The sequence below is a fragment of the Achromobacter sp. MFA1 R4 genome (genome assembly GCF_900156745.1).
Lineage (GTDB): Bacteria > Pseudomonadota > Gammaproteobacteria > Burkholderiales > Burkholderiaceae_B > Achromobacter.
The window spans coordinates 6,184,420-6,227,225 of the sequence record NZ_LT707065.1 but is presented as its reverse complement, the minus strand read 5'-3'; the positions used below and the strand labels follow the sequence as shown (position 1 = coordinate 6,227,225).

39 protein-coding genes and 2 pseudogenes (1 of these 41 running past the window's edge) are annotated in these 42,806 nt (G+C 64.5%); 26 read left to right on the top strand and 15 right to left on the bottom strand.

Annotation, left to right across the window (positions count from 1 at the left end; all coding sequences use genetic code 11):
* The 8 genes from BXA00_RS29340 to BXA00_RS28465 form a co-directional block, all read left to right on the top strand.
* The coding region (locus BXA00_RS29340) for a hypothetical protein (RefSeq protein WP_231952169.1) at window positions 1–512 on the top strand (512 nt) is incomplete at its 5' end.
* Window positions 513–1,156: 644 nt separating this feature from the next.
* Complete coding sequence (locus BXA00_RS28495) at window positions 1,157–1,513, top strand: glycosyl hydrolase family 28-related protein (protein WP_076521708.1); 357 nt, start codon at window positions 1,157–1,159, stop codon at window positions 1,511–1,513.
* Complete coding sequence (locus BXA00_RS28490; protein ID WP_172805895.1) at window positions 1,449–2,099, top strand: right-handed parallel beta-helix repeat-containing protein; 651 nt, start codon at window positions 1,449–1,451, stop codon at window positions 2,097–2,099. The genes BXA00_RS28495 and BXA00_RS28490 overlap by 65 nt, the downstream gene beginning before the upstream one ends.
* 40 nt (window positions 2,100–2,139) lie before the next feature.
* Window positions 2,140–2,889 carry a hypothetical protein gene (locus BXA00_RS28485; RefSeq protein WP_076521706.1) on the top strand — a complete coding sequence of 250 codons (750 nt, stop codon included), beginning with the start codon at window positions 2,140–2,142 and terminating at the stop codon, window positions 2,887–2,889.
* A 56-nt stretch (window positions 2,890–2,945) separates the two neighbouring features.
* On the top strand, window positions 2,946–3,431 hold the full coding sequence (locus BXA00_RS28480) for a glycoside hydrolase family 104 protein (protein WP_076519956.1): 486 nt from the start codon (window positions 2,946–2,948) through the stop codon (window positions 3,429–3,431).
* A gap of 2 nt (window positions 3,432–3,433) precedes the next feature.
* Window positions 3,434–3,787: a hypothetical protein gene (locus BXA00_RS28475; protein WP_076519957.1), complete on the top strand. Its 354-nt coding sequence runs from the start codon at window positions 3,434–3,436 to the stop codon at window positions 3,785–3,787.
* Complete coding sequence (locus BXA00_RS28470) at window positions 3,771–4,205, top strand: hypothetical protein (RefSeq protein ID WP_076519958.1); 435 nt, start codon at window positions 3,771–3,773, stop codon at window positions 4,203–4,205. The genes BXA00_RS28475 and BXA00_RS28470 overlap by 17 nt, the downstream gene beginning before the upstream one ends.
* Window positions 4,202–4,615, top strand: a complete 414-nt coding sequence (locus BXA00_RS28465; RefSeq protein ID WP_076519959.1) for a hypothetical protein — start codon at window positions 4,202–4,204, stop codon at window positions 4,613–4,615. Before BXA00_RS28470 ends, BXA00_RS28465 begins: the two co-directional genes overlap by 4 nt.
* A gap of 283 nt (window positions 4,616–4,898) precedes the next feature.
* On the opposite strand, the pseudogene BXA00_RS29535 reads toward BXA00_RS28465, so the two are convergent.
* From BXA00_RS29535 to BXA00_RS28435, 6 genes and pseudogenes are all read right to left on the bottom strand, one after another.
* Window positions 4,899–5,042 (bottom strand): annotated as a pseudogene (locus tag BXA00_RS29535) (DapH/DapD/GlmU-related protein); the annotation flags it as partial.
* Between the two features lie 323 nt (window positions 5,043–5,365).
* Complete coding sequence (locus BXA00_RS28455; protein WP_076519961.1) at window positions 5,366–6,724, bottom strand: hypothetical protein; 1,359 nt, start codon at window positions 6,722–6,724, stop codon at window positions 5,366–5,368.
* Between the two features lie 83 nt (window positions 6,725–6,807).
* Complete coding sequence (locus BXA00_RS28450; RefSeq protein WP_076519962.1) at window positions 6,808–7,029, bottom strand: hypothetical protein; 222 nt, start codon at window positions 7,027–7,029, stop codon at window positions 6,808–6,810.
* A gap of 142 nt (window positions 7,030–7,171) precedes the next feature.
* On the bottom strand, window positions 7,172–7,834 hold the full coding sequence (locus BXA00_RS28445) for an SOS response-associated peptidase (protein ID WP_076519963.1): 663 nt from the start codon (window positions 7,832–7,834) through the stop codon (window positions 7,172–7,174).
* A 35-nt stretch (window positions 7,835–7,869) separates the two neighbouring features.
* Window positions 7,870–8,367, bottom strand: coding sequence for a hypothetical protein (locus BXA00_RS28440; RefSeq protein ID WP_156902833.1), 498 nt, complete (start codon window positions 8,365–8,367; stop codon window positions 7,870–7,872).
* Between the two features lie 370 nt (window positions 8,368–8,737).
* Entirely contained in the window at window positions 8,738–9,526 is a 789-nt protein-coding gene (locus tag BXA00_RS28435) for an N-acetyltransferase (protein WP_197685554.1), read from the bottom strand.
* Between the two features lie 126 nt (window positions 9,527–9,652).
* Here BXA00_RS28435 and BXA00_RS28430 point away from each other — a divergent pair, with 126 nt between their 5' ends.
* From BXA00_RS28430 to BXA00_RS29530, 11 genes and pseudogenes are all read left to right on the top strand, one after another.
* The gene (locus tag BXA00_RS28430; protein WP_076521704.1) at window positions 9,653–11,146 is read left to right on the top strand and encodes a DUF563 domain-containing protein; all 1,494 of its coding nucleotides are present in this window, start codon (window positions 9,653–9,655) and stop codon (window positions 11,144–11,146) included.
* A gap of 330 nt (window positions 11,147–11,476) precedes the next feature.
* Window positions 11,477–11,743 carry a hypothetical protein gene (locus BXA00_RS28425; protein ID WP_076521703.1) on the top strand — a complete coding sequence of 89 codons (267 nt, stop codon included), beginning with the start codon at window positions 11,477–11,479 and terminating at the stop codon, window positions 11,741–11,743.
* Window positions 11,740–13,158 (top strand): pilus assembly protein TadG-related protein, encoded by a 1,419-nt coding sequence (locus BXA00_RS28420; protein WP_076521702.1) that lies wholly within the window; start codon window positions 11,740–11,742, stop codon window positions 13,156–13,158. Before BXA00_RS28425 ends, BXA00_RS28420 begins: the two co-directional genes overlap by 4 nt.
* Window positions 13,155–13,772: a TadE/TadG family type IV pilus assembly protein gene (locus BXA00_RS28415; RefSeq protein ID WP_076521701.1), complete on the top strand. Its 618-nt coding sequence runs from the start codon at window positions 13,155–13,157 to the stop codon at window positions 13,770–13,772. The genes BXA00_RS28420 and BXA00_RS28415 overlap by 4 nt, the downstream gene beginning before the upstream one ends.
* Before the next feature lie 80 nt (window positions 13,773–13,852).
* Window positions 13,853–14,506 carry a hypothetical protein gene (locus BXA00_RS28410; protein WP_231952168.1) on the top strand — a complete coding sequence of 218 codons (654 nt, stop codon included), beginning with the start codon at window positions 13,853–13,855 and terminating at the stop codon, window positions 14,504–14,506.
* 44 nt (window positions 14,507–14,550) lie between these two features.
* On the top strand, window positions 14,551–15,306 hold the full coding sequence (gene cpaB / locus BXA00_RS28405; RefSeq protein WP_231952167.1) for a Flp pilus assembly protein CpaB: 756 nt from the start codon (window positions 14,551–14,553) through the stop codon (window positions 15,304–15,306).
* Entirely contained in the window at window positions 15,303–16,664 is a 1,362-nt protein-coding gene (locus tag BXA00_RS28400) for a type II and III secretion system protein family protein (protein ID WP_076521700.1), read from the top strand. Before cpaB ends, BXA00_RS28400 begins: the two co-directional genes overlap by 4 nt.
* Window positions 16,665–16,668: 4 nt before the next feature.
* The gene (locus tag BXA00_RS28395) at window positions 16,669–18,360 is read left to right on the top strand and encodes an ATPase, T2SS/T4P/T4SS family (RefSeq protein WP_076521699.1); all 1,692 of its coding nucleotides are present in this window, start codon (window positions 16,669–16,671) and stop codon (window positions 18,358–18,360) included.
* Entirely contained in the window at window positions 18,357–19,202 is an 846-nt protein-coding gene (locus BXA00_RS28390; RefSeq protein WP_076521698.1) for a type II secretion system F family protein, read from the top strand. The genes BXA00_RS28395 and BXA00_RS28390 overlap by 4 nt, the downstream gene beginning before the upstream one ends.
* 12 nt (window positions 19,203–19,214) lie before the next feature.
* The gene (locus BXA00_RS28385) at window positions 19,215–20,087 is read left to right on the top strand and encodes a type II secretion system F family protein (protein WP_076521697.1); all 873 of its coding nucleotides are present in this window, start codon (window positions 19,215–19,217) and stop codon (window positions 20,085–20,087) included.
* A pseudogene (locus BXA00_RS29530) lies at window positions 20,084–20,317 on the top strand (DUF192 domain-containing protein); the annotation flags it as partial. The gene BXA00_RS28385 and the pseudogene BXA00_RS29530, both read left to right, overlap by 4 nt.
* A gap of 6 nt (window positions 20,318–20,323) precedes the next feature.
* Here BXA00_RS29530 and BXA00_RS29335 read toward each other — a convergent pair.
* On the bottom strand, window positions 20,324–21,127 hold the full coding sequence (locus tag BXA00_RS29335; RefSeq protein ID WP_076521695.1) for a BPSS1780 family membrane protein: 804 nt from the start codon (window positions 21,125–21,127) through the stop codon (window positions 20,324–20,326).
* Window positions 21,128–21,188: 61 nt separating this feature from the next.
* Complete coding sequence (locus tag BXA00_RS28370) at window positions 21,189–22,157, bottom strand: homoserine kinase (RefSeq protein WP_076521694.1); 969 nt, start codon at window positions 22,155–22,157, stop codon at window positions 21,189–21,191.
* A gap of 216 nt (window positions 22,158–22,373) precedes the next feature.
* Between BXA00_RS28370 and dusA the strand changes: the two genes are divergently transcribed.
* A complete protein-coding gene (dusA, locus tag BXA00_RS28365; RefSeq protein ID WP_231952308.1) occupies window positions 22,374–23,360 on the top strand; it encodes a tRNA dihydrouridine(20/20a) synthase DusA in 987 nt (328 codons plus the stop codon).
* A 52-nt stretch (window positions 23,361–23,412) separates the two neighbouring features.
* On the opposite strand, the gene BXA00_RS28360 is transcribed toward dusA, so the two are convergent.
* Window positions 23,413–23,871, bottom strand: coding sequence for a CBS domain-containing protein (locus BXA00_RS28360; protein WP_076521692.1), 459 nt, complete (start codon window positions 23,869–23,871; stop codon window positions 23,413–23,415).
* A 37-nt stretch (window positions 23,872–23,908) separates the two neighbouring features.
* Window positions 23,909–25,225: a YihY family inner membrane protein gene (locus BXA00_RS28355; protein ID WP_076521691.1), complete on the bottom strand. Its 1,317-nt coding sequence runs from the start codon at window positions 25,223–25,225 to the stop codon at window positions 23,909–23,911.
* 17 nt (window positions 25,226–25,242) lie between these two features.
* Between BXA00_RS28355 and BXA00_RS28350 the strand changes: the two genes are divergently transcribed.
* From BXA00_RS28350 to BXA00_RS28340, 3 genes are all read left to right on the top strand, one after another.
* Window positions 25,243–25,614 carry a DUF2069 domain-containing protein gene (locus BXA00_RS28350; RefSeq protein ID WP_076521690.1) on the top strand — a complete coding sequence of 124 codons (372 nt, stop codon included), beginning with the start codon at window positions 25,243–25,245 and terminating at the stop codon, window positions 25,612–25,614.
* Window positions 25,611–27,101, top strand: a complete 1,491-nt coding sequence (locus BXA00_RS28345) for a YdiU family protein (RefSeq protein ID WP_076521689.1) — start codon at window positions 25,611–25,613, stop codon at window positions 27,099–27,101. The genes BXA00_RS28350 and BXA00_RS28345 overlap by 4 nt, the downstream gene beginning before the upstream one ends.
* A gap of 209 nt (window positions 27,102–27,310) precedes the next feature.
* Window positions 27,311–28,030, top strand: a complete 720-nt coding sequence (locus tag BXA00_RS28340; RefSeq protein ID WP_043518814.1) for a response regulator transcription factor — start codon at window positions 27,311–27,313, stop codon at window positions 28,028–28,030.
* 46 nt (window positions 28,031–28,076) lie between these two features.
* Here the strand turns inward: BXA00_RS28340 and BXA00_RS28335 are convergent, their stop codons facing one another.
* Entirely contained in the window at window positions 28,077–29,519 is a 1,443-nt protein-coding gene (locus BXA00_RS28335; protein WP_083714362.1) for a sensor histidine kinase KdpD, read from the bottom strand.
* 89 nt (window positions 29,520–29,608) lie between these two features.
* Entirely contained in the window at window positions 29,609–31,576 is a 1,968-nt protein-coding gene (locus BXA00_RS28330) for an EAL domain-containing protein (RefSeq protein ID WP_083714360.1), read from the bottom strand.
* A gap of 533 nt (window positions 31,577–32,109) precedes the next feature.
* On the opposite strand from BXA00_RS28330, the gene BXA00_RS28325 reads away from it, so the two are divergent.
* From BXA00_RS28325 to BXA00_RS28315, 3 genes are read left to right on the top strand one after another with little or no spacing between them, the layout of a single operon-like run.
* On the top strand, window positions 32,110–33,492 hold the full coding sequence (locus tag BXA00_RS28325; RefSeq protein ID WP_076521686.1) for a bifunctional diguanylate cyclase/phosphodiesterase: 1,383 nt from the start codon (window positions 32,110–32,112) through the stop codon (window positions 33,490–33,492).
* A 36-nt stretch (window positions 33,493–33,528) separates the two neighbouring features.
* Window positions 33,529–34,599 (top strand): chorismate synthase, encoded by a 1,071-nt coding sequence (aroC, locus tag BXA00_RS28320; protein ID WP_076521685.1) that lies wholly within the window; start codon window positions 33,529–33,531, stop codon window positions 34,597–34,599.
* Window positions 34,600–34,636: 37 nt separating this feature from the next.
* Window positions 34,637–35,476, top strand: a complete 840-nt coding sequence (locus BXA00_RS28315) for a M48 family metallopeptidase (RefSeq protein WP_076522162.1) — start codon at window positions 34,637–34,639, stop codon at window positions 35,474–35,476.
* A gap of 85 nt (window positions 35,477–35,561) precedes the next feature.
* Here the strand turns inward: BXA00_RS28315 and BXA00_RS28310 are convergent, their stop codons facing one another.
* The 3 genes from BXA00_RS28310 to BXA00_RS28300 form a co-directional block, all read right to left on the bottom strand.
* The gene (locus tag BXA00_RS28310; RefSeq protein WP_076521684.1) at window positions 35,562–37,529 is read right to left on the bottom strand and encodes a LapD/MoxY N-terminal periplasmic domain-containing protein; all 1,968 of its coding nucleotides are present in this window, start codon (window positions 37,527–37,529) and stop codon (window positions 35,562–35,564) included.
* Between the two features lie 17 nt (window positions 37,530–37,546).
* Window positions 37,547–38,230 (bottom strand): transglutaminase-like cysteine peptidase, encoded by a 684-nt coding sequence (locus BXA00_RS28305; RefSeq protein WP_076522161.1) that lies wholly within the window; start codon window positions 38,228–38,230, stop codon window positions 37,547–37,549.
* 106 nt (window positions 38,231–38,336) lie between these two features.
* On the bottom strand, window positions 38,337–42,806 hold the final stretch of the coding sequence (locus tag BXA00_RS28300) for a retention module-containing protein (protein WP_076521683.1). The gene runs 9,213 nt beyond the window's last position; 4,470 of the gene's 13,683 nt are visible here — the last part of the coding sequence; its start codon lies off the right edge, out of view — the gene reads right to left on this strand; it ends in the stop codon at window positions 38,337–38,339.

The following is a 42,806-nucleotide window of genomic DNA, read 5'->3' as shown; positions in this document are numbered from 1 at the left end:
GGGTCGAGTACCAGTGGATCAACCCTGCGAATGACGCAGCCGAAACGATCTATCTGCCGGCCGACCGATCTGCAGTCAATCCAAAGAGAATTGAATCAGTGGGAGTCCGCATTGAAGCGCAGGCGCACATCCATGCATATCGCGAATGGAACAAGCTTAGGTTCCAAGACCTGGTGACGGAGTTTGACGCACTGCCCGAGGCCAACTTACTGACCATTAGCGAACGGATTTTATGCGCGGATAACACCCGGGGTCAGATCCAGGATGGGGACATCATTTCCGTAGATTCTGAGAATCCTCGACTAGTCACACTATCGCAGGCATTTGATTGGTCTGCCGCGGCTTCATTCACGATATTTCTGCAGAACCGTGACGCGGTCGTAGAGGCTATGGGTGTCTCTTCTGGCGGGTCAAGCAGACTCGCTCTGCTGGAGCGCGACCCTCGCACGCCGCTCGTCGTTCGTGTGGTGAGGGCTACAACGCAACAGCCTACGTTATCACCTCGAATGTAAACGCTAGACAGGCGCAGCCGTTCCTGTTGACAGAGAAAGAAGTGCCGAACGATGACGGAACCATTCCGCTCACGGCAATCAACTACGACGACCGCTACTACCAGAACGACCGCGACTTCGCGTAATTAAATTTCATCAAGTTAGACCCTGCTTCGGCAGGGTTTTTTTATGGGTGCTCAAATGGCAACTGATCCGATTTCCCTCCAGCAGCTTCGGAACGCATCTGAGGATGCTATCGATCTCGAGCACTACGTCAATGATGACGCTCCGGCTATGATCCCGACCAGGCTAGGCGGTCCAAACCGAACTATGCGAAAATTCCTGGCAGATCTGAATGCACAGTTTCAAGAATTCCTTTTGAATTCTGGGTATGAGGACCTCGGGGATTACGCCGCAGGTTGCAGGTCATCGCACGAAATCAGGTATTTCGAAAGGACGGTGAGCTGTGGCGTGCCAGCGCATCTCTCGACCTGCCGTACACGACCTCTGGGGACTGGGTTGAGGAAGGGGCCTTGTTCGTTTCGGTGGGAGACGCCGCCTTACGTCAAGAACTTGCCAATGCAACAGATAGCGGAGGGGGGGCTTCACTCGTTAGCTTTCTACAAGCGGGAACCGGAGCTGAAGAGCGCACGGCGCTCGCTAAGATGCGCGACAGCGTCAGCGTCAAGGACTTCGGAGCCGTTGGGGATGGTGTGACCGACGACACCGGCGCGGTGCAGAAGGCTCTGGACGCCGGGCACCCGGTTGTGATCTTTCCGAAGGGCACGTATCGCTGGGCGGGAAACGGCCCGACTGTCCGATCTGGCACGAAGGTGATCGGCCGCGGTGCCGTCATCGTGCAACAGAACTACGATGCGACGGCGACTAGCTCGGTCGGTACCGAATACTGCGGCCTGCCGTGTCGAGCCAGGCTCTACCGGGATCGAGTTCAACGGATTGGAGCTGCGTGGTCCCTTCTACGGGATGACGGTCCTGCCGATCTATCGGTCCATCGCGCTTAGCATCTCGGGCCGCTACGACCAGTATTTCTACAACAACCCCAACTATCCGGCCAACCCACCGACGCCTGTCTCTGGCACGTCCTCGGACATCGTGGTGCGCCACTGCGTGATCGAGGGATGGGGCCAGTCGGGAATCATCGCCGATCAGATCGACCGGTTCTCTGCGAACTTCAACCGCATCCGGCACTGCGGCCGCGACGGCGTTCGGATGTATGGCTGCCGAGACTTTGACGTCACGAACAACAAAGTCGAGTATATGGCTCCGGGATTTCCTACTGAGGGGATCGACCCTAACAACAACGTCTATGGCATTACTGCTACCCGGGTTTATCACAGCACTGCTGGCGATGGTTCGCTGACGGACTATCGAAACTGCGCATTTGGGTTGATTGCGTTGAATTCGGTGAATTACTGCCTAACGTGGAAGGCTCTCGATACGCACGGGGGGACGGACATCACTTTCCGCCAACAACACGTCCCGGGGTGCGCATATCGGTATTGGTATCGACAAAGGCGGCTTCTCTGCCGCCCAAGGATATGCGCCGCCACGGAGAATCAAGATTCGTGGCAACACCCTCATTGCTGACCCGTCGAACACAGCGGGAAACCGTGCAGGAATTTTTGCCGTGGCGCATGATGCGACGGAGCAGAACTTCGGCGAGGATCTTGAGATCTCGGGTAACCACGTCCAGGGTTTCGGCGAGCAGAACCGCGATGGGAACGTCGTGGTCAGCAACTACCGGCGAGTCGTGGTGGACGATTACACGATCGTCGGCGGATTGCGTAGCGGTATCAACTTTCAGAATTCGGTCGAGGACTACACGATTGGCTCTGGAATCATTCAGGACGTTGGCATCACGTCCGCCGGAACTTGCGTCGGCATAAATCTGCAAGCTGCTACGCAGCGCGGTGTCATTGACGGCGCAGTCTTCCGAAAGTCGAACACTGCGGACGTCATGATTGCTATAAGTTCGGCAGGCCTCAGTGCTGGATTCGGTCCTAAAGTCGGGACGAACCTCTCATTCTTCGGCAATGTGACACCGTTCAATTCCACGGGTGCCTTCATTCGGCACGACAGTCCGTTTCTATCTAAGACACTAGCTTGGGCGAATGTGAATAACGGAGGCTCCGCATCTTTGGCCTCGGGCAAAGGCATTGCGTCGGTGACTCGCAACGCGGTAGGGGTTGTACGCGTGGTCATGACCGAGCCGGCGACCTCCACCGGGACCTTCATCCCAAGTGCGGTGGTGAAAGGTACGTCAGCACGTCAAGTCGCGTGCGCCATTATTGACGAAAGGACCGTGGATGTGACATGCCGAGATCAGGCCGGCGCCGCCGTGGACACCGCATTCTTCTTCGATGCGAAGGGGTTTTGACCCTAGCCAATCTGGCAGCCCACTTCGGTGGGCTCTTTTTTACGCCTGGAGTAACTATGGCAAGGATTAGCGAGAAGGAAGCTGGCGGGCGCAACGTGCTGGCGTTCCTGGATATGCTGGCGGCCTCGGAGGGGACCGACGACGGGCGGCAGCCGACGAAGGATGACGGCTATGACGTGCTGGTGGGCGGCAAGCTGTTCACGGGTTACGACGATCACCCGAACGTGCTGGTGAGACTGAACGCCTCGCTATCGTCCACCGCCGCCGGGCGTTACCAGATCCTGTACCGGTACTGGATGCACTACAAGGAGCTGCTGAAACTGCCCGACTTCGGGCCGATGTCCCAGGATCGCTACGCCATTCAGCAACTCAAGGAGCGGCGCGCCATCGCCGACATCCAGGCCGGACGGTTTGATGAGGCGGTCTCCAAGGTGCGCAATATCTGGGCTTCTTTGCCTGGCGCCGGGTACCAACAACACGAACAGAAGATCGAGCGGCTGCGCGACGCTTACGTGCGCGCTGGCGGCACGCTCGCGGGGTAGCGATGGATTTAGAAAAGGGGATTTATGCGGGCTTGGCGGTGCTGATTACCGGCTTCGTGGGAAAGTGGCTCGTGCCGCTGCTTCTTCGGACCCTGGACAACAGCGTCGCCAACGCCACGGCATCAGGCGGTGCGCTGGCAACCATCATCGCCGAGCGCGACCAATGGAAGATGCGCGCGATTGAACTGGACAGGCAGCTCCAGGAAATGCGCGCAGACTGGGCATCGATGAAAGGGGACATGCGCCTGATCAAGTATCAGCTTCACGAGGCACGCGTGCGGATTGCCCAATTGACGGGAGAGCCGCCGCCGGCTAGCGAAGATGAAATCGGAGAGGACTATGGGAAAAGTCATTGAGCGGCTGTGCCGCTGCGACGCTGAGCGGGCGAACTACTTGGTGCGATGCCTCAAGGCATGGGCCGCCTACCTGGGGATCCTGTGTCTGGGGGGCATGATCTTCAGCGCGCCGCTGTATGTCTGGTTCGACCGCTCCCTGACCTCTGCGGATGCCTCCCATCAGCAGGAAATCGCCCGCATGCAGACCGTCAATCAAGAACTGATGGTGGTCATTAAAGACAGGCTGCCACCTATCGTGAAGCAGGCGGATGCAGCCATTCAGGCGGCAAAGGGTGCAGCGTCCAAGGCCGGCACCGCCGCCAACAAGGCCACCGCAGCGGCGAAATCTGCAAACACCGCGGTTAAGAAGGTGGAGGAAGTGCTAGATCCTCCGACGCCAGCGCGTGCGCGCGTCCCTGACTGGCTGAATACGCCATGATCGCCGCCATCAGGATGCTGGCCGGCTGGAAGGGCTATCTAGTGGCTAGTGCTGCGGGCGCCGTGGTGCTGAGCCTCGCTGGCGCGGGCATCGCCTGGTACGGCCATAGCCAGCGGGAAGCCGGGCGGGCCGAGTGTCAGGAAGCCCACCGGGTCGCCGGCCTGGAAGAGTTCAAGTCCGAAGCCGAACGGCTCACCGGCCTGTCCGGTGACCTGCAGGCCCGCATCGATCAGCTCGCCGCGTCGCGGCCCCAGGTCATCGAGAGGTACACCCGTGAAATCGTTCAGCGCCCTTTGCCTGCTGACTGTGTGCGCGACCCTAGCAGGGTGCGCGCAACCAACGACGCCATCGACGCGGCCAACGCTGCCCGTCAACCTCAGCGCGGCGTGCCCGCCGATTCCTCGCATTGACTCTCCGTCCTGGGACGACCTGGCGCAGGCGCATGCGGCCCTCGCATTCCAATACGCCGAGTGCGCCGCTCGGCACTACTCAGTGGTGCGCGCATGGGCCGACTGATCAGGTTGTCTGATAGTTCACCGCTCTATGGGTGCGCGCGGATGCCGGCCAAGTTTCCATCTCGTCAATGGCGGTTTCAATCTGGCCGATATCAAGCGTCCGCAGCCTTTCGGGATCGAACTCGTGCCAGCGTAGTGCGGTTAGCCTTTGCCGGATCGTCTCGTCTTCAAAACGCCACTTCAAATGCCTGGCAGGTGTCCCCACAACGATCGAATACGGCTCCACGTTGTGTGTGACGATGGACCCGGCCGCCACGACAGCTCCGTCTCCCACCGTCACCCCAGACATGATGTATGCGTTATCTCCAATCCAGACGTCATGCCCGATGAGGACGCGGATTCTGCGTACGGGGTCCGCGAGCTTTAGGATAGGGCCGTTGCTGTTGTTCTTGAAGAACGGGCTGGTAGACAAGGCGTTCAAGTCGTGAACCCCCGATCCCAGCGTGACGTTGCGGCCGATCGAGCAATACCTACCTACGATGACAGCGCTTCGGACAAAGCCGCTATTCATGTAAGACTGAAATCCAAACGCCACGCCGGGCAAGATCTCGCACTTCCCGAGGTTCACGCCTTTTTCGAAGCGGAACTTCGATGGCACATATCCTTCGACAGCGGTCAGCCCCATTTCTGCATACTTCTGGATCTTCATGCCGCACCCTCAATGAACCTGGCGATCGCGCGATCTATAAACCTCAGTGTGTCGTCTTTTCCAAGAACCGTGTGCCCACCTCTGACAGGATGGTTTAACGAGTAGAACTCAGTTAGAACCTGGGAATCGCGCAGCTGTGGGGTTTCTATCATCAGGTCGGAGACTCCAGAGACGAACTTCGAGAAGTGCCGCTTCAAATGGTTTGCGTCGTGGGAGTTTTGTAGATACCAGATGTTCGGAATATGCCGGTACTTTCTGAACGTCTCTATAACGGACCAGCGATCGGGATACAGCCGCTTCGCTTCTTGAAGGTCTTTGCCGCCGTAGCAGTGTGTCAGCAGGTGGTCGACCGCAGCGGCGACGTGGTAGTCCGACATATCCACCTGGGGTATCTGCACCAGCGCATGGGACCCTTTCACCATCGTCGCCATTTGCATTGAGGTGAAGCCGCCGGCCGAAGATCCGAAAAATAGGATCTTGCGTGGCGCGATGTCGTTCGCGTCGGCAATTTCACGGATCAGCTGCGCCGCCGTCTCCATGTAGAAATGGTCTTCAGTTCCCTGGAACCATCCTCCTTCCATTTCATCGGATAGGTAGAGGGTCGGATCGTTCAAGACCATGCAGGAGTAGGGCAGATCATCGATCCAAGACCAGCGATGAAAGACCGGTGGCTTCGACGCTGGGCGGGTAATTGCGGATTGCCCGAATACCACCAGCGGGGCCCCGGCCCCCCGGAGCCGCCCATAAAACTCAAAATCGATACCGCGACGGTTGATAACAAATTCGGCAGATGTGTCCGCGGGCATGTCTTGGGGCCGGGCGAGGCGCACCTTGGTAGCGTTGTACTCGCCCTTGTCGACCGGCCCCCGTTTGCCCGCCAACGCTTTGACCATCGCAGGCTGGTTTTCGATGACCTTTTCAACATGGCGGAGGATGTAGTTCCGATGATTCGCTCCGGCCGGGAGGGAAATCCGGGTCAGCCTTTGGTGCGAAGGCCGAGGCCCGCTGGAAGGGCTAAGCAGCAGCACCCGGAAGTCTAGGCCGGGGTATTGGCGTTCCAGGGCCGCGCAGAACACATCTAATTCGCTCGAGTCAGCGTATTCGGAGGCGTCGTCAAATCCACTCAGATAGACGAGCAGAACTCGGCCAGGATGATTGCCAGAGAAAAAATCGCTGTATTCACCGGTCGTGCCATCCAGCTGAGAAGCCCAATTCTGTATCCCCTCGGAATGCGCGGGGATCCCCGCCACCGCGGTGTTTATGGGCGAATACTGCAACGTCTTAAAGTACTCGCCGAGTTGTGCGCTGCACCCCAGCGAACAAATGTAGTCGAAATGCTCAGTGTGAATGGACATAGGGCCGGTTTTTAAGCGGAATGTCAGAGCCGCATATTTGACGAAGGCGCGATTGTCTCATTTTGTGGACAAGGAGGGGCCGTTCAGATCTCTAGCCACCTCATCCACCAGCCCTGGTAGTAGCGGCGTCCGTCGATTTCTTCGAAGCCGCAGACCATCATTCCCCGGTCAGATGAGAACGTCAGCAGCTCGGGTTCAAGCAGATCAGGGATGGGGCTTTTCTCCGTCGCGCCGAACTTGGCCAAGCCGTCCATGGTCATCACCGCGATCTGCCGCCGCATGTCGTCTCTGGTGATCGAGTACATGCGGACTGTCCCTACGACCGCAGGCGCGGGGTCATTGTCTCGGCGCTGTTGGCCAAGATAGTGGGTACGGACGACTGAGCAACGCATGATTCTGCTGCAAGATAGCTGTATGGATATACAGTATATTGCGGCAGAAATGGGGTCAGTTCATCGGGGTTGCGACAATCTTTTCTGAGGGAAAAGGCACGAGGAAGTCGCGGCTTTGATCGGCGCTGGCGGTCAGCCAGTCACCGTAGGCGCCCTCGGGTAGGATCACCACCATGCGTTTTTCTTTGTTGGGTTGGTGGTAGTCGCGGAAGAGCGGATCCTGGTCGGCGTTGATGGTGAGCATCGTGTAGCTTTCGTGCCACTGGCCGGCCGCGTCCCGGTAGCGGTCCCACAGGCCAGCGATGCCTAGCGGCGCGCCATCGGCTCGAGTGAAGCGCGTCGCGACGGCTTTGCCAGATCGCCAGTCGGGCTCAAAAATGGCATCGGCCGGGATGATGCAGTGCTGTGCCCGGCGCCAGGCGTTCCGGAAGGTGAAGGCGTTCGCAACTCGGTCGTCGCGGGCGTTGAAGGTGGACAGCTTCTCCGCGCCGGCCAGCGCATCCGGGCGGGTGGAACCCGAGATCAGCCCCCAACGGCCCGTGACGGCTTCGATGTCCGCCACCGCTTCGTCGCCCGCGTCATGCTCCGGTGGGCGCCGCACGAACACGCCCTGATATCGCGGCCACATGTCGTACTTGCCGAGAACTCCCGGCCGCGTCACGCCGAACTTCTTCAACAGCAGTTCGGCGTCCTTCAGCGTTTGGTAGTGGCTACACATTGACCCTCCCGTCGAGGACGATCAGTATAGGGGCATCACATTGCGTCTGACGATTGATCTGTCGCGCGTAGTGTTCTAAGAGCTTGCGCGTCGTTCTGGTGTTTGGCCCCCTCGGTAGCTGACTTCACGGCTAGCAAGTCGTCAAAGCCGATCACGGGAAGGGTTAGCCCCTGCACTTTGAAAGACGCTTGACGAGATATTGCCAGGGAAAATTTCGCGCCCTCCAAATCCCTAACAATGATGTCGATCGAAAATGGTGGCTTCATGCAACCCTTGGGCCGCTCATCACCTTCATCCTGGAGCCGACGGCAAAAGGCCCGCGCTTTATCCTCGGGAACGTTGCAAGCTACAAGAGCCTCGGTCATCTCTCCCGGATCCAGCTGCTTGGGCGAAATCCAAATATCCAAATCTGGGACGACCCTTTCGGGGATGCCGTGGAGGTAAACGGCCCATCCGCCCACGACTAGGAACGGAATGTGGCGAGCAATAAGCTCGCTGAGTAGGGAGTGCTGATAGGTATTGAGTGCGTTCATCACCCAAGCGTAAGGCATGCCTTCTTGCCGTGCCAATGGGTACAGGTCCAGCAGCCTCCGGGGCGCTCGAATAGGCGGATGAAGTAGGACAGGGCTGTATATACGTACAGCAATGTCCGTTGGGGGATTTCTTGGCAAAACGCTCGCAAAAGCGCGTAATGGACGCTCTGGGCGCGAGACGGAAGTTCTTAAAAATCAACGCGTTAGGGTGGTTCTCCCTTTGCGCCCATTGACTCATAATCCGTTGGTGCCGAGTTCGACTCTCGGGGGGCCTACCAAGCATAGACGCGGGTTGCGTGTTTTCACGCAACCCGCGTTTTTCTTTTGGCGGCAAAGAAAATAAGGGGAGGTTCCTGGAACCTCCCCTGCATCATTCTTCGGCCGCCCGCTTCATGGGACGGGCCGGCACGCCGGCGACGGTCGTTGACGCTTCCACGGGCTTGGTGACCACGGCGCCGGACGCGACGGTGGCCTTGCTGCCGATGCGCACGCCGGGAAGGAGCGTGGCTCCCGCGCCGACGAATGCGCCCGCTTCGACAACGGGGCCCGTGATGTGGTCGCCGAAGCCCGCCCGGATCAGGTTGTCGTTTGCGGTGCCGACCATGGTGCTGATGAAGACGTCTTCGGCGATCCGGGCGTTCCCCGTGATGTGGGTGTTGTCCATGATCTTGGTGCGGTCGCCGATGGACGTGTCGTAATTGATGGTCACGTAGCGGCTGATGATGCAACGGCTGCCGATCGAACATTTTTCGCGCACGGACGCGCCGTCGCCCAGCAAAGTGTTCGAGCCAATGGTGACGTCGTAGAAGATGACGACATGCGGCCCGATCGAGCATTCGTCCTCGATCACGATTTTTCGTTCGAATTGCGGCTGGCGGGCGATCGCGCCGGCGCCTTTAGGCTCTTTGCCGATGAAAGCGCCCGGGAAGACTTCGACGTTGCGCCCGAGGTGGACGCCGTCGGCCATCACGACATGCGGGTGGATGATGGAGCCCTCACCGATAGTCACGTCGCCGATCACGGCGTAAGGTCCGATGACGACGTTCTCCCCAATGACAGCATTATTGGAAACAATCGCGGTGGGATGTATTTTGCTCATGGCCATAAGTTGTTGTGATAAAGCAAAAGTTTCAGTGGGGGCCAGCGTGGCGACTTCCATATCCTACCTCCAGTCGCGAGCGACTATTCGTCAGGGGGCAGCGATATGTCGCGCGCCCTAGCGTGGAATGGGCGAGGCTTTAGCGTATATTGATTGTCATTCTTTTGCCATAAAGCCATGCGAAATATGGAGCAATTTCTCCGCCGCTGCGTCGTCAACGCCCTCAATTTCGTGGATGAGAAGTTTTATTTTCGGGAATACCCGGACGTTGCCGCATCGGGTATGAGTGCGGCGGAGCACTTTCACCGGTTCGGCCTGGCCGAGGGACGGCTGCCCAATCGGTTTCGCATGTGGTGGTGGCGAAGGCAACAGTACCGCTTGCTGCGCGTCAAGCCCGAGCGCCGCAAGCTCTACGATCCCGAAATGCCAGATCTGACGCGTGACGGCCTGTTCTACCTGGCGAGGACCGCGTCGGCAACGAAGCTGCATAAGATGATCCGGGAGATATTGATCGACGTCCCGCCGGATTCCCTGGTCTGCAAGGTGCTGCGGCGCGTGCGGGTCCAGGACGCGGGTGAAATGCGTCGTCTGCCTGGCCCGGCAAGCTTTGGTTTCATTGAGCCGCCGGTCTATGGAGAGATCGGGCGCGAGATCCATCGCGTGGTTGACGTCCCGGAGTCCTGGATCGCGACGGTGCGGCAGGCCTCTGTGATCGGCGGGTTCCAGGTCCTGAAGAACGACTGGCTTGTGCAATACGAACCCGCGGCAGACCTGCGCAAAGGCTTCGTGGCCGGTATCTGGCCGTTTCTGCACGTCGTGGGAAAAAGCCGCAATCGTGTCGTCGCCTGGTTTCGCTATGACCATGTTGAAAATCTGGAGGCGGGCATACTGCTGAGCGGGCGTTGCAGTCCGAACTATTTCCATTGGCTGATCGAGTATCTCCCGCGCGTTCAACTCGCCATGACGCAACTGGACAAAGTCCGTCCGCCCCTGCTGGTCGATGCGGACATGTACCCGCAGGAGTTCGAATCGCTGGCTGTGATCGCTGGGGACTGGCCGATCCACAAAGTGCGAAAGGCCACATTACTGCATGTGGACACGCTGCATATCCCTTCGATTCCGACGTACCACCCGGATTCCATCGATATGCCGTTCTGGAAAGGGTCTGCGGTCAATGTCGATTCCCTCAAGTTCCTGCGCGAGCGCGCCTGGGCGGCGGCGGGCATCCCGGTGGACGCCGCTCCGCCGACGCGTCGCATTTATGTGGCGCGGCGGCAAGGACGCAATGTGACGAACGGCGAGGAAGTGGAAGCCGTCTTGCGCGGCCTGGAATTCGAAGTCGTGGACACGGCGGGCATGTCGTTCATTGAACAGGTGCGCCTCTTTGCTTCGGCGGCCGTGCTGGTGGGCGCGGTCGGCGCGGCGTTTTCCAACCTCGTGTTTTGCGATCCGCGGTGCAAGGTGATCTGCTTCGTATCGCCTTTCGGAAAAAGATATTCCATGCAGGCGAGCCTGGCGCAGTTTGCCGGCTGCGAGTACATGCTGATTGCCGGGCAGCATCCGCGATATTCGCCCGGCGCCGAAGATACCAACCGCGACGTCAATCTGCTGCAGGAATCCTTCGGCATTTCCAAAGACGACCTGGAGGGCGCAGTGCGCCACATGCTCGGGCGGCAATAGCCCAGGCGCCCTTGGCGATAAAACGCGGAGTCCAAATGGAAGAGCGCCCCAGCTCAAGATGAGTCTGAGGCGCTCCTGCCCGGCTTCGCACGCGATGGGTGTCAGACAGCCCGGCAATTCCAATCTACTGCTGGGTTGAGAGGCCGGCAATAGGGGAAACCCTTGCAATAAACGGGGTTGGATTGCGCACCCCGGACGCGCGCGTCTCCCACCAAGGCGGCGTCCAGTCAATGCGCCGGGGCGAATTTGTCCGCCTCGGCATCCACGAATTGTTGGCTCATCGCCCGCTGGCGACACTGTGCTCCACGTTCACTGCACGGGAGAGCAGACATGTCGGGGTATCGGAAGCGTCAATTGGGGCAGGGCATGACCGAGTACATCGTGGTCGTGGCCCTGGTCGCGGTCGCGGCGATCGCGGTCTACCAGTACTTCGGGCAAGTCGTGCGATCGCAGACCGCGGCGATGGCGCGCGAGCTCGCCGGCGAGGACGGCAGCTCGCAATCCCGATCCGCCCAGCAGGCGGCTCAGAAGGCCGCGGCGCAGACCAAGGCGCGATCGCTCAAGTCCTTCACCGGCAACGCCGAGAGCGCAAATTGAGCGCGCCTTCGCTCACGCTTGCCGACGCCCAGCGAGGCCAGGCCCTGGTCCTGGGCATGCTGGTCGCCGTGGTGGGGGCGGCGTCTCTCGTCGTCCTGTACAACCTGGGCCAGACCGTGGAAGCGCGCACCCGCCTGACCCATGCGGCGGACGCCGCGGCCTACAGCGGTGCGCTGGCGCAGGCCCGCGCCCTCAATGCCATCGCCTATGTGAACCGTAGCCACATCGCGCATCAGGTCGCCATGGCGCATCTGGTCACGTTGGGGGCGTCGGCGCAGTATCTCCATGCGCTGCAGACGCAACGCCGCCGCGGCAACCCGCCGGGCAGCCTCATTACGATGCTCTTCGGCCCCGACGTGGGAGCTGCCTATCTGACGGCGCAAGCGCCGGCGGACGCAGAAAGCCGGCTGGCCCGCGCTTTCGCGCAGCACGACCGCGTCGTGCATCAGGTCCTGGAAATGGCCGCCCGCGAGATCGTCGCGGATTTCTCCGCAGCCCGGGAGCGCGTGATGCGCAAGGTGCTCGCCGCCAATTATCCGGCGCATCCGGGCATCACCCGGGACGCAGCGGCGCCAGCGTCCCCCCTCACGCTGCGTCTGCTGGCAGACGCGTGGCCACGCTACACGGAACGCAACGCGGCAACGCGCAACGCGGGCCTGAGGCCCGCCACCGAAGGCGCGGCGGCGCGATACGGTTTCCTGGACAGCCGCAGCCAGACCCGTCGCAATCCCTGGATGGTCAATCCACGGTGTCCCCTGCATCGCCACGAGCTGCGGCGGCGCGGGTCGACCTGGCTTGGACCGGATGGCCGGTGGGGCGCTCTGGACACGCAGTCCTATCACGCCTTGCGCTCGAATCGCTGGGTCGGTTGCTACTTCCGCGAGTACGCGATGGGGTGGGGAACGGTGCAGGGAGAAAAAAGTGGCGTGCCGAACGATGTGGAATACGTCGACGATGCCCCCGCGGATTTCTCGCAAGAGGATTTCTGGCGGTGGGTGGAGCAATCCACGTCGTGGGACATTTTTGGTGGCGCCACCAATCCGATGGCGAATTCGTACGCGATGGCGTCGGCGCAGCGGTGGCCGGCAGGCGGCTTGCCTGCCTATCGCGAAGTCGCCGCGGCGCGCATCGCCGATCCATTGCGCTTCGCAGTGGCGGTCAGCCTGGACTCCGCGGTGCTGAAGACCTCCGATGCGGCCAGTGCCGTGACCGCGCCGAAGGGACGTTTTCACTACGCCGCGCTGGGTCGGACAGGCGCGGTCACGGTAAGCAGCGCGGCCGAAACGTACTTCACGCGTCCGGAGCGGCGCGCCGACGGCCGGCAAGAGCTCGCCACGCTTTTTCGGCCCTATTGGCAGGCTCGCCTGTCTCCGGTCACGCCGCAGGAAGCCCTGCTGGCCAGGAGCGCTCCATGATGAAGATACGGACCCCCCAAGACGGGCAGGCGGTGATCGAGGCGTTGCTGATGCTGCCCCTTATGGCGGGTTTGCTGTGGGCGGTGTCGGGCATCGGCGCGCTGCAGTTCTCCGCCCAGCGCGCGACCCAGGCCAGTCGCCAGGCCGTCATGACAGCGGCACGGGGGCAGCCGGCAGCGCTGTGGCGCGCGCCGGACGGGATGGACGTCGCCCGCGGCGCCCAGGTCTTGGCCGGCGTTGCCTCGCCCCGTGCCGCCACGCTGCAGGACGAGTGGTTCGGCCACGGCATGAAGATGCTGTCCGCGGAAACCCAGTCCCGGCCGCGCCCGGGGGACGCCACGTTTGGCTTGCCGATCGTTCGCCACATCAGCGTGGCGAGCGGGGCGGGCCATGCGCACGGGGACGCCGATGCGCAACGCCGTGTCGCAGGGTCGACTACCGGCTGGTTGCAGGCGAGCCGGACCTCGACGTCCGAGGCCGGGCGGATGCAAGGCTATGTGGACCGGGCGGATCGTCCATGGGGGCGCCCGTCGCTATCGCTGGACTGGTTGTCCGCGTGGGGGGATGTGGTGCCCGCCGACCGGCTGGCCAAGCGCTCGGAGGAAGGCAGATGAAAAAAGTCCGATCTGTACGGACGCCATGCGGCAGGCAGGGGCGCATCGCCGCGCGCACGTCCGGCGTCGTGCTTTGCGGCGTGTTGGGATTATCGCCGCAGGGCGTGCACGCGTCGGCTGGGGTCACGCGTGTCGAGGACCTGCGTTTTCCCGCGGGGGCGCTGCGCGAACGCCTGGCGGATCGCCTGTGGCTGCACGGCATGCCGGCGGACGTGCTGGTGTTCGACGCGCCCCAAAGTCCCTCGGCCCTGGCGCGCACGCTGTCGGCGCAACAGCCTGCCTTGGCGGACCTGCACGTGCTCCCCGGCCAACTCATCCTGTCCGGCCACGTCGGCGCTGAGCGCTGGGTGGTGCAGATGGAAGGGGCGGGTGGGGATCGCACGGTGGGCAGCCTTTCGGCGATCAACGTGCGCGCGGCCGCGACAGTCACTCGGCCCGCGTGGCTGCCCGAGGGCATGCGCGTCAAGTCGGACGTGACCGCGATGGATGCCGGCGTCAAGGTATCTGACCGCATCTGGCAGCATGCGCTGCCACCCAAAGAACTGGCCGACCTGCTCGATGCGGGCCTGCGGCGGGCCGGTTGGTCGCCGGAGCGCGAGGCGGATGCGGCCCTGCCGGCGGTACGCCCTGGCGGCTCGGGACAATGGTGGACGCGCGAGCGCGAACGCATGAAGCTGTGGCTGGTTCCTGTGGAGGGCGGCAGCGGGGTGCGCGCCGTCGGGTGGGCGCCATGAAGGCCTGGATCATTGGCGGTGCTGCTCGCCTGAGACGGACCGGCGTGTATGGGTTGGCCCTGCTTGCCGGCCTGGTCGCGGCGTGGGCGGTGCGCGAACACGTACAGCAGCGTGTGCAGGCGCTGGAGGCCGAGGCGCGCACGCCGGTCGTAAGCCGGCTCGTGGCCGCCTATGACCTGCCGGCAGGCACGTTGCTGCAAGAAGTGCACCTTGCCGTACGCCAGATTCCCCAGCCCTGGGCGCCCGGCACCAGCGTCGATCCCATGGATCTGGGCAGCGTGCTCGGCGCCACGCTCATCGCCGACGTCGCGCATGGCGAGCCGTTGTTGAGGAGCTTCATGACCTTCACCGCGCCGGCTCCCTCGCTGGCCTCGCGGCTTCGGGCCGGCCAGCGTGCGCTCACCGTGGCGGCGACAGACCTGGGCGGACTGGGCAGCATGCTGAGGGCCGGCGACGCGATCGACATCTATGTCACCTTCAACCATCGCCAACGAGAGGTCACGGTTGCGGTGCTACAGGGGATGCGCGTGCTGCCCGTGGCGGATGCCGACGGAGCGGGCAATATCACCTTGGCGGCCACGCCGGAGGAAGCCATGCGCTTCATCGCCGCGCGGCAGGCCGGCGCGCTGACCGCCATGCTGCGTCATCGCGATGACGCAGCGCCCGTCCATCCTTCCACGCAGAGTGACCTGGCGTCGCTCATCGGGCTGGACCCAGACCCCAAGCCCGCGCCTGGCGTCGCCATTCTCTATGGCGACCGCCTGGACGCACGGGCAAGCTTCGACACGGAGCGGCCATGATCCGAATTCGATTCATTCTTGCACTTGGTCTCAGCCTCGCCATCTCGCCCGCGTGGTCCGCCACTGAAGCCTTGGAAATGCAGGTCGGGGAAACGCGCGTCCTACCGCATCCCGGTGTGCGGCGGGTGGCAATCGGCAATGGCCAGGTGGTCAGCGCGGTCGCGGCGGAAGGCCGCGAGGTCGTGGTGTTCGCGCGCGCCGAAGGCGTGTCCTCGGTGCATGTCTGGGCGGGCCGCGACCGCATCGCGGCCTATGAGTTGCGTGTCGTTCCGGCGGGCACGCCGAGACTACGCGACGAAGTGCAGAGCCTGTTGTCGCGTATTCCCGGGGCGCGCAGCTCAAGCGTGGGCGGCCGCATCCTGATCGAGGGCGACGATCTTTCCGATGACGACCGTTCCCGCATTGCGGCGCTGGCGCAGCGCTATCCGGATGTCGTGGACTTCACCGGGCAGGTTGGGTGGGACCGCATGGTGCTGTTGGATGTCCAGGTGGTCGAAATACCGACATCCAGGTTGCAGGAGTTTGGCGTGCGGTGGGACGGCATGACGCAGGGGGGCGTCAATGCGGGGCTGGCCTGGGACGCGGGGTCCCGAGGCCGCATGGCCCGTCCGGGTGAACAAATCATCGAGACGGCGGCGCCAGCGTCGGCGGCCGCGGGGTACTTCGGCATAAACGCCTTGCTCTCTGCGCGTATCGCGGCGCTGGCTCAAACGGGCGAAGCCGTCATGCTGGCGCAACCTCAGCTTCTTGCCCGCAGCGGCGCCAGCGCCACTTTTCTTGCCGGCGGCGAGGTGCCTTATGCGTCCACCGACGCACGCGGCAATCCGACCACGCTGTTCAAGCCTTACGGCGTGTCGCTGAACATCACGCCTCGGATAGACCGCAACGGCGTCATCCGGTCGTTGATCGAAGTGGAGGCCAGCTCGATCGACACGTCGCTGAGTCTACCGGGCGGCCCGGCGTTGCGTACCCGGCGTGCGTCCACCGAGTTCAACGTGCGGTCCGGCAACACGCTGGTCATCGGCGGATTCCTGTCGCGCGAGCAGGGAAATGACGTCAGTGGCTTGCCGGGCTTGCAGAACATTCCCATCCTGGGCGCATTGTTCTCCTCAAGCCGCTATCAGCGCCGCGAGACCGAACTGGCGATCTTCGTGACGCCGAAGATCGTGTCGCAAGGCGAGCCGGCCATGACCGACCGCGTGCGGCGCGGGCGCGAGACGCTCCAGGCCGCGTTTCCGGATCCCCCGCGGCTGGGAACGGTGGCGCCCGCCGATGCGCCGGGCTGGGATCCTTACGCCGGTGTGGGTTCGCAGTGGGCTGCATCTTGGCCGCAGCCCAGTTCCACTTTGCCGGAGTGACGCAATGCTCAAGATCGAACTGACCTTTGAGGACGCGGCCGAGCACCGACTCGAACTGCCCGTGCCGGTCTTGATCGGCAGGGGCGCCCATTGCGCATTGCGCATCCCGACCTGGAGAGTCGGGCGCCAGCACGCCCGGCTTCTACGCGAAGACGACGCCATTGTGCTCGAAGACCTGGGCACGCTGGCGGGCACGCTGGTCAACGGCGCAAGGGTGGTTCGGCACTCGCCCGTATTGCCCGACGACGAGATCCTCATCGGGCCGTGTCGGCTGCGCGTATCGGCCGCGACGCCGGATGGGGTGCCTTCGGCCGGCGCCCCGGGAAGCGCGCCGGTCATCGCCGAGCCCGCTGTCGCGCGGTCGCCGGCGGTAGCGGGCAGCGTCGCGCCGGCGATGGCCGTGCCGTCCGTGCTGCACCGGCTGCACGACCGCCGCCGCCTGCATGCGGCCTTGCTGGGCGCACTGGACCTGCGTCGGCGCGACGTGGCGGGCATGAGCGACAGCATGCTGCGCGCGGAAGCCGAACGTCTGCTCACCCAGATCGTGGCTGCGGACGCCGATCTGCCGGCGCAGGCCGACAAGGCCGCCCTGTGCCGCGAGGTGCTGGATGAAGCCGTGGGCCTGGGGCCGCTGGAGCCTCTGCTCGCAGCGCCCGACATTACGGAAATCATGGTCAACCGCTACGACGAAATCTATGTCGAGCGGGCTGGCCGCCTGTGGCGTGAGCCGGCGGTGTTCACCAGTGAACAGTCGGTGCGCTGGGTGATAGAACGCATCGTGACGCCGTTGGGCAGACGCATCGACGAAAGCTCGCCGATGGTGGATGCGCGGCTGCCCGATGGATCGCGGGTGCACGCCATCATTCCTCCCGTGGCCATGAAAGGGGCCAGCCTGACGATACGAAAGTTCCCGCAGCGGCGGCCGCAGATGCCCGACCTGATTGCGCTAGGCGCGCTGAGCGACGAGATGGCGCAGTTTCTTGCGCTATGCGTAAGGATGCGCAAGAACCTGGTCGTCTCGGGCGGCACCGGTGCCGGAAAGACGACCTTGCTCAATATCCTGTCCAACGAAATTCCGGACGCCGAGCGCGTGGTCACTATCGAAGACGCGGCGGAGCTGCGTCTGAACCATGAAAATCTGGTGGCGCTCGAGGCGCGTCCGGCCAACCAGGAGGGCCGTGGCCGCATCGACATTCGCGAACTGGTGCGCAACGCGTTGCGCATGCGGCCGGACCGCATCGTCGTGGGCGAATGCCGAGGCGCCGAAGCGTTCGACATGCTGACGGCCATGAACACGGGCCACGAAGGCTCTCTCACCACGCTGCACGCCAATTCGCCGCGCGATGCGCTGGGCCGCCTGGAGGCCATGGTACTCATGGCCGGACTGGACCTGCCCTTGTCGGCGGTCCGTGAGCATATCGCCGCCAGCGTGGACCTTGCCGTGCAGCAGGCGAGGCTGGCGGACGGACGCCGCATCGTGACATCCATCGTCGAGGTGGTCGGCATGGAGAGCGGCCGCATCCAATTGCAGGAATTGTTCCGCTATGACCGCGCGCGGGGCTTTCAGGGGTGCGGCGCGCTGCCCAGTTTTGCGCGGGAGTGGGCGGAGCAGGGCGTGAGCCTGGATGCGGGATGGTTCTCGGATAAGGGGGCCCTCGCCGTCGATTCCTCGGCCTTTTCGCAGGGGTTGGCGTGATCTGGCTCGCGGCGGCGGCCGCCATGCTGTGCGCCGGCCTGCTGGCGTGGCGCGCGCAGAGCTGGTTCGCGCCCGCGCTTCGGCGATATCGCGAGGTCTACACCCAGGAAGCGGGTGTGCGGCTAAGCGAGGTGTTCCTGTTCATCGATCCCGCGCAGTTGTGGGTGGGCGCCGTGGGCTGCGGGGTGGTGGCGGCGGGGGTGGCCTTCTCGGCGACCGGCAGCGGCCTGGTGGCGGCGCTGTTTGCCGTGCTGGCATCGCGCGTGCCGCGGATGGTCGTGGATGGACTGCGGCGTCGGCGCGCCCGGCGCTTCGAGGAGCAACTGCCCATGGCCCTGCTGATGCTCGCCTCCGCGTTGCGCGCCGGCGTGGCATTGACGACCGGGCTGCGGCATGTGGTTGACCAGAGCGGGGCGCCGCTCGCGCAGGAGTTCGGCTTGATCCTGCGCGAGCAGCGGCTGGGGGTCTCCTGGGATACCGCGCTCGATAACCTGCATACGAGGATGCCCGCCGATTCGACGTCGCTGGTCGTGGCGGCCATGCGCATCGCTGCCAAGACGGGCGGCAACCTGGCGGAGGCCCTCGAAAGCATTGCCCAGACATTGCGGGCTCGCCTGCAGTTGCAGGCCAAATTGCTGGCGCTGACCTCGCAGGGACGGCTGCAGGCCTGGATCGTGGGCGCGCTGCCCTTGGCGCTGCTGGCGGTGCTTGACCGGCTGGAGCCGGAAATCATGGGGCTGCTCTGGCACACGCCCATGGGGTGGGGCGTGCTGGCGATCGTGGCGGTGCTGGAGACCGCAGGCGTGTTGCTGATCCGGCGCGTCATGCGGATCGATATCTGAAGGGGAACGGGAATGTGGCTTTATCTGGGCATGTTCGCGGCGGCGGCGGGGACGGGCTGGCTTGCCTGGGTGCTGTTGAAACCCTTGTTGGCGCAGGAACCGGAAGCTGCCCGCGCCATGCCGTGGTGGTGGCGGGCGGCGTGGCCCTGGATCGCGGCGGTGGCGCCGCTGGCGGGGCCGCTGTGCTCCTGGCGCTGGCGGTCGCGGCTGACACGGCTGATCGAACAGGCCGCCTTGCCGGCGGGCGTCGGCTACGCGCACATCGTGGCGCTGTGTGGCAGCGCTGCCATCGCCGCCGGCGGCATGGGGGCGGCCGCCGCCGCGGCGCTGGCGCCTGCCGGGAGCATCGTGTGGATGCCTGGGGTGAGCGCCGCGGGGTTGGCAGCCGGAATCGCGCCGGCGCTGTGGCTCAAGGGGCTGGGCACGAAGCGGCGGCTTGCCATCGAACGGGACCTGCCTTTCGTGTTCGACATGATGACGCTCTGCGTCGAAGCCGGTTTGGGCGTGCAGGGCGCACTGCAATTGGCCGCCCAGAGCGGGCCGCCCGGGGTATTGCGCGATGCGCTCGGAGATGCATTGGCCGAGATGCGCGCCGGCGTGTCCAGAATCGCCGCGATCAAGGCGCTTGCCGACCGGAGCAACAGCCCGCTTGCGCGCAACTGGGCGGCGGCGCTGGCGCAGGCGGAAGCCTTGGGAGCCAGCCTGGGGCCGGTCTTGCGGGCGCAAGCGGCGCAGTGCCGCAGCGAGCGGCATATGCGTGCGGAGCAACTGGCCATGCAGGCGCCGGTAAAGATGCTGTTGCCTTTGATCGGCTGCATCTTTCCGTGCACGTTCATCGTGCTGGCCTTTCCCATCGCGGTCCAATTGCTGCAAAGCGTGCAATGAGCCGGCGGGCACCCTTGCCAGAAGGGCGTCTGCGCCTGCTGGCCGTCAGGCGCTGGCAGGGCCGGATGCGGGGACTGCTGGGGCGCGTCGCGCCCGGCCCGCGGACGGGAATCCTGCTGATGCCGTGCGCCGCGGTGCACACCTTCGGCATGCGTTACGCCATCGACGTGGCGTTCATCGGCCGGGGCGGCCAGGTGTTGGCGCTGCGCCGGGCGCTCGGGCCGTGGCGCGTAGCGCTATGCCTGCGCGCTGTTGCCGTTGTCGAAATGCGTGCCGGCGCTATGGATGCCGAACACGGAGGTGTACGCCGGATAGAAGCTGCAGTAAAGGACGCCACCCGCCGCAATGTTGAATGGAATCTGCAGGGTGCCCGCCAACTGCGGCGACAAACCGATGGCGACCAGTAACCCGGCGCACAGGTCGATGAAGAGGAACACCATGATCCAGCAGGCGCCGTAGACCAGGAACGGCAGCTTGTTGCGCCAGCACGCGATGCCCGAAAAGAACAGGGCCTGGGTCAGGCGCAGGCCGTGCCAGGCCACCAGCACGGGCGCATGCCAGAACAACGCCGCGATCACCACATAGCAGATCGCGAAGAGCATGAGCGGCAAGGCCATGGCCGACAGGATGGGCTCCACGCTTTGCTCGACCGAGGCGATGCGTATGCCCTCCATCATGGCGTCGGAGAAAGGCAGGAAGATGAGCAGGCCCGTCACCAGGCACAGCCCCGCATAAAGCGCGCCCATGAGAAACAGCTTGCGGAAAACGCCCGGCTGCTTGAGCGGTTTGCCCCACATGGACGGCAGCATGACGCGATCGGCCTCTACGTGCTTGCACGCCGACAGCGTCATCAGGGTGATGATGGGCATCAGGGCCACGACCAGCATCGGACCCACTGGCGGGGTAGCGGACGCAAAGACGACCAGCAGGCTGATGGCCATGGCCCAGGTGAACATGGCCAGGGGTTGCTTGCGGAACAGACGGAAACCGTCGCGGACCCAAAGCCAGCCGGACGTCGCGGGTAGAAATGCTGCTTGCATGGCTCTCTGAAGGGGAGTTCTCTCAAGGGGGGCGCTGTTCCCATTATGGGGGGCGTAGCGGTTACGGCAAGGTTGGCAAGGCCGAGCGGTGGCGTGCTTGCAACACTCGTTCGAAATGGCGCGGGTCGTGCGGCTTGAGGGTCTGGGCCGGCCGCGGCAGGTAGAAGTCATACAGGCGGGACAGCCAGAAGCGCAGGGCGGCCGCGCGCAGCATCAGCGGCCAAACTTCCCGCTCGGCGTCGGTGAATGGGCGCACGGAGGCGTAAGCCTTTAGCCAGGCCTGCACCAATTCAGGGACGAATTCGCCGGTGTCGCGCTCGATGCACCAGTCGTTGACGCTCACGGCCACGTCGAAAAGCCAGGTGTCGCAGCCCGCGAAGTAGAAGTCGATGATGCCGCCCATGAGCGGATCCTCGAACGTGCCGGCGAAAAGGACGTTGTCGCGGAACAGGTCGCAGTGTGCCGGTCCCGTCTGCAGGGCCTGCCAGGCGGGGGTCGAGGTAACGGCCTGCTGCGCGGCCAGTTCGGCCGTCAGCAGCTCGGCCTGCGCCGGGCTGAGAAAGGGCATGACCTTGGGGGCGGTTTCGAGCCACCAGGACAGCCCGCGCAGGTTGGGCTGGCGGATCGGAAAGTCCTGCGCCGCCACGTGGGCGCGCGCCAGGGTGGCGCCGGCCAGCGCGCAGTGGGCGGGACCGGGGGCCGGCTCGTAGCCGCCGGGCAGGCGAGACACGATGGCGCAGGGCTTGCCGTGCAGGGTGGTCAGCCGGGTGCCGTCGCGCAATGTCTGGGGCTGGGGCACGGGGATGCCGCGTTCCGCCAGGTGGTACATCAGCTCGATGTAGAACGGCAGTTGGGCATGCGTCAGCACCTCGAACAGCGTCAGCACGTATTCGCCGCGCGTCGTGTAAAGAAAATAGTTGGTGTTCTCGATACCCGCCGTAATGCCTCGAAGCGAGACGAGCTCGCCCAGATCGAAATGCGCCAGCAGGGCGCGCGCGTCGTCGTCGGATACAGAGGTGAATACGGCCATGGATCTACGGTGTGAAGGTTAACGGACGCGCGGACAGGCGTGCACGGCGGCGGCGCCGCAATTTTAGACCACATGGAGGACGGCCCCGGGGCCGCCGCCGAAGGACTGGATGGCGGCCGCCGGGCACAATGTCGCCAAGCACCGTAAAATACCGCATCCCCTTGTTTTGTAGAGTGATTCTTGGACTCCCCCGACTGGCGGCTTTGCGTCGCCCCGATGATCGACGTCACCGACCGCCACTGCCGTTACTTTCACCGGCTGCTGGCGCCACGCGCTCGCCTGTACACCGAAATGATCACTACGGGGGCGCTGCTGCACGGCAACGTCGCGCGCCACCTGGAGTTCGACGAGGCCGAGCATCCCGTGGCCTTGCAACTGGGCGGCAGCGAGCCCGATGCGCTGGCCCACTCGGCCAAGCTGGGCAAGCAATGGGGCTATGACGAAATCAACCTGAATTGCGGCTGCCCGTCCGAGCGCGTGCAGAAGGGCGCGTTTGGCGCCTGCCTGATGGCCGAGCCGGCGCTGGTGGCGGACTGCATGAAGGCCATGCAGGATGCCGTGGACATTCCCGTCACGGTCAAGCACCGTCTGGGACTGGACTACGACGAATCCTATGAATTCGTGCGGGATTTCGTGGGCAAGATCTATGACACCGGCTGCCGCGTCTTCATCGCGCACGCCCGCAACGCGGTGCTCAAGGGCCTGTCGCCCAAGGACAACCGCGAGATTCCGCCGCTGCGTTATGACGTGGTCGCGCAGCTCAAGCGTGATTTTCCGGATTGCACCTTCGTGCTCAATGGCGGGCTGGCCGATGCCGGGCAGTCCGTGAGCGCCGCCCAGACCTTTGACGGGGTGATGCTGGGACGCGCCGCCTGGCACACGCCGCGCGTGCTGTCGGAAGTGTCGTTGCAGTTGTGGCCGTCGGTGCGGCTGCCCAGCGACGCGCAGGTCGTGGACGCCATGACGGAATACGCCGCCCGCCAGGTCGCCAAGGGCGTGCCGCTGCGGGTGATGACCCGTCCGATGCTGGGCTTGGTGAACGGCCAGTCGGGCGCGCGCCGTTGGCGCCGGATGCTGTCGGACCCGGCCCTGCTGGCCGCGAACAATCCGGAACTGATCTACGACGCGTGGCGCAGCCAACGCCATGCGCCGGGCTCAGGCGCGCACGACGCCGCGCGCGAGGCCGCGCCGGCCGGGATGTGACTCCCGCGGCAGGCCGCAGCGAGGGCGCCCGCGGGCTCAGGACTTGGCAGGCTCAGGACTTGGCGGGTTCGGCGCTTTCGGCGGGCCAGTCGCGGATATACGCCTTGAGCATGTTGTTTTCGAACTGCTGGGCGGCGACGATCGCCTGCGCCATGTCATAGAAGGAAATCACGCCCATCAGCGTGGGACCGTCCATCACGGGGATGTAGCGCGCGTGTTTTTCCAGCATCAGGCGCTGCACTTCGTCGGCGCTGGTGTTGGGCGACACGCTGACCGGGGCGTCGTCCATGATCGAACGGATGGTCGTATCGCCGGCCCCGCCATGCGCATGCATGTGGCGGATGATCTCGCGGAACGTGAGCATGCCGGTCAGGGTGCCGAATTCCATGATGACCAACGAGCCTATGTCCTGCTCGCTCATGGTCTGCACGGCCTGCGCCACGGGCATGTCGGGCGACGCCGTATAGAGCGTGTCGCCCTTGACGCGCAAAATCTCACTGACCTTCAACATCGGAATCTCCTGGGGCGGACTGCGCCCATATGCTTGGCTATTTCTTGTTCGCGCCCAGTTGCAGCAGCACGGGTGCGACGTCATTGTCGGTATTTTGCGCTTCTCCGCAGAGTTCTTCCAGCGTTGGCGTGGTTTGCGGCGAAATCACGGACGAGGCGACGCGCAGGATGTCGGGATCATTGCGCACGCGGGGCTGGCTGCGGTCGATCAGAAAGCGGTCCACGACCGGCGCCATCGAGGTCGTGCGGGCGTCGCAGGTCAGCATCCAGTTGTCTTCGGGGCTGCGGGTCACCAAGCCCATGGCGCTCAGCGTCTCCAGGACTTCATTGAGCTCGTCCTGGTGCAGGCGCAGCTGCGAGGCCAGCGTGTTTGCGGCCACGCCGCCCGGGGTCGACAGCTGTGCCTTGCGCAACGCGCGCAGGGCGGCCAGCGCGTCCACGAACGAGGCGCCGGGATAGCGGTTGATGTGCCAGCGTCCCAGCCGGATCAGGGGGGCGCTGGAGGCGAGCGTGGCGCCCAGCAGGACCGCCAGCCAGGACAGGTAGATCCACAGCAGGAAGATGGGGAGGGTCGCAAAGGCGCCGTAGATGACCGTGTACGTGGGAAACCGCGTCAGGTAAAAGGCGAACGCCGACTTCATGATTTCCAGCACGATGGCCGTGACGCTGCCGCCGATGAGCGCGTCGCGCCACAGTACATCGCGGTTCGGCACGACGACGAAGAGCGCCGCGAAGCCCAGTCCCGTGAGTACCAGCGGGATGAAAGAGATGGCCACGCTGACCACCTCAGGCACGTCCTTGATGAGCCCCAGCGATTCGCGGGCCACGAACGAGGTGGCCCAAAGGCTGCCGCCGGCCAGGACCGGTCCAAGCGTGATGATGGCCCAGTACACGAGCGCCCGCTGTGGCAAGGGGCGCTGGCGCGAGACGCGCCAGATGTCATTGAAGGCCTGGTCGATCGTCATGATCAGCAGCAGCGACGTGACCAGCAGGAAGGCGCCGCCGATGGCGGTCAGGCGCGATGCCTGGTGCGCAAACTGGTTCAGGTAGTCCATGATGTTGTCCGAGACGGACGGGGGCATCAGGCTGGTGGTGAGGAAGTCCTCGAGAGCGACCCGGAATTCCTGGAAAACGGGAAAGGCGGTGAACAGCGACAGCACCACCGCCAGCATGGGGACGATTGCCAGGACGGTGGTGAAAGTGAGGCTGGACGCCACCTGGAGCAATTTCTCTTCGTTGGCGCGCTGCACAACAAAGACAAATACGCGTCCGGACCTCGCGACCCATGAAAAGCGCGAGGTCGATCGTTTGGTGACCGCCGGCGTAGCGGCGGCGGGCTCGGCGGGGCGATTCATCAGGCGATAATAGCAGCATGAACCCCGAACTCAACCCCCGCTTGCGTCTGCTGGCCTCGGTGTCGTTGTTTGCCCTGATCGTGCTGTGCGTCGCCTGGGAAACCGTGGTGGCGCCCGTACGGCCAGGCGGATCCTGGATGCTGCTCAAGGCCCTGCCGCTGGCCTTCCCGTTGCGCGGCATCGTGCGCGGCAATCTCTATACCTATCAATGGGCGTCGATGCTGTCGCTGCTCTACCTGATGGAAGGCGTGGTCCGCGCCATGTCCGATCCGGCGCCCCTGTCCGTCCTGATGGCGTGGGGCGAGATACTGCTGTCGACCACCTTTTTCCTCAGCGCCATTTTCTATGTGCGTCCAGCCAAACGCGCCGCCCGGAGTCAACGCGCATGAAGAATGCCCAATCGCTGTCCGAACTGAATGCCGTCAACTCGTTTGCGGCCTTGCCCGAGGCCTTCTATACCCGGCTGGCAGCCCAAGGGCTGAACAACCCCAGGCTGTTGCACGCCAATCATGAGGCGGCCGCCCTGATCGGTCTGGATGCCGCGGTGCTGTCCACCGCGGAATTCCTGGAGGTGTTTTCCGGCAGCCGTCCGTTGCCGGGCGGAGACACGCTTGCCGCCGTTTACAGCGGTCACCAATTCGGCGTCTGGGCGGGCCAACTGGGCGATGGACGCGCGCACCTGCTGGGAGAGGTGGAGGGGCCCGAAGGCGCATGGGAATTGCAGCTCAAGGGTTCCGGCATGACTCCCTATTCCCGGATGGGGGATGGCCGGGCGGTGCTGCGTTCCTCCGTGCGCGAATATCTGGCCGGAGAAGCCATGCACGGTTTGGGGGTGCCGACCACGCGGGCGCTGGCGCTGGTGGTGTCCGACGATCCGGTCATGCGGGAAACCGTCGAAACCGCCGCGATCGTGACGCGGATGTCGCCCAGCTTCGTCAGGTTCGGCTCGTTCGAGCACTGGTCGTCGCGGCGCCAGCCCGACCTGCTCAAGACGTTGGCCGATTATGTGATTGATCGGTACTACCCGCAGTGCCGCGAGGCGCAGGCGGGGGAAACTCCCTCTGAAACCGCGCCCTACGTGAATCTGCTGCAGGAAGTCACGCGCCGCACGGCGCTGCTGATGGCCGATTGGCAGGCCGTGGGGTTTTGCCATGGCGTCATGAATACCGACAATATGTCCATCCTGGGGCTGACACTGGATTACGGTCCCTACGGTTTCATGGACGGTTTTCGGTTGGGACATATCTGTAATCACTCGGACTCCGAGGGGCGGTATTCCTGGAATCGCCAGCCGTCCGTGGCGCTCTGGAATCTTTACCGGCTGGGCGGCAGTCTGCATATGCTGGTGCAGGACGCCGATGCCTTGCGCGCGGTGCTGGACCAGTTCGAAGCCATTTTCACGCGCGCTTTCCACGACAGGATGGGCGCCAAGATGGGACTGGCGGCCTGGGTGCCCGACGACGAGGCGCTGCTGGACGATCTGCTGAAACTGATGGATGCCAACCAGGCCGATTTCACCCTGACCTGGCGCCGGCTGGCCGATGCATTGCAGGGCCGGCGCAGCGCGTTCGAAGATCTGTTTATCGATCGCCCCGCGGCTGGCGCCTGGCTGGATCGGCTGCTGGCCCGCCACGCGCAGCAAGGTCGGCCCGTGGCCGAAACCGCCGCCGCCATGAATCGCGTCAATCCCCTTTATGTCCTGCGCAATCACCTCGCCGAGAACGCGATCCGCGCTGCCAAAATGGGGGATCCCGGTGAAATCGATACGCTGCTTAAACTACTGCGTAACCCTTATGTCGCCCAGGACGGTTATGAACGGTATGCGGGTTTGCCGCCGGATTGGGCCAGCGGAATCGAAGTGAGCTGTTCTTCCTGAAGCCGATTTTGAGATATTCGCGCCACGATTAATCCGGCGGCAAACCCGGCTTGCGAAAAAAAACGCGCGAAAAATGCAAAATATCGCCGTTTTTTTCACTGCAATCATTCGTTTCCATTGTAAAAGTCGTAAGATTGCCGGCTCCGGGACCTTTTTTTCAAGAGTCTCCAGGGCATTTGTCGACAATCTCAATGTAAAGCGCTCTGAATATGCCTGGTGCAGATGGTTTGCTTTGTATCGGCCTGCTTGAGGACGATGCCGATTTCCGCGAGGAATTGGCGCTGGGCCTGGGCGGCTACGGCTTTCGCGTGGCGTTCGCCTGTGACAATGCAGTGGCGTTTTATCGCCGGTTGCAGGAGCAGCCGTGCGACATCGTCATTCTGGACGCCCATCTTCCCGGCGAGGACGGTTTTTCCGTCGCCACGCGCCTGCGCGCCTTGAGCCCGGTGGGCATTGTCATGTTGACGGGCCGCAGCGCCCTCGAGGACCGCGTTCGCGGGCTGGAAGGCGGCGCCGACGTCTATATGACCAAGCCTGTGGACCTGCTTGAACTCAGTTCGGTCATACGCAGCCTCGCGCGCCGGATGCGCCTGGCAAAGGCGCCGCGGCCGGCCGATGCCGAGACGCGCGCGTCGGCGGACACGAACTGGTCCCTGCAGGACGGCGGCTGGATTCTTGTCGCCCCGGACGGCGCTTCGCTGCACCTGAGCGCGCAGGAACGGACGTTCCTGGTGGCTTTGATGGATGCCGCCGGCAGCGCGGTCAGCCGCCAGGCGCTGGCCGAACTCTTTTTGCCGGACAGCCCGGGCGGTTTTGAATTGCGGCGCATCGACGTGCTGGTGAGCCGGTTGCGCGCCAAGGCGCAAAGCGCCGGCCTCAAGCTGCCGGTGCTGTCCGTGCGCGGCCAGGGCTACGTGTTCGCCGCATGACGCGGGCCGCGGCCGCGAGCCGTGGACCGCGCACGCCGATTGGCGCCTAGGCCTGCGGTTCGCAGGTCGGCAGGGTGACGACAAAGCGCGTGCCCACGCCCACCTGGCTTTGCACCGTCAACGTGCCACCCTGGCTCTGGCAGATGCGCCGGGCCAGATACAGCCCGATCCCCATGCCCTGGGTCTCGCGATGCGCAGACCGCCGAAAGCGCGGCTCGAAGATGCGGGCCTGTTCTTCTTCCTCGATGCCGGCGCCGCGGTCGACGACGGCCGCCCACGTCATGGGCGTGTCGCCGACCCGGGTCTGACCGGTTTCGATACGTACCGGCTCGTTGGCGGGCGAATACTTGATGGCGTTGTGGATCAGGTTGCGCACGACCACGCTGGTGAGCGGACGGTCGCAGTAGACGGGCAGCGGGGCGTACGCGTCGACCACGAGCGCATGCGCCGTATCCGGCTGCATGGCGTGGACCACGTCGCGCACCAGGTCGGCCAGGTCGGTCTGTTCGCCGCGCGGGCTCCAGGCGTGTTCTTCCAGGCGGTCCTGGTTCAGCAACTGGTCCATCAGCTCCGTCATCCGCGCGACTGACCGGTGGATGCGCGCCAAGCGCGTATCCACGGTTTCGCCGCTGTCGGAGAGAATCATGTCCAGGGATTGGGCCGCGGCGCTGATGGTGGCCAACGGGGCGCGCAATTCGTGCGAAATCAGCGCATTCATCTGCCGCTGCGTGTCGAGCGCGCCGGCCAGTTCCGCCAGCCGCAGTTCGCCCTGGGCCAGATGCTCGGCGTTCGTGGCGCCACCGGCGGGGCGGGCCGGCGCGAGGTCGGCGGAGGTATTGAGCGCCAGCCAGAGCAGTGCGCCCGAAGCCAGCATCAGCCGCAATATCTCGATGCCGGCGTCGGCGGCATCGGCGCCGCCGGCGTTCCAGGCATCGTGTCCGAGTATCCATGCCGATGCGCCATACGTGAGCGCCAGGGCCAGCGCCAGGAACATCGCGCGCACGCACCGTTGCCTTGCCGCGCTTGCCAGAAACCAGATTGCCAGCGGCACGCTGAGCAGGGCGCAGACGCCCGCGATGGCGGCGGGCAGCACGCCGGATTCGGTTTCGTAGACGAAGATCAGCGCCAGCGCCGCCACGCCGCACAGCGCGATGCTGATGGATCGGCACGCGGCGGCCAGCAACGTGGCCCAGCGCGAGCCTTTCAGCAGGGGGGCGGTCATGGCGAGCAGGGCCGCATACGAGGCGGCCTGCAGCGCGCCGGGGGGCATCAGCGCGGGCAGGGATCGGAACAGGCCTTCCACCAGCGCGAAGGCCATGCCTGCCGCGTACAACGCGTTGCGGGTATGCGCCCAGGCCACGCCGCAGGCCAGTGTGCATGCGATCGCGACGCCAGCGGTCAGGCCGGACTGCAGGCTGACGTAGTCGGCATTCAGCCCGTAGGCCAGCGCATGGCCCGGCCAGAAAAGGGCGCATAGCAGCAGCCCCATCCCCGGCCAGGCGGATCTCCGGAGGGAGCCGGCCCAGCTCGCGCGAAGGTGGCGGAAACGCCAGCGGGTGCGAAGAAACAATCCTTCCGTCAACTAGGAACCCATTGGTGATCATGCGCGAGATCGTGCGCGTGGGCGAAGTTTACGACAGCCCCGCTGATCGCGCGGACGCCGATCTCTTCCAGCACGAACTGCGTGGCGCTGTCAGGCACGTCGGCGGCATAGACCGCCATGTCCAGCGTCCTTGCGGTGGCGACCACGGTGGCGGCCAGGTGCTGGCTGCCGGGGCTGTGGAGCAGGCCGGTGATGAAGCTGCCGCAAAGCGTCACATAGGACACGGGGAATTCATGCAGGTGTTCCATGGCGCCGAATTGCTGCGACAGCCTGGACACGCCGACCCTTCCGCCGGCGCCGGTGACGATGTCGCAGAGCAGGCGCACGTCGGCGCCTTGTTCCACGAGTCCCGCGGCGTCGACGTCGAGGATGAGCCGCATCGTCAGCGCCGGCCGGTCGGCCAGCATGCGTTCAAGCCGGGTGAAGAATGACCCTTGCGCGAGCGTGGCGAGCGACACCGGCACGGTGAGCGCGCCTTCATGGGTGAAGAGCCAGTCCAGTCCCAGGCGGATCGCCTGGATGTCGCATTCGGCCGACAAGCCCAGGCGCACCGCCGGGGGCATGAAGATCGAGGCGGGGACGGGGTCCGTGCCGGACGCGTCGTGCAGCGCCAGGGTGGCCTCGTAATGCAGCACCGCGCCGGACAGGTCGTGCAGCGGCTGGGCCGCCAGCGAGAACCGGTGCTGTTCCAGCGCCGTGACCAGCGCATCGTGCCAACTGTATTCGCCGATACGGGTGCTGTCGGCGGCCTGGCTCGCGGGCGTGATCTGGTCGTCGTCAGCGCTTTCCGCGCACATCAGGGCATGGTCCAGGCGGGCCAGGATGTCGCTCATGTTGTCGCCCGGGGCGAACTCGGCCATGGCCAGCGCCCAGCGGCACCAGCCGTACTTGTCCATCGGCACGCGCAGGGACCGCAGCTCGCGCCGCACGCGTTCGGCCAGCAGGCTGGCCTGCGGCGCTGAGGTGCGGGGCAGCAGCAGGGCGAAGTCCGAGCCGCTGATCCGCGCGAGCAGCGCGCCCGGACCGCCGAATTCCTCCACCAGCTTGCGCAGCCGGTCCGACGACGACCGCAGCCACTGGTCGGTGAAGGCGCGGGACAGGTGCCGGTTGATCTGCGCCAGATCTCGCTGGCGGAACATCAGCAGGTGCCCGCCCGTGTCGTCGGATTTGTCGGTCAGGGCCAGCCTGAACTGGTCGATGAAATGCTTGCGGTTGGACAGGCGGCTGATTGGGTCCCGGTAGATCTCGCTTTGCAGGGATTCGATGCGGGCGTTCTGTTCCTGCACCGTGGCGGCCACGCGCCGCTGCGCATCGACCAGCGCCTGGTCCACCCCCGGCATTTCGCAGGAGCCGGTCAGCGCCGTGCCGGCGCCCGGCGCCAGGGCCCGCACGCGGTCGCAGATGTCCCGAGATGTCCGGGCCTCGATCCACCGTACGAGGTTGGTCGCGAAAAGCGCCCAGAAAGCGGCGGCGGCCAACGCCAGGCCCAGCACCCGCACACCGCCTTGCCATAGCGTGTCGCGCGCCAGCCGCGCGTCGGCCTGCACGGTCAGGGTGCCCTTGGTCTTGCCGTTGGGCGTGGCGAAGGGCCGGGACACCGCCGGCGCTTCCATGTTCAGCCATGCGGCGCGCCAGTCCCGGTCGCGGCCGGCGGCCGGCGGCGACCGGCGCTCCACGCGCAGGGCATTTCCTTCGTTCGTGATATTTACCAGCGAATACAGGCCCTGGCCGAACAGTTCATCCGCGAGCTCGGCCTGCTCCTGCTGAGTGCCCGTGCCGTGAGACAGCGCCCACGCCAGCGCGTTGGCGCCCGCTTCGCTTTGCTGCGCGAGCTGGGTGTTGAGGTAGCGGTGCGCCGCCAGCATCCCGAGCGCCTGGGCGCCAAGCAGGATGAAGCCGATCAGAAGAGCGGAGCATAAAAGCAGCCGGCGTAATGTGGGCATGTTACTTGCGTGTCCCTTCCTGGGCTTGCGCGGTTCCGGCGGGGTATCGCGTCGGCTGCCGCCTAAACGGGAGCGTCAGGCGGCAAGAACGCCTGCGCGGGATAAAACCTGGATATCAAACGTGACACACGTTACGGAGATTGCGATGGCAAAGCTGACACTGTAATGGGGGCTGTCACAGAACGCACAGAATATTACGAAATCCTCGGTCATATCAGACAAGGTGTGCAATTATTTCGCTCGTGATAATTGGCCGGTTGAGAACTATTGAGACACAGCGTATTAATTTTTGGCGCTTCGGTGTCGTAGATGGAGCGAGGCATGGCGAGAGGACCGGCCAGCGACTGCCATCCAGGACCCTGCCATGACCTGCCGCGAGCAAACCAAGAACCCAAGGATGTCAGGAAAGAAGGGGCGTGTTGCCTCCGAAAAGTGGCGTGTTTTTGCGAAAGCAATGCATAATTTAAAATATGTTACAGCCCCTGGGCCCGTGGTCGGGCCGCAACGCCGGGGGCATATGGATAGGGGGCTCCGTGCGTGAGAGTTACCTGCTCGCACTGTGCCTGACGCTCGCGGGCGCACTTGCAGCGATCAGTCTGCTTTTCGTCCGCCGGGAGCGCACGCTCCGGCGGCGTTTGACGCGTGACGAATTGACCGGCCTCCTTAGCCAGCAGGAGCTGCATCGTCGCGTGCGTACCTGGCTGGGCAAGCCGCAGGGCACGACGCGCCGCGGCGCCTTTTTTCTGGTCAGTTTCGAACACTACGCCCAGATCAGCGCGATGCTGCGCGCGGGCGAAGACCAGGCCCTCGTGGTGCAGGTGGCGGACCGGCTTGGGCTGGTCGCCCGCGCGCTGGGCGGAATGGCGGCCCGTGCCGGTGCCGATTCGTTCACTGTCTGCGTCCCCAGCGTGGACGAAGAGGGTGCCGCGCAGGTGTCGGCCAAATTGCTGGCCGACCTGAGCGCGCCCTACGAACTGGGAGGCCGTCCCCTTATTGCGGTCTTTCGGATCGGCGCTGCCCTCTATCCCGCCCACGGCCGCAGCGTCGAAGAACTGCAGCGCTGCGTTCAGGTCGCGATGGTCCCGCTCAAGGAACGCGGCGGCGAGGGCTGGAACCTCTTTGATTTCCGTCTGCTGGCGCGCCAGCGGGATCAGCAGGGCCTGGAAAACGACCTGCGGCTGGCGTTGACCACGCCCGACATGGAGCAGTTCGAGCTGTACTACCAGCCGGTCTGCGACAGCGGCACCGGGGTGGTGCAGGGCTGCGAGGCCCTGCTGCGCTGGCATCACCCCGTGCTGGGCAGCGTGTCGCCGGCCGTCACGATTGAACTGGCCGAACGCAGCGGCCTCATTGTGCCGCTGGGCGCCTGGATCCTGGAGCGGGCCTGCACGCAGGCGGCGCTGTGGCCGTCCGCCTGGCGCGTCCACGTGAATCTTTCCGTCAAGCAGATGGACGAGGACAGCCTGGTGCAACTGGTGACCGACGTGCTGGAGGCCACTCGCCTGTCTCCGCGCAAACTGGTGCTGGAAATCACCGAATCCATCTTCATCCTGCACTACGAGCGGCACGTAAAGATCCTGAACATCCTGCGCGACAAGGGCATCGGCGTGGCATTGGACGACTTCGGCTGTGGCTATTCCAGCCTGAACCACCTGCGCCATCTGCCCATCGACTGGGTCAAGATCGACCGCAGCTTCATTTCCGCCCTGGAATCGGACGCCGGCAGCCGCGAGGTCGTGTCGGCCCTGTTCGGGCTGTGCAAGGCGATGCATCTGCCAGTCGTGGCCGAGGGGGTCGAGACGGAAGGGCAGCGCGAAATCCTCAAGTCCTTGGGATGCCGCGTGATGCAGGGCTATTTGCTGGGTAGGCCCGCGCCCGCCGCCCAGATCCAGGCTTTGGCCTCGGCGGTGTCATAATCGGGGTTGCTTGCAAACCCGACCTGTTGACTCCCTATGCCCGGCAATACCCTAGGTACTCTCTTTACCGTCACGAATTTCGGCGAATCCCACGGGCCGGCCATCGGTTGTGTCGTGGATGGCTGTCCCCCCGGATTGGCGCTGGACGCCTCGGACATCCAGGCCGAGCTGGACCGCCGCCGTCCCGGCACCTCGCGCCACGTGACGCAGCGCCAGGAAGCCGACCAGGTCGAGATCCTGTCGGGCGTTTATGACGGCGTCACCACCGGCACGCCCATCGGCCTCCTGATCCGCAACACCGATGCGCGCAGCAAGGATTATTCCAACATTGCCGACACCTTCCGGCCCGGCCACGCCGACTTCGCCTACTGGCGCAAGTTCGGCATGCGCGACCCGCGCGGCGGCGGCCGTTCGTCCGCGCGCCTAACGGCGCCCACCGTGGCGGCCGGCGCCATCGCCAAGAAATGGCTGGCCGAACACCATGGCGTGAAGGTGCGCGGCTACATGAGCCAGCTCGGTCCCATCGCGATCCCTTTCGTTTCCTGGGACGAGGTGCCCAACAATCCCTTCTATGCCCCCAATGCCGAGGTCGTCCCCGAACTGGAAGCCTATATGGACCAGTTGCGCCGGGACGGCGACTCCATCGGTGCGCGCATTGAAGTCGTCGCAGAGAACCTGCCGGCCGGCTGGGGCGAACCCATCTACGACCGTCTGGATGCCGACATTGCCCACGTCATGATGGGCTTGAACGCGGTCAAGGGCGTGTCCATTGGCGCCGGCTTCGACTGCATCGCGCAGCGCGGGTCCGAACATGGCGACGAGATCACGCCCGAGGGCTTTCTGAGCAACCACGCCGGGGGCGTGCTGGGCGGCATCTCCACGGGCCAGCCCATCACCGTGTCGCTGGCGATCAAGCCCACGTCGAGCATCCGGGTCGAGCGCCGCTCGGTCAACCGCGCCAACGAGCCGGTGATGGTCCAGACGCTGGGCCGCCACGACCCCTGCGTCGGCATCCGCGCGACGCCGATCGCCGAGGCCATGCTGGCGCTCGTGCTGATCGACCACGCGCTGCGCCACCGCGGGCAGTGTGGCGCCGCCCCGGTCTGATACGCTTTCCCGTTGTTGAAATGGCTTGGAGGCCGACATGAAACAGAAGCGTCATTTTCTGCGCAATGCCGGAGCCGTGCTGTCGCTGGCCGTACTGGCCGGCTGCACGGGCATGAACACTACGCAGTCTGGCGCCGTGGGCGTCAATCGCACGCAATATATGTCCAGCATGGTGCCCTCGCAGGCCCTGGAGCAGGAGGCGGCCCAGCAATACGCCGACATCCTGCAGCAGGCCAAGTCCAAGGGGCTGCTGGACCGCGACGCCAAGCAGGTGGCCCGGGTGCGGGACATCTCCCAGCGCCTGATCGCGCAGGCGGGCGTGTTCCGTCCCGATGCGACAGGCTGGAAATGGGAAGTCCACGTGCTGTCCAGCGACGAGATCAACGCCTGGTGCATGCCCGGCGGCAAGATAGCCGTCTACACCGGGCTGATTTCAAAGATCAATCCGACCGACGATGAGCTGGCCGCGGTGCTGGGCCACGAGATCGCCCACGCGCTGCGCGAACATGCGCGCGAGCGCGTATCCCAGCAGATGGCCACCGATCTGGGCTTGCAGGTGCTGTCCATCGCCACGGGGTCTCCCGCGGCGTCGGACCTGGGCGGGCAGTTTACGAGCGTGATGTTCACCCTGCCCAACAGCCGCACCCATGAGACCGAAGCGGATCGCATGGGCGTGGAACTGGCCGCCAGGGCGGGCTACGACCCGCGCGCCGCCGTGACGCTGTGGCAGAAGATGGGCGCGGCCAGCCAGGGCAGCGCACCGCCCGAGATCCTCTCGACCCACCCGTCGGCCGCCTCGCGCATCAGCGACCTGCAAGCCGCAGCGCAGAAGGTGATGCCGCTTTACGAACAGTCCAAGGGCCAGGGCGCGCGCTGAGCGCGTCCGGCCTCGCGCAGACGACACGGCCCGCGCGGCAAGGCCTGCGCGGGCCGTTTTGCATGGTCTGCCGATCGCGGGGCCTTCAGCCTTGTCCCCCGCTGGCCGTCTTGACGCCCTGGCCGCGCATGATCTCGATGCCCAGGCCGTGCAGGATGCGTTGGGTCTCCGCGTCCGGCACGTCTTCCGCATAGACCGCGATCCCCAGCGACCGGGCGGTTTCCAGCACCGAGGCGGTCAGTTGCTGGCTGCCCGGGCTTTGCGACATGCCGCCCACGAATCCCCCGCCCAGTTTCACGTAGGACAACGGCAGCGTGTGCAACTGCGCCACCGCGCCGAACTGCTGCGCCAGGCGGCGCACGCCGATGTGCGCGCCGAACTCCGCGGCGACGCGCGCAAACGCGGTGATCTGCTCGTGGCATTCGACCAGTCCGTGCGCGTCGATTTCCACGAACAGGCGGCGCGCCAGCGGACGGTTTTCGGTCAGCAGCAGCGCAAGCTGGCGCATAAACTTCTGGCCGCGCAGCGACGGCAGCGCCACGCGCACGGCGAGCTCGCCCGGATGGCGGGCCAGCCATTGCAGGCCCAGCCTCACGGATTCCAGGTCGCATTCCGCCACCAGGTCCAGCCGCACGGCCGGCGGGATGAAGAGCGTGGCCGGGATCGGCTCCTGGTCGGGCGCGGTGCGCAGCATCAGCATGGCTTCGGTGCGGACCACGCGGCCGTCCAGCGCGAGCAGGGGTTCTGTCGCCAGTTCGAAATGCTGTCCTTCCAATGCCGTCTGGATGGCGTCCTTCCATGCGCGCTCGCCGGCTTCCGAGGGCGATTGCATGTCGGTGGCGCCCGCAATCACGACCTGGTCGTTGCCGGCGCTTTCCGCGCGCATCAGGCCGAAATCCAGTCGCGCCAGCACGGCGCCGGCCTGGCTGCCGTGTCCGTAATCGGTCATGGCCTGCGCCCAACGGCACAGATGCCCCTCACCGACCGGAATGCGCGAGGCGTGCAGATCGGCCCGCACCTGCTCGGCCACCATCATGGCCTGCGGCGCCGCGCAGCCGGGCAGCAGCAGCGCAAAATCGGATCCGTTCAGGCGCGCGAGCAGGGGCGTCGCCACATGCATGCGCGTCAGCGACCCCTGGATGCGTTCGCAGGCCGCGCGCAGCCACTGGTCGATGAATTCGCGCGGCATGTGCCGGTTCAGGTCCGCCAGATCGCGCTGGCGGAACACCAGGACATGCCCGCCATCGATCCGGGTCGTGCCCGCCGCCGGCCGGGTTTCCAGCGCGCGCCGGAACTCGTTGACGAAGTACTTGCGGTTGGGCAGGCCGGTCACCGGGTCCTGGTTCAGCTCCAGTTCCAGCGACTCGATTTTCGCGTTCTGTTCTTCGACGCTGGCATGGATGCGTTCGCGCGTCTGGTTCAGGGCCTGCACCACGCCGGAGAGCTCCGGCACCCGCGCCTCGACCTGCTCGCCCGGCGAGTCCCGGCCGATGCCGCGGACGTGGTCGCTGATCTCGCGCAGAAGCCGGTTCTTGATCCAACCGACCAGCACGAAGGCAAAGACGGCCCACAGGATGCCCGCGCCCACCACCAGCGCGATCATCTTCAGGCTGCTGCGCCACAAGGCTTCCCAGGCATAGGCGTCGTTGGCGATCAGGGTGACTTCGCCGATCTGCCGCCAGCCGTCGCTGACCGCGTGGCTGGCCGCCTGGCTATCCAGCGGCGCCAGCGCCTGGAACCACGCCGGCACGGAAGCCGCCGTGGCCGTGGACTTGCGCTCGATCAGCACCTTGCCCTCGGGATCCGTCAGGCGCACCAGCGAGAAGTGCCCGCCATCGTAGAGCGCCGACACCAGCAGTTCCTGGACGACTGGGTCATTGTTCGCCGGTTGCGACAAGGACAGGGCCAGGGACACGGCCGCGTCGGTGCTTTGCACCTGCAGCTGGCCCGAGAGGTATTCGCGCGCCGAGTTGACGCTGAGCGCCAGCGTCCCCAGCAAGATGACGCTGATGGCGAGGGTGACACTGAGCAGGAGCTGACGAAGTATGGACATAGTCTTGTTTCCGGACATCAGGGGCGGATGCCTTCCCGTTCCATGCGTTGAAGGAGGTCGCGCCAGCGGCTGAGGCGGTCGACGGGCGCGGCAGCCTTGCCGTCCACGTAGACGCCGTCGGCGTTGAAACTGAACACCGGCGTCAGGTCGCGCCGCTGCGTGGCCGGCAGGATGGTTGAGATCAGGCTGTCCAGCACCAGCGGGACGGCATTCGGGGTTTCGTAATAGCCCAGCACCATGTGCGCCACCTGGCTGCTGCTGGCCGGGCCGCCGATGCGGGCGCGCACGTAGATGAAGCGCAGCTTGTTGGCCGGCACGCCCATGGAGAGCAGGGTGAAATACTTGCCGATGACATAGTCTTCGCAATCCCCCGCGCCTCGCCCCAGCGATTCCAGCGGCGTGGCCCAGTAGTCGGCCTGCTTCCAGATGATGGAATCCTCGCCGGAGAGGAGGGCGCGGTTCCAGAAGTCGTTGGCGACGGTGAGGCGGTCCTTGTTCGCGGCGGGCGCGGGGCTGCGCAGCAATTGCAGCCAGCTCGAGACCGATTTGGAGCCCTTGGCGCCGTAGCGGCTGGCCGACAGGCTTTGCAGCCGGTCGGAGTTGACTTCCAGGGCGGAACTGCCCGTCCAGCCGCAAGCCAGGCATAGCAACGCCAATCGGCACAGAGTCAGCGCGCTACGGTAACGGCGGGTCGATGGCATGAAACGGATTTTCACATTTTTTGCGTGATGTTGGACGCACCCTTTAAAAAATGTGACTGAGAAAAAAGGGAAGGCCGATGCCGGCCTTCCCTTGGAACGTCGTGGCTTAGTGGTGATCGACGTTCAGCTTCCCCTTCTGCAGCAGGTCGTTGATGATGGCCTGGTTGCTGACGGCCTGACCGTGGGCGTCATGGGTGAGGTCGACGCCCTCCAGCACGATCTTCTGATCGGCACCCTGGCCGATCTGGCCCTTGGTGTTGATCTCGAGAATCGTGTTGCTGGAGTTGGCAGGATCCTGCTTGAAGTTCAGGTAGTTCGTCAGATTGCCGTCCTTCTCTCCGACGAGCAGGTCCTTCAGATCCAGCACGTCTCCGCCGTCCGCGGGCTTGGCCAGGGAGAAGTCCTTGATCCGGTCGACTGCCGGGTTGGCGGTCGTTCCCTGATCATTGAACTCCCAGCGGAACGTGTCGGAGCCGTCGCCACCGATGAGGGTGTCGTTGCCCTTTCCGCCGACCAGCACGTCGTTGCCCTTGCCGCCGTTGAGCGTATCGTTGCCATCGCCCGCCAGCAGGATCTCGCTCTTGTCGGTGCCAAGCAGAGAGCTACCCGATTGGTACGCCACCGACACATTGGCGCTGTCGCTATGGCCATCCGCCGTCTGGATCGTGTACGAGGAATTGGCCACGTTGTCGGTCACGGGATTAGCGCGGGAGTAGTCCACGGTCATCGTGAGCAGATAGTCCTCCGCTCCCGTGCCGCCCCAGCCCGATCCATTGTCGTCAATGTTGACCATGTGGATTTCGTAGGTGGCACCGTTCGTGGAGGTGATGGACTGGCCGCTCTGCAGCACGACATAGTCGTCCGAGCTTCCTGCCAGGCGATACTCCATCCGGATCCAGTTGCTTGGCTGGTCATGGCTCAGCGTGAGGACCTCACCGGCCAGCAGGGCGATGGTGATCGTGTCCTGATCGTTGTTTTGGCTCGAGCCGACCGAAGCAAGATAGCCGTCCACCTTGATCTGAGCGCGATCCTGGCCAATCTGCGCCAGGCGGTCACGGTTGACCGTCAGGAACTTGTTCGCGTTGTTGTTGCCGTTGCTGTCAAAGTCAACTTTTTCCACCGTTCGTGCGGTGAAATCGCCTCCCTTGTCCTTCCAGCCCGTATTCACCGTCAGCGGACCCATCGTCAACGCACCCGTTCCGCGCACGTCGTTGGCAAGCAGCGAGCCGGCCTGCACGGTCAACTGCGAACCCAGGATGTTGGTGATCACGCTGTCGTTCACGGCATCCGGGTTTTGATGAACCGGCGCCGTCACCGTCAGCGTGAGGCTGGAGCTTGCCGTATCGCCGTCGCCATCCTTGACCGTGTACTGGACGGTGTCGCTGCCGGCGGTTTGCGGCTGGTAGCGGTAATCGCCCACGTTTTCGCCCGCCAGATCGATGGTGAACTTGCCATGCGACGTGGTCACCGTCAGTTCGGATTTGGCCGAATCGAACGTGTAGGTCGCGCCGGAGCTGGCCGTAACCTTGTTTGTCGCGGCGTCGTAGTTATACGTCTTGCCGTCGATGACCAATTGCGTAATGCGCGCACCGGCCAGGTCGGCGCCCAGCGTGCCGCCGGCGGCGATGTCACCGGTAATGGGCGGCGCGATGGTGTCCGCGATCGCCGTGTCGAGCCCGTTCAGGTCCTTCACGATGATCGTGTTGCTGTCCTGCGGCTTGTCCGGGTTGTAGGAGACCGGATCAATGTACGTGCCGCTGGCGTTGGTGCCCAGGCCGATGCCGTAAGAATTGATATGGTTGTCCGAGAGGAACTTCTCCCAGGTCGCTTGCTGCGCCGCGTAGACGGGACCGTTCTCCGGATTTCCGTCCGTGAAGAAGTAGGAAATATTCTGGACATTGGCGCCTTCCAGCTTGCCCGTGCCAGAGTTGTTCCATGCAGTCATCGCGGTGTTCAACGCGGCTTCGTAATTCGTGCCGCCGCCGTAGCTCAAGCCCTCGACCAGCACTTTGGCGTCGGCCAGCGACATCCAGCCGCCTCCCTTCTGGCCGGCGGTCGAGTTGAACTCCACGATCATGACGCGCACGTCGCCGGCTTCGCCATATTGGTCGAGCAGTTTGGCAACCGAGGACTTCAGAACCTCCAGTCGCGACAGTTCACGCCAGCCGCTGTACACGCCGCTGCCGTAGTTCATGCTGCCGGACGTATCCAGCGTAAGCATGATGTTGGTGCCGACCGAAGACAGCGCGGAGCTTGCGGCGGCCGGAACGAGACTGGGCGCCGTGTCGGTGACCAGCACGCCCAGGTCGCCCGTGGCCTTGCCGCCGAACTTGTCTTCGACCGTGATCGTGAAGTGGTCCTGGACGTTGGTGTCGTCGCCGGTGTGTTGCTGCGCGCCGCTGGTCTGGTAGGTGTAGGTCACCTTGCCGGTGGCCGCGTCGTAGCCGGTAAGCGTCAGCGTGCCCTTGCTGGTGGTCAGCGTGAGCGGATCGTTCGCCAGGCCCGCCAGGCGGTCCAGGGTCAGCGTGGCATCGGCGTTGCCCGTGCCGTCGATCGAGATCGACTTCAGTCCGGCCGCCGCGGTGATCAGGAAGGAGCCGCTGCCGGTGGCCTGCGCTTCCGACACGCTCAAGACGCCAGGAGCAGCGGCGTTGTTGTCTGCGATTGCCAGGGTCGGCCCGGTCGGCTCGACACCGCCGACCTGGAATTGACCGTTGGCAAAGTCGCCGTCGGCGTCCGTGACACGGTACGTAAAGTCGATCAGGTCGTTGGCCGTGCCATTCATGGGTTGGTACTGGTAGAACTCCCACTTGCCGGTGGCCGGCGTCAGACGGATCTCGAACACCAGATTGCCCGATGAATCCAGGCCCTGGATCAGGTTGCCATTGGCCGCCACATTGGTCTTGATGGCGCCGCCGTCGCGCGTGGTCAGGCCGCTTTCCACCCCCGTCAGCTGCAGCGTGCCGGCGCCGTCGGCGCCGTAGGCGTACTGCAGGTTGCCGTCGGCATAGGCGATGGCATGGACATCCTGGCTGCCCAGGAACGTCACGCCGGTGACCGTGAAGTCGCTGTTGTCGCTCGACGAGTTCTTGTGGTTGTCCGTGGCGGAAACCACGATGGTGTCGAAACCGCCTTCCTCGACCCGGAAGTTCGCCGCATAGTCGCCGCCGTTCTTGTCGGAGGTGAAGGTGCGTTCGGCGATCAGCACGCCATCGCGGTAGAAACGCGCGATGCCGCTTTCCACTTCGCCGCCGTACATGGCTGCAAAGTCGATGGTTGCGCCGTAGGCGATCTTTCCGCCGGTGAGGCGGATCGTCAGCTCTTCAGACGCGCCTTGCCCGTTCAGTTCGCGATAGTCCACCTCATTCGCAATGTTGTGATACGGGGATTCATTGCTGGCCACGCCCAGCCCGGACGTGCTCTGGTTGACCTTGGCGTCGACGAGCGTGAGGTCGTCTTTCGAGGTGAATCCCTTGGCGGAGACTTCCACCGCACCATTGCCGAACGTGAACTTCCATTGGCTGTCGCTGCTGGAGCTGCCCGCAAACGACACCTTGCCGGTGTAGACATCGGGAATGCCGGTGGATTCCACGTTGACGGGCGAGTTCTGCTGCACGACGGGAGAGTCGTCTTCGATCGTCACGTTCAGGGTTGTGGAGACGGGCGCATTGACGCCGTCGGCGACCTTGACCGTCACGGACAGGCCGAGCGTATCTTCGCGGGTCGTGTCCGGGTGGTCGACCGGCGCCAGCATCTTCACCGTGTACGCGCCGGTGTCGTCGATCTTGATGATGATGGCATCGGCGGAGCCGGCGCGGCCGGTCAAGGTATGGCCATTGTCGGAGAGCGTCCAGACGATGGGCACGCCGTCGGAAGAGAGGGTGCCATTGGCCGGCGCCACCAGGGTGATGGTGTAGGTGGCTCCACTATTGTCGTCGGTGATGCTCAGTTGACCGTTGGCCTGCGCCGAGTTGGTCGTGTCGGACGTGCCGTTGCTGTCCTTGATGCCGCCGCTCAATCCTTCCTCGGACACGGCCGCGGATGCGCTGCCGACCACCGGGGGCTTGTTGATATCGACGATGGAGGCATTGCCGCTGTCCGAGATGCCTGCCGGCAAGGCCGAGCCACTGGCGGTCTGTCCGGACAGCGTGGCGTCGAGCGTCATTTTCTCGGTGCCTTCGTAGATGCCGTCTGCCGTCGTGGGCACTTGGACCACGATGCCGCCAGTGGTGCCGGCGGGAACCTTGATGCTGTACGAGCCGTCGGCGTTGGCCGTGACCGTCACGGACAGCCCGCCAATCGTCGCGGTCGGGGTGCCGTGGTCGGCCGCGGTGATCTGGCCGCCCAACGTAAAGGTGAGGGTGGTTTCGGCATCGACGGGCTTGCTCAGGGAGACGTTGAAGTTCGCCTTATTCCCTTCCGTCACGTTGCCCGCGTCGGAGACATTGAGCGAGGGCACGTCGGCGCCGGGGCCGCGGTCGTCCACGATGACGGCGTTGCCGGAGTCGGTGATGTTGCCCGGCAAGGCAACGCCACTGGCGGAATTGCCCGTCAGCGTGGCTTCGAGGGTCAGTTG

Coding starts and splice junctions, on each gene's coding strand:
- BXA00_RS28345 (WP_076521689.1), top strand. CDS start 25,611: ATGAAGAATGCCCAATCGCTGTCCGAACTGAATGCCGTCAACTCGTTT.
- BXA00_RS28445 (WP_076519963.1), bottom strand. CDS start 7,834: ATGTGTAGCCACTACCAAACGCTGAAGGACGCCGAACTGCTGTTGAAG.
- BXA00_RS28395 (WP_076521699.1), top strand. CDS start 16,669: ATGCTCAAGATCGAACTGACCTTTGAGGACGCGGCCGAGCACCGACTC.
- BXA00_RS28440 (WP_156902833.1), bottom strand. CDS start 8,367: ATGAACGCACTCAATACCTATCAGCACTCCCTACTCAGCGAGCTTATT.
- BXA00_RS28450 (WP_076519962.1), bottom strand. CDS start 7,029: ATGTACTCGATCACCAGAGACGACATGCGGCGGCAGATCGCGGTGATG.
- aroC (WP_076521685.1), top strand. CDS start 33,529: ATGCCCGGCAATACCCTAGGTACTCTCTTTACCGTCACGAATTTCGGC.
- BXA00_RS28310 (WP_076521684.1), bottom strand. CDS start 37,529: ATGTCCATACTTCGTCAGCTCCTGCTCAGTGTCACCCTCGCCATCAGC.
- BXA00_RS28480 (WP_076519956.1), top strand. CDS start 2,946: ATGGCAAGGATTAGCGAGAAGGAAGCTGGCGGGCGCAACGTGCTGGCG.
- BXA00_RS28335 (WP_083714362.1), bottom strand. CDS start 29,519: ATGGGGCTGCTGCTATGCGCCCTTTTCTGGCCGGGCCATGCGCTGGCC.
- BXA00_RS28330 (WP_083714360.1), bottom strand. CDS start 31,576: ATGCCCACATTACGCCGGCTGCTTTTATGCTCCGCTCTTCTGATCGGC.
- BXA00_RS28360 (WP_076521692.1), bottom strand. CDS start 23,871: ATGTTGAAGGTCAGTGAGATTTTGCGCGTCAAGGGCGACACGCTCTAT.
- BXA00_RS28470 (WP_076519958.1), top strand. CDS start 3,771: ATGGGAAAAGTCATTGAGCGGCTGTGCCGCTGCGACGCTGAGCGGGCG.
- BXA00_RS28305 (WP_076522161.1), bottom strand. CDS start 38,230: ATGCCATCGACCCGCCGTTACCGTAGCGCGCTGACTCTGTGCCGATTG.
- BXA00_RS28415 (WP_076521701.1), top strand. CDS start 13,155: ATGATGAAGATACGGACCCCCCAAGACGGGCAGGCGGTGATCGAGGCG.
- BXA00_RS28370 (WP_076521694.1), bottom strand. CDS start 22,157: ATGGCCGTATTCACCTCTGTATCCGACGACGACGCGCGCGCCCTGCTG.
- BXA00_RS28475 (WP_076519957.1), top strand. CDS start 3,434: ATGGATTTAGAAAAGGGGATTTATGCGGGCTTGGCGGTGCTGATTACC.
- BXA00_RS28385 (WP_076521697.1), top strand. CDS start 19,215: ATGTGGCTTTATCTGGGCATGTTCGCGGCGGCGGCGGGGACGGGCTGG.
- BXA00_RS28495 (WP_076521708.1), top strand. CDS start 1,157: ATGCGCGACAGCGTCAGCGTCAAGGACTTCGGAGCCGTTGGGGATGGT.
- BXA00_RS28425 (WP_076521703.1), top strand. CDS start 11,477: ATGTCGGGGTATCGGAAGCGTCAATTGGGGCAGGGCATGACCGAGTAC.
- BXA00_RS28430 (WP_076521704.1), top strand. CDS start 9,653: ATGGAGCAATTTCTCCGCCGCTGCGTCGTCAACGCCCTCAATTTCGTG.
- BXA00_RS29335 (WP_076521695.1), bottom strand. CDS start 21,127: ATGCAAGCAGCATTTCTACCCGCGACGTCCGGCTGGCTTTGGGTCCGC.
- BXA00_RS28465 (WP_076519959.1), top strand. CDS start 4,202: ATGATCGCCGCCATCAGGATGCTGGCCGGCTGGAAGGGCTATCTAGTG.
- BXA00_RS28350 (WP_076521690.1), top strand. CDS start 25,243: ATGAACCCCGAACTCAACCCCCGCTTGCGTCTGCTGGCCTCGGTGTCG.
- BXA00_RS28455 (WP_076519961.1), bottom strand. CDS start 6,724: ATGTCCATTCACACTGAGCATTTCGACTACATTTGTTCGCTGGGGTGC.
- dusA (WP_231952308.1), top strand. CDS start 22,374: ATGATCGACGTCACCGACCGCCACTGCCGTTACTTTCACCGGCTGCTG.
- BXA00_RS28355 (WP_076521691.1), bottom strand. CDS start 25,225: ATGAATCGCCCCGCCGAGCCCGCCGCCGCTACGCCGGCGGTCACCAAA.
- BXA00_RS28400 (WP_076521700.1), top strand. CDS start 15,303: ATGATCCGAATTCGATTCATTCTTGCACTTGGTCTCAGCCTCGCCATC.
- BXA00_RS28435 (WP_197685554.1), bottom strand. CDS start 9,526: ATGGAAGTCGCCACGCTGGCCCCCACTGAAACTTTTGCTTTATCACAA.
- BXA00_RS28315 (WP_076522162.1), top strand. CDS start 34,637: ATGAAACAGAAGCGTCATTTTCTGCGCAATGCCGGAGCCGTGCTGTCG.
- BXA00_RS28340 (WP_043518814.1), top strand. CDS start 27,311: ATGCCTGGTGCAGATGGTTTGCTTTGTATCGGCCTGCTTGAGGACGAT.